Origin of the sequence: Halorubrum sp. SP3 (assembly GCF_005435195.1) — an archaeon.
Classification (GTDB): Archaea; Halobacteriota; Halobacteria; order Halobacteriales; family Haloferacaceae; genus Halorubrum; species Halorubrum sodomense.
Genome location: NZ_SGTU01000004.1, coordinates 55,523 through 108,876, shown reverse-complemented (window position 1 = coordinate 108,876; position 53,354 = coordinate 55,523). Strand labels below are relative to the sequence as shown.

General features: G+C 69.4%; 62 protein-coding genes, 1 tRNA gene and 1 pseudogene (2 of these 64 running past the window's edge). 42 read left to right on the top strand and 22 right to left on the bottom strand.

Features of this window, described 5'->3' with window-relative positions; all coding sequences use genetic code 11:
- From EXE42_RS04530 to EXE42_RS04485, 10 genes are all read left to right on the top strand, one after another.
- On the top strand, positions 1–300 hold the 3' portion of the coding sequence (locus tag EXE42_RS04530; RefSeq protein WP_137693767.1) for a DUF5797 family protein. The gene continues 207 nt to the left of window position 1, outside the view; the window shows 300 of its 507 coding nt (coding positions 208–507); its start codon lies beyond the left edge, outside the window; its stop codon occupies positions 298–300.
- A gap of 86 nt (positions 301–386) precedes the next feature.
- Positions 387–833 (top strand): SHOCT domain-containing protein, encoded by a 447-nt coding sequence (locus tag EXE42_RS04525; RefSeq protein ID WP_092921414.1) that lies wholly within the window; start codon positions 387–389, stop codon positions 831–833.
- Positions 834–914: 81 nt separating this feature from the next.
- Positions 915–1,160 carry a YhbY family RNA-binding protein gene (locus EXE42_RS04520; RefSeq protein ID WP_092921416.1) on the top strand — a complete coding sequence of 82 codons (246 nt, stop codon included), beginning with the start codon at positions 915–917 and terminating at the stop codon, positions 1,158–1,160.
- Positions 1,160–2,053 carry a mechanosensitive ion channel family protein gene (locus EXE42_RS04515; RefSeq protein WP_137693765.1) on the top strand — a complete coding sequence of 298 codons (894 nt, stop codon included), beginning with the start codon at positions 1,160–1,162 and terminating at the stop codon, positions 2,051–2,053. The genes EXE42_RS04520 and EXE42_RS04515 overlap by 1 nt, the downstream gene beginning before the upstream one ends.
- 86 nt (positions 2,054–2,139) lie before the next feature.
- The gene (gene trkA / locus EXE42_RS04510) at positions 2,140–3,477 is read left to right on the top strand and encodes a Trk system potassium transporter TrkA (protein ID WP_092921420.1); all 1,338 of its coding nucleotides are present in this window, start codon (positions 2,140–2,142) and stop codon (positions 3,475–3,477) included.
- 7 nt (positions 3,478–3,484) lie between these two features.
- Positions 3,485–4,987, top strand: a complete 1,503-nt coding sequence (locus tag EXE42_RS04505; RefSeq protein ID WP_137693763.1) for a TrkH family potassium uptake protein — start codon at positions 3,485–3,487, stop codon at positions 4,985–4,987.
- A 99-nt stretch (positions 4,988–5,086) separates the two neighbouring features.
- On the top strand, positions 5,087–6,655 hold the full coding sequence (locus EXE42_RS04500; protein WP_137705975.1) for a TrkH family potassium uptake protein: 1,569 nt from the start codon (positions 5,087–5,089) through the stop codon (positions 6,653–6,655).
- A gap of 116 nt (positions 6,656–6,771) precedes the next feature.
- Complete coding sequence (locus EXE42_RS04495; RefSeq protein ID WP_137705974.1) at positions 6,772–7,212, top strand: universal stress protein; 441 nt, start codon at positions 6,772–6,774, stop codon at positions 7,210–7,212.
- A 93-nt stretch (positions 7,213–7,305) separates the two neighbouring features.
- Positions 7,306–7,989, top strand: coding sequence for a TrkA family potassium uptake protein (locus EXE42_RS04490; RefSeq protein WP_092921428.1), 684 nt, complete (start codon positions 7,306–7,308; stop codon positions 7,987–7,989).
- A gap of 1 nt (position 7,990) precedes the next feature.
- Entirely contained in the window at positions 7,991–9,685 is a 1,695-nt protein-coding gene (locus EXE42_RS04485; RefSeq protein ID WP_137705973.1) for a potassium transporter TrkG, read from the top strand.
- Positions 9,686–9,730: 45 nt separating this feature from the next.
- On the opposite strand, the gene EXE42_RS04480 is transcribed toward EXE42_RS04485, so the two are convergent.
- Positions 9,731–10,084, bottom strand: coding sequence for a hypothetical protein (locus EXE42_RS04480; protein ID WP_092921432.1), 354 nt, complete (start codon positions 10,082–10,084; stop codon positions 9,731–9,733).
- 125 nt (positions 10,085–10,209) lie between these two features.
- On the opposite strand from EXE42_RS04480, the gene EXE42_RS04475 reads away from it, so the two are divergent.
- A complete protein-coding gene (locus EXE42_RS04475) occupies positions 10,210–11,910 on the top strand; it encodes a methylmalonyl-CoA mutase (protein ID WP_092921434.1) in 1,701 nt (566 codons plus the stop codon).
- Between the two features lie 39 nt (positions 11,911–11,949).
- On the opposite strand, the gene EXE42_RS04470 is transcribed toward EXE42_RS04475, so the two are convergent.
- On the bottom strand, positions 11,950–12,186 hold the full coding sequence (locus tag EXE42_RS04470; protein WP_092921436.1) for a hypothetical protein: 237 nt from the start codon (positions 12,184–12,186) through the stop codon (positions 11,950–11,952).
- A gap of 112 nt (positions 12,187–12,298) precedes the next feature.
- Between EXE42_RS04470 and EXE42_RS04465 the strand changes: the two genes are divergently transcribed.
- From EXE42_RS04465 to EXE42_RS04455, 3 genes are all read left to right on the top strand, one after another.
- Positions 12,299–13,084 carry a phosphopantothenate/pantothenate synthetase gene (locus EXE42_RS04465; protein ID WP_137693760.1) on the top strand — a complete coding sequence of 262 codons (786 nt, stop codon included), beginning with the start codon at positions 12,299–12,301 and terminating at the stop codon, positions 13,082–13,084.
- A 55-nt stretch (positions 13,085–13,139) separates the two neighbouring features.
- Positions 13,140–13,589: an Lrp/AsnC family transcriptional regulator gene (locus EXE42_RS04460; RefSeq protein ID WP_092921440.1), complete on the top strand. Its 450-nt coding sequence runs from the start codon at positions 13,140–13,142 to the stop codon at positions 13,587–13,589.
- A gap of 95 nt (positions 13,590–13,684) precedes the next feature.
- The gene (locus EXE42_RS04455; protein ID WP_137705972.1) at positions 13,685–14,842 is read left to right on the top strand and encodes a DUF63 family protein; all 1,158 of its coding nucleotides are present in this window, start codon (positions 13,685–13,687) and stop codon (positions 14,840–14,842) included.
- A 388-nt stretch (positions 14,843–15,230) separates the two neighbouring features.
- On the opposite strand, the gene EXE42_RS18500 is transcribed toward EXE42_RS04455, so the two are convergent.
- Positions 15,231–15,371 (bottom strand): hypothetical protein, encoded by a 141-nt coding sequence (locus tag EXE42_RS18500; protein WP_158293692.1) that lies wholly within the window; start codon positions 15,369–15,371, stop codon positions 15,231–15,233.
- 57 nt (positions 15,372–15,428) lie between these two features.
- On the opposite strand from EXE42_RS18500, the gene coaBC reads away from it, so the two are divergent.
- The 10 genes from coaBC to EXE42_RS04405 all read left to right on the top strand — a co-directional run bounded on the left by coaBC (position 15,429) and on the right by EXE42_RS04405 (position 24,769).
- On the top strand, positions 15,429–16,583 hold the full coding sequence (gene coaBC, locus EXE42_RS04450) for a bifunctional phosphopantothenoylcysteine decarboxylase/phosphopantothenate--cysteine ligase CoaBC (protein ID WP_137705971.1): 1,155 nt from the start codon (positions 15,429–15,431) through the stop codon (positions 16,581–16,583).
- Between the two features lie 108 nt (positions 16,584–16,691).
- On the top strand, positions 16,692–17,765 hold the full coding sequence (locus EXE42_RS04445; RefSeq protein ID WP_092921447.1) for a monovalent cation/H+ antiporter subunit E: 1,074 nt from the start codon (positions 16,692–16,694) through the stop codon (positions 17,763–17,765).
- Complete coding sequence (locus tag EXE42_RS04440; RefSeq protein ID WP_092921449.1) at positions 17,758–18,033, top strand: cation:proton antiporter; 276 nt, start codon at positions 17,758–17,760, stop codon at positions 18,031–18,033. The genes EXE42_RS04445 and EXE42_RS04440 overlap by 8 nt, the downstream gene beginning before the upstream one ends.
- Positions 18,030–18,344, top strand: a complete 315-nt coding sequence (mnhG, locus tag EXE42_RS04435) for a monovalent cation/H(+) antiporter subunit G (protein WP_092921451.1) — start codon at positions 18,030–18,032, stop codon at positions 18,342–18,344. Before EXE42_RS04440 ends, mnhG begins: the two co-directional genes overlap by 4 nt.
- Positions 18,344–18,883, top strand: coding sequence for a DUF4040 domain-containing protein (locus EXE42_RS04430; protein ID WP_092921453.1), 540 nt, complete (start codon positions 18,344–18,346; stop codon positions 18,881–18,883). The genes mnhG and EXE42_RS04430 overlap by 1 nt, the downstream gene beginning before the upstream one ends.
- Positions 18,880–19,428, top strand: coding sequence for a Na(+)/H(+) antiporter subunit B (locus EXE42_RS04425; RefSeq protein WP_092921455.1), 549 nt, complete (start codon positions 18,880–18,882; stop codon positions 19,426–19,428). Before EXE42_RS04430 ends, EXE42_RS04425 begins: the two co-directional genes overlap by 4 nt.
- Complete coding sequence (locus EXE42_RS04420) at positions 19,425–19,784, top strand: cation:proton antiporter subunit C (RefSeq protein ID WP_092921457.1); 360 nt, start codon at positions 19,425–19,427, stop codon at positions 19,782–19,784. Before EXE42_RS04425 ends, EXE42_RS04420 begins: the two co-directional genes overlap by 4 nt.
- On the top strand, positions 19,777–21,258 hold the full coding sequence (locus EXE42_RS04415) for a monovalent cation/H+ antiporter subunit D family protein (RefSeq protein WP_137693756.1): 1,482 nt from the start codon (positions 19,777–19,779) through the stop codon (positions 21,256–21,258). The genes EXE42_RS04420 and EXE42_RS04415 overlap by 8 nt, the downstream gene beginning before the upstream one ends.
- Positions 21,255–22,991, top strand: coding sequence for a cation:proton antiporter (locus EXE42_RS04410; RefSeq protein WP_137693755.1), 1,737 nt, complete (start codon positions 21,255–21,257; stop codon positions 22,989–22,991). The genes EXE42_RS04415 and EXE42_RS04410 overlap by 4 nt, the downstream gene beginning before the upstream one ends.
- A complete protein-coding gene (locus EXE42_RS04405) occupies positions 22,991–24,769 on the top strand; it encodes a Na(+)/H(+) antiporter subunit D (RefSeq protein WP_092921464.1) in 1,779 nt (592 codons plus the stop codon). Before EXE42_RS04410 ends, EXE42_RS04405 begins: the two co-directional genes overlap by 1 nt.
- A 150-nt stretch (positions 24,770–24,919) precedes the next feature.
- Here EXE42_RS04405 and EXE42_RS04400 read toward each other — a convergent pair whose 3' ends face one another.
- From EXE42_RS04400 to EXE42_RS04390, 3 genes are all read right to left on the bottom strand, one after another.
- Entirely contained in the window at positions 24,920–25,273 is a 354-nt protein-coding gene (locus EXE42_RS04400) for a MarR family transcriptional regulator (RefSeq protein WP_092921466.1), read from the bottom strand.
- A 72-nt stretch (positions 25,274–25,345) separates the two neighbouring features.
- Positions 25,346–26,230, bottom strand: a complete 885-nt coding sequence (locus EXE42_RS04395) for a metallophosphoesterase (RefSeq protein WP_137693754.1) — start codon at positions 26,228–26,230, stop codon at positions 25,346–25,348.
- 94 nt (positions 26,231–26,324) lie between these two features.
- Positions 26,325–27,104: an NRDE family protein gene (locus EXE42_RS04390; protein WP_137705970.1), complete on the bottom strand. Its 780-nt coding sequence runs from the start codon at positions 27,102–27,104 to the stop codon at positions 26,325–26,327.
- 105 nt (positions 27,105–27,209) lie between these two features.
- Here EXE42_RS04390 and EXE42_RS04385 point away from each other — a divergent pair, with 105 nt between their 5' ends.
- From EXE42_RS04385 to EXE42_RS04365, 5 genes are all read left to right on the top strand, one after another.
- Positions 27,210–28,280 carry a glucose 1-dehydrogenase gene (locus EXE42_RS04385; protein WP_092921472.1) on the top strand — a complete coding sequence of 357 codons (1,071 nt, stop codon included), beginning with the start codon at positions 27,210–27,212 and terminating at the stop codon, positions 28,278–28,280.
- Positions 28,267–28,902, top strand: a complete 636-nt coding sequence (gene gfcR, locus EXE42_RS04380) for a transcriptional regulator GfcR (protein WP_137693753.1) — start codon at positions 28,267–28,269, stop codon at positions 28,900–28,902. The genes EXE42_RS04385 and gfcR overlap by 14 nt, the downstream gene beginning before the upstream one ends.
- Before the next feature lie 91 nt (positions 28,903–28,993).
- Positions 28,994–29,338 (top strand): glutaredoxin, encoded by a 345-nt coding sequence (locus EXE42_RS04375; RefSeq protein ID WP_092921476.1) that lies wholly within the window; start codon positions 28,994–28,996, stop codon positions 29,336–29,338.
- A gap of 122 nt (positions 29,339–29,460) precedes the next feature.
- Positions 29,461–30,030: a hypothetical protein gene (locus tag EXE42_RS04370; protein WP_092921478.1), complete on the top strand. Its 570-nt coding sequence runs from the start codon at positions 29,461–29,463 to the stop codon at positions 30,028–30,030.
- Positions 30,031–30,115: 85 nt separating this feature from the next.
- Entirely contained in the window at positions 30,116–30,829 is a 714-nt protein-coding gene (locus EXE42_RS04365; RefSeq protein WP_137705969.1) for a diphthine--ammonia ligase, read from the top strand.
- A 32-nt stretch (positions 30,830–30,861) separates the two neighbouring features.
- On the opposite strand, the gene EXE42_RS04360 is transcribed toward EXE42_RS04365, so the two are convergent.
- Together EXE42_RS04360 and EXE42_RS04355 are read right to left on the bottom strand one after the other, a co-directional pair.
- On the bottom strand, positions 30,862–32,115 hold the full coding sequence (locus tag EXE42_RS04360) for a Glu/Leu/Phe/Val dehydrogenase (RefSeq protein ID WP_137693751.1): 1,254 nt from the start codon (positions 32,113–32,115) through the stop codon (positions 30,862–30,864).
- Between the two features lie 71 nt (positions 32,116–32,186).
- Positions 32,187–33,068 (bottom strand): CoA ester lyase, encoded by an 882-nt coding sequence (locus tag EXE42_RS04355; protein ID WP_137705968.1) that lies wholly within the window; start codon positions 33,066–33,068, stop codon positions 32,187–32,189.
- A gap of 87 nt (positions 33,069–33,155) precedes the next feature.
- Between EXE42_RS04355 and EXE42_RS04350 the strand changes: the two genes are divergently transcribed.
- Positions 33,156–33,644 (top strand): MaoC family dehydratase, encoded by a 489-nt coding sequence (locus EXE42_RS04350; RefSeq protein ID WP_092921486.1) that lies wholly within the window; start codon positions 33,156–33,158, stop codon positions 33,642–33,644.
- 12 nt (positions 33,645–33,656) lie between these two features.
- Here EXE42_RS04350 and cyaB read toward each other — a convergent pair whose 3' ends face one another.
- Positions 33,657–34,235 (bottom strand): class IV adenylate cyclase, encoded by a 579-nt coding sequence (cyaB, locus tag EXE42_RS04345; RefSeq protein ID WP_092921488.1) that lies wholly within the window; start codon positions 34,233–34,235, stop codon positions 33,657–33,659.
- 173 nt (positions 34,236–34,408) lie between these two features.
- Between cyaB and EXE42_RS04340 the strand changes: the two genes are divergently transcribed.
- Entirely contained in the window at positions 34,409–35,362 is a 954-nt protein-coding gene (locus EXE42_RS04340; protein ID WP_137705967.1) for a peptidylprolyl isomerase, read from the top strand.
- 108 nt (positions 35,363–35,470) lie between these two features.
- Complete coding sequence (locus EXE42_RS04335; RefSeq protein ID WP_092921492.1) at positions 35,471–35,731, top strand: hypothetical protein; 261 nt, start codon at positions 35,471–35,473, stop codon at positions 35,729–35,731.
- Positions 35,732–35,756: 25 nt separating this feature from the next.
- Here the strand turns inward: EXE42_RS04335 and EXE42_RS04330 are convergent, their stop codons facing one another.
- The 4 genes from EXE42_RS04330 to EXE42_RS04315 form a co-directional block, all read right to left on the bottom strand.
- Complete coding sequence (locus tag EXE42_RS04330) at positions 35,757–36,377, bottom strand: transcriptional regulator (RefSeq protein ID WP_137706019.1); 621 nt, start codon at positions 36,375–36,377, stop codon at positions 35,757–35,759.
- Positions 36,378–36,481: 104 nt separating this feature from the next.
- Positions 36,482–37,174, bottom strand: coding sequence for a P-loop NTPase (locus EXE42_RS04325; protein ID WP_137705966.1), 693 nt, complete (start codon positions 37,172–37,174; stop codon positions 36,482–36,484).
- A gap of 50 nt (positions 37,175–37,224) precedes the next feature.
- On the bottom strand, positions 37,225–37,599 hold the full coding sequence (locus EXE42_RS04320; protein ID WP_137705965.1) for a YlbF family regulator: 375 nt from the start codon (positions 37,597–37,599) through the stop codon (positions 37,225–37,227).
- Positions 37,600–37,668: 69 nt separating this feature from the next.
- Entirely contained in the window at positions 37,669–38,328 is a 660-nt protein-coding gene (locus EXE42_RS04315) for an alpha/beta hydrolase (protein WP_137705964.1), read from the bottom strand.
- Positions 38,329–38,456: 128 nt separating this feature from the next.
- Here EXE42_RS04315 and EXE42_RS04310 point away from each other — a divergent pair, with 128 nt between their 5' ends.
- From EXE42_RS04310 to EXE42_RS04295, 4 genes are all read left to right on the top strand, one after another.
- Positions 38,457–39,158 carry a hypothetical protein gene (locus EXE42_RS04310; RefSeq protein WP_092921499.1) on the top strand — a complete coding sequence of 234 codons (702 nt, stop codon included), beginning with the start codon at positions 38,457–38,459 and terminating at the stop codon, positions 39,156–39,158.
- A 93-nt stretch (positions 39,159–39,251) separates the two neighbouring features.
- Positions 39,252–40,295, top strand: a complete 1,044-nt coding sequence (gene dph2 / locus EXE42_RS04305) for a diphthamide biosynthesis enzyme Dph2 (protein WP_092921501.1) — start codon at positions 39,252–39,254, stop codon at positions 40,293–40,295.
- A 79-nt stretch (positions 40,296–40,374) separates the two neighbouring features.
- Complete coding sequence (locus EXE42_RS04300; RefSeq protein WP_092921503.1) at positions 40,375–40,893, top strand: hypothetical protein; 519 nt, start codon at positions 40,375–40,377, stop codon at positions 40,891–40,893.
- A gap of 59 nt (positions 40,894–40,952) precedes the next feature.
- Positions 40,953–42,044 carry a S1C family serine protease gene (locus EXE42_RS04295; RefSeq protein ID WP_137705963.1) on the top strand — a complete coding sequence of 364 codons (1,092 nt, stop codon included), beginning with the start codon at positions 40,953–40,955 and terminating at the stop codon, positions 42,042–42,044.
- Positions 42,045–42,108: 64 nt separating this feature from the next.
- Here EXE42_RS04295 and EXE42_RS19225 read toward each other — a convergent pair.
- The 3 genes and pseudogenes from EXE42_RS19225 to EXE42_RS04280 form a co-directional block, all read right to left on the bottom strand.
- Positions 42,109–42,399 (bottom strand): annotated as a pseudogene (locus tag EXE42_RS19225) (zinc ribbon domain-containing protein); the annotation flags it as partial.
- A gap of 529 nt (positions 42,400–42,928) precedes the next feature.
- On the bottom strand, positions 42,929–43,144 hold the full coding sequence (locus tag EXE42_RS04285; protein WP_092921509.1) for a hypothetical protein: 216 nt from the start codon (positions 43,142–43,144) through the stop codon (positions 42,929–42,931).
- Entirely contained in the window at positions 43,141–43,341 is a 201-nt protein-coding gene (locus tag EXE42_RS04280) for a hypothetical protein (RefSeq protein ID WP_092921511.1), read from the bottom strand. The genes EXE42_RS04285 and EXE42_RS04280 overlap by 4 nt, the downstream gene beginning before the upstream one ends.
- A 117-nt stretch (positions 43,342–43,458) precedes the next feature.
- Between EXE42_RS04280 and EXE42_RS04275 the strand changes: the two genes are divergently transcribed.
- On the top strand, positions 43,459–44,613 hold the full coding sequence (locus EXE42_RS04275; RefSeq protein ID WP_137693745.1) for a cobalamin-independent methionine synthase II family protein: 1,155 nt from the start codon (positions 43,459–43,461) through the stop codon (positions 44,611–44,613).
- 20 nt (positions 44,614–44,633) lie between these two features.
- On the opposite strand, the gene EXE42_RS04270 is transcribed toward EXE42_RS04275, so the two are convergent.
- Entirely contained in the window at positions 44,634–45,083 is a 450-nt protein-coding gene (locus EXE42_RS04270) for a TIGR00725 family protein (RefSeq protein WP_137693744.1), read from the bottom strand.
- A 137-nt stretch (positions 45,084–45,220) separates the two neighbouring features.
- On the opposite strand from EXE42_RS04270, the gene EXE42_RS04265 reads away from it, so the two are divergent.
- The 3 genes from EXE42_RS04265 to EXE42_RS19215 all read left to right on the top strand — a co-directional run bounded on the left by EXE42_RS04265 (position 45,221) and on the right by EXE42_RS19215 (position 48,627).
- Positions 45,221–45,877, top strand: coding sequence for an HAD family hydrolase (locus EXE42_RS04265; protein WP_092921517.1), 657 nt, complete (start codon positions 45,221–45,223; stop codon positions 45,875–45,877).
- A 127-nt stretch (positions 45,878–46,004) separates the two neighbouring features.
- Positions 46,005–48,386, top strand: coding sequence for an ATP-dependent DNA helicase (locus tag EXE42_RS04260; RefSeq protein ID WP_137705962.1), 2,382 nt, complete (start codon positions 46,005–46,007; stop codon positions 48,384–48,386).
- Positions 48,387–48,474: 88 nt separating this feature from the next.
- Positions 48,475–48,627 carry a hypothetical protein gene (locus EXE42_RS19215; RefSeq protein ID WP_167603381.1) on the top strand — a complete coding sequence of 51 codons (153 nt, stop codon included), beginning with the start codon at positions 48,475–48,477 and terminating at the stop codon, positions 48,625–48,627.
- Between the two features lie 24 nt (positions 48,628–48,651).
- On the opposite strand, the gene EXE42_RS04255 is transcribed toward EXE42_RS19215, so the two are convergent.
- The 4 genes from EXE42_RS04255 to EXE42_RS04240 form a co-directional block, all read right to left on the bottom strand.
- Positions 48,652–49,827: a Xaa-Pro peptidase family protein gene (locus tag EXE42_RS04255; protein WP_137705961.1), complete on the bottom strand. Its 1,176-nt coding sequence runs from the start codon at positions 49,825–49,827 to the stop codon at positions 48,652–48,654.
- 72 nt (positions 49,828–49,899) lie between these two features.
- Positions 49,900–50,511, bottom strand: a complete 612-nt coding sequence (locus EXE42_RS04250; RefSeq protein ID WP_092921523.1) for a translation initiation factor IF-2 subunit beta — start codon at positions 50,509–50,511, stop codon at positions 49,900–49,902.
- A gap of 121 nt (positions 50,512–50,632) precedes the next feature.
- A tRNA-Met gene (locus EXE42_RS04245) sits at positions 50,633–50,707 on the bottom strand.
- Positions 50,708–50,813: 106 nt separating this feature from the next.
- A complete protein-coding gene (locus EXE42_RS04240) occupies positions 50,814–51,053 on the bottom strand; it encodes a hypothetical protein (RefSeq protein WP_092921525.1) in 240 nt (79 codons plus the stop codon).
- A gap of 99 nt (positions 51,054–51,152) precedes the next feature.
- Between EXE42_RS04240 and EXE42_RS04235 the strand changes: the two genes are divergently transcribed.
- Entirely contained in the window at positions 51,153–52,769 is a 1,617-nt protein-coding gene (locus tag EXE42_RS04235; protein WP_137705960.1) for a long-chain-fatty-acid--CoA ligase, read from the top strand.
- Between the two features lie 36 nt (positions 52,770–52,805).
- On the opposite strand, the gene EXE42_RS04230 is transcribed toward EXE42_RS04235, so the two are convergent.
- On the bottom strand, positions 52,806–53,168 hold the full coding sequence (locus tag EXE42_RS04230) for a DUF5779 family protein (RefSeq protein ID WP_092921529.1): 363 nt from the start codon (positions 53,166–53,168) through the stop codon (positions 52,806–52,808).
- Between the two features lie 131 nt (positions 53,169–53,299).
- Here EXE42_RS04230 and EXE42_RS04225 point away from each other — a divergent pair, with 131 nt between their 5' ends.
- A protein-coding gene (locus tag EXE42_RS04225) for a DsbA family protein (protein ID WP_092921531.1) crosses the window boundary here: on the top strand, positions 53,300–53,354 show its start. It continues 632 nt past the right edge of the window; only the first 55 of its 687 coding nucleotides appear in the window; the start codon lies at positions 53,300–53,302; its stop codon lies beyond the right edge, outside the window.

Genomic DNA, 53,354 nt, shown 5'->3' with positions numbered 1-53,354 from the left:
GAGCCCGGGATCGAGCCCGACGCGGTCGCCCGCGGCGCCGTCCCGGAGACGATCCGGGTTCCGGAGCTGGAAGCGCGGGTCGTCGACGTGCTCGCCGGGCCCGACGAGCGCTCGCAGTCGGTCGTCAGCGTACTCAACGCCGTCCGCGAGGCGTTCGACGGCGACCCCGAGGTGGACGCGGTGCGGCGCGCGCTCCGTAGCCTCGAACGCAAGAACGTCGTCGAGGTCGTCTACCGCACCGTCCCGACGTTCCGGCTGGCGGTCGACCGCGACGAGATAACGGTCGAGATCGAAGAGTAGGCGGCGCGGCGCGCTCGACGCGTCGGCGTCGTCGTCGGTCCGCCCCGCCGATACGACTTTGTACCGCGACTGACACCCTGCTACCGATGGCCGACGACGAGACCCTCCGCGAGCGGTTCCGCCGCAACGCGAGCGGCATCGCCGCCACGACGGTGACGGGCGCGTGGCTGGCGGCGATGTTCCTCAACGTCGAGTGGTGGCTCCCGCTGATGCTGTTCGGGTACATCGTGATCGTCCCTATCGTCTCCATGTTGTTCGACGAGGAGGAGGCGGAGTCCGTCCACGTCGAGTCGGGGTCGGGCTCGGTCCGCGTCGAGCGCGGCGAGGCGGCGGAGCGCGAAGAGGCGACCGGCGACACCGCGGACGCCTTGGAGCGGCTGCGGACCCGCTACGCGAACGGCGACCTCACGGACGAGCAGTTCGAGCGGAAGGTGGATCGACTGTTGGAGACCGAGACGCCCGAGGACGCGGCCGAGTGGGCCGAGCGCAACCGGTCCGCAGACCGGGAGCGTGACGCCGAGTACGATCGGTAACGCGTCAATCGGTAACGCGCCGGTCTCCCGCCGGCGCGGCCGAACCTCAAGCTTCAATGCGCGCGACCGACTCGACCGCGTATGAGCGACCACGAACTCCGGAAGGAGGCGCACGACCTCGACGTCACCGTCTGGGTCGGGAAGCACGGCATCGACTCGGTCGTCGACGAGACGGCCGACCAGCTCGACGACCGGAAGCTGGTGAAGGTGAAGTTCCTCCGGGCGGCCCGCGGCGGGACCTCGACCGACGAACTCGCCGACGAACTCGCGGAGGCGGTCGACGCCGACCTGATCGAGACGCGCGGGAACACGGCGGTGCTCCACTGATGGACGCCGCCGCGGGAGCGCTCGGCCCCCTCGCGGTCTCGGGGACGCTCCGACCGTTCCTCGGCCCGCTGACCGGAATCGTCGTCGACGCCTCGATATTCGTCACCGTCGTCGCCGCGACGTACGTCCTCTACAAGGCGGTCATCGCACCGCTCGTCCGGCGTGTCTTCGACAGACAGGGGCTCGACGAGCACGCCCGGCGCCCGCTCCAGAAGATCGTGGCGTTCGTCTCGCTGTTCGCCGGCGTCACGGTCGCGTTCGGCGCCGCGGGCTATCAGGGGTTCCTGCGCTCGCTGGCGACCATCGCCGCCGCGGCGACGCTCGCGATCGGCTTCGCGCTTCAGGACGTGATCAAGAACTTCGTCGCCGGCGTGTTCATCTACACGGACAAGCCGTTCCGCATCGGCGACTGGATCGAATGGCAGGGGAACTCCGGGGTCGTCGAGGACATCTCCTTCCGGGTCACCCGCGTGCGGACGTTCGACAACGAACTGCTCACGGTGCCGAACAACGTGCTCACCGGCAACGTGGTGAAGAACCCCGTCGCGAAGAAGTCGCTCCGGCTGAAGTTCGTCTTCGGGATCGACTACGAGGACGACGTCGAACGCGCGAGCGAGATCATCGTCGAGGAGGCCGAACGGAGCGACGCGATCCTCGCGGAGCCGGCGCCGTCGGTCCGACTGACCGAACTCGCAGACTCGTACGTCGGGCTTCAGGCGCGGATCTGGATCGACGACCCCTCGCGGTCGGACTTCGTGAAGGCGCGCGCGGACTTCGTGAAGGCCGTCAAAGCGCGGTTCGACGAGGCGGGTATCACGATTCCGTTCCCCCAGCGCACCGTCTCGGGGCGGGACGGAGACGCCGATCCGGCCGCGTTCGGCGGCGAGGCCTGAAGCGGACCCCGCGTTCGGTGACACGGCGGTTCTCCGAGACGGTTCGGATAGTAACCCACTAGTGGGTTCGCGTGGTCGATCGGTCCATGTACGTGGTCGTCATCGGGGCCGGCGAGGTCGGGACGAGCATCGCCGCGAGTCTCGCGTCGGACCACGAGGTCGTCGTCGTCGACGTCGATCCGGCCAGGGCGGAACAGCTCAAGTACGAACTCGACGTGCTCACTATCGCCGGCGACGGCACGTCCTCGGAGATCCAGTCGGCCGCCGATATCGACCGCGCGGACATGGTCATCGCGTGTACCGACGACGACCAGACGAACCTCGTCGCCTGCGGCACCGCGAAGACCCTCGGTGACGGGTTCACGATCGCCCGCGTGAAGAGCACCGACTTCCTCCGCACGTGGCAGGGGAACGAGGGGGCGTTCGGCGTCGACTTCATGGTGTGTACGGACCTGTTGACCGCGGAGAACATCGTCCGCGTCATCGGGCTTCCGGCGGCGATCGACGTCGACCCGTTCGCGGGCGGGCTCGTCCAGATGGCGGAGTTCGAGATCGGGGAGGGGAGTCCCGTCGCGGGACAGACCGTCTCCGAGGCCGACCGGTTCGAGTCGCTCACGTTCGTCGGTCTGTTCCGCGACGGCGAGATGGTCATCCCGCGCGGGGACACCGACATCGCCGTCGGCGACCGCGCGGTAGTGATCGGCAGCCCCGAGAGCGTCCAGTCGTTCGCGACCGACGTCGCGCCCGCGACGACTCCCGACCACGCCGACGAGATCGTCGTCGTCGGCGGCAGCGAGATCGGCTACCAGACCGCTCGGCTGCTCGAGGAGCGCGACTTCGAGCCGCGGCTCATCGAGCGCGACGCCGACCGCGCGCGGTGGCTCGCGGAGAACCTCCCGAACACCGTCGTGATGGAGCACGACGCCACCGACACGGAGTTCCTCTCCCGCGAGCACGTCGACGAGGCCGACATCGTCGTCACCGCGCTCCGCTCCGACGAGAAGAACCTCCTCATCTCCGTGCTCGCCAAGCGCCTCGGCGTCGACCGGGTGATCGCCGTCGTGGACAGCCCGGACTACGTCACCGTCTTCGAGGAGATCGGGATCGACATCGCGATCAACCCCCGCACCGTGACGGCGGAGGAGATCACGCGGTTCACCTACGAGAGCGTCGCGGAGAACATCGCGGTGCTGGAGAACGACCAGGCGGAGGTCCTCGAACTCGAACTCACCGAGGGGTGCGGGCTCGTCGGCCGGCCCATCTCGGAGATCGTCGCCGACACCGACGTGCGGTTCGTCGTCGGCGCGATCACGCGCGGCCGCGAACTCGTCACGCCGCGGGGAGACACCGTGCTCCGAGCGGGCGACCACGTCATCCTCTTCGTGGAGTCCGACGCCGTGAGTGCCGTCACCTCGATGGCGTGAGCGGGCCGTGAACGCCACGATCCGCGTCGGCTGGCGGTCGAGCGTGGGGCTCACCGGTGACGTCCTCGCCGCGCTTCCCGTTCCTCTGGCGTTCCCGCTGCTGGTCGCCCTCTACTACGGCGAATCGCCGGTCCCGTTCCTCGCGGCGATCGCCGTCTCGATCGCGGTCGGAGCGGCGTTCCGGTCGGTGCGGGACCCGGCGGAGGACCTCGGGCCCCGAGAGGCGTTCCTCGCGGTGGCGATGATCTGGTTCCTCGTCGCCGCGGTGGGTGCGATCCCGTTCGCCGTCGCGGGCGTCGGCACGGTCGCGCATCCGGTGAACGCCATGTTCGAGTCGATGAGCGGGCTGACGACGACCGGCGCGACGGTGTTGCGCGACTTCTCGCTCCACTCGCGGTCCGTGCTGATGTGGCGGCAGGTCATCCAGTGGCTCGGCGGGCTCGGCATCCTGATTCTGGCGACCGCGGTCCTCTCCGAGATCGGGGTCGGTGGGGCACAGCTGATGGAGTCGGAGTCGCAGACCCAGGACGTCAACAAGCTCACGCCGAAGATCTCGCGGACGGCGCAGCTGATCTGGGGGATCTACTTCGGGCTCACCGGGCTCGCGGTCGCCGTCTACTTCCTGCTCGGGCTCGCGGTCGACCCGCAGATGGGCCTGTACAACGCGGTCGCGCACGCGTTCACCTCGGTCGCGACCGCCGGGTTCTCGCCGGAGCCGCAGAGCGTCGGCGCGTTCCACCCGCTCATCCAGTGGGCGGTCGTCCCGTTCATGGTGATCGGCTCGACGAGCTTCGTGCTCATCTACTTCGCGATCAACGGGGAGCCGATGCGCCTCCTGAAGAACGAGGAGTTCCACTTCTACCTCGGCGCGATGGGGACGCTCGCGTCGGTCGTCGCCCTCGGTCTGTTCCTCGATCCGGGCGCCACCTTCGGCGTCGAGGGGACGATACGCCACGCCGTCTTCAACGTCGCTTCGATCGTGACGACGACGGGGTACGCGAGCACCGACTACGTGGAGTGGGCGCCCGCGGCGAAGCACGTGCTGTTCATGGGGATGTTCGTCGGCGGGATGGTCGGGTCGACCACCTGTTCGATCAAGTCGCTCCGGTGGCTGGTCGCGCTGAAGTCGTTCAAGCGGAACCTGTTCACCGCCGTCCACCCGGAGGCGGTGCGGCCGGTTCGGATCTCGGGGAAGCCGGTCGACGAGGGCGCGATCCGCGACATCTACGCGTACCTCCTCCTCAGCATCGTGATCTTCTTCCTGCTCACCGTCGTCATCGTCGTCGACGCCGAACGGGCGGACCTCCGAGTGGACGAGTTCGAGGCGCTCGGCGCCGCGGCGACGACGTTCCTCAACATCGGTCCCGCGTTCGGCGACGCCGGCCCGTACGGGACGTTCGCGACGTTCCCGATGACGACGCGGGCCGTGATGATCGTCCTGATGTGGATCGGCCGGATCGAGATCGTCCCCGTGCTGGTGCTGTTCACGAAGGCGTTCTGGACCTCGTGACCCGTTTTCTCTCCCAGTCGTCGTCCCGTTTTCTCTCCCAGTCGTCCCTTCGACAGTTTAATACAGCGAACGGGCAACTCCCATATCGATCGGATACCTATGTCTTGGGGCGTCAACTGGAAGGCGAGCGTGGGGCTTCTCGGGGTCGGAATCAAGTACCTCGCCGTCACCCTGCTGGTTCCGCTGATCGTCGCGGTCGCGTACGGCGAGGACATCTGGGTGTTCCTGGTGTCGATGGCGCTCGTCGCGGCGCTCGGGTTCGCGGTCGAGCGGGTCGATCCCGACCCGGACCTCGGCCCCCGTGAGGCGCTGCTGTTCGTCTCGCTCGCGTGGCTCGCGGCGGCGGTGATCGGTACCATCCCGTACCTGCTTGCGGGCTACGGCACGGCGTCGACGATCGGGCTCCAGACCGGGTCGCTCGGTGCGTTCACCGAGTCGATCGTTAACGCCCTCTTCGAGTCGATGAGCGGGTTCACGACGACGGGCGCGACGGTGCTGGGCGAGATCAGCACGGACCAGCACTCCCACGCCGTGCTGATGTGGCGCCAGCTCACCCAGTGGCTCGGTGGGATGGGGATCATCGTCCTGATGATCGCCATCCTCCCGGAGGTCGCGGTCAACGGCGCGCAGCTGATGGACTCGGAGGCGCCGGGCCCGGAGCTCCAGAAGCTCACGCCGAAGATCGCGGAGACGGCGCGCGCGCTCTGGCTGATCTACTTCGGGTTCACCGTGCTGATGATCGCGGTCCTGTACGGGCTCCACCTCGTCGGGATGGCGCCGAAGATGAACCTGTTCAACGCGATCGCCCACGGGTTCACTGCCCTGCCGACCGGCGGGTTCTCGCCGAAGGCCGACAGCATCGCGGCGTTCTCGGCGGTCGTCCAGTGGGTCTTCATCCCGTTCATGCTCGTCGCCGGCGTCAACTTCGCGCTGTTCTGGCACGTGTTGCGCGGCGAGGTCGATGTGATGCTCGAGAACGCCGAGTTCCGCGCGTACGCCGGCGCCGTCGCGGTCGTGACCGCCGTCCTCGCGGTGCTGCTGTTCCGCGGCGCGGCGCCGACCATCGAACTCGGCGGTGCGACGCAGGGGGTCGCGGAGAACTCGCTCCGGCAGGCCGCGTTCCAAGTCAGTTCGCTGTTGAACTCCACCGGGTACGCCACCGCCGACTTCGCGCAGTGGGACACCGACGCCCAGATTCTGCTCATGTTCGCGATGTTCATCGGCGGCTCCGCCGGGTCGACCGGTGGAGGGGTCAAGATCGTCCGCTGGCTCGTCGTCGGCAAGGCGATCCGGCGGGAGCTTTTCACCTCGGCACACCCCGACGTGGTCCAGCCGATCCGGCTCAGCGGAAACATCGTCGACGAGGACGCGATCCGCGGCATCATGGCGTTCACCGTTCTGTACTTCGTGCTGTTCGGCGTCTCGGCGGTGTTCCTCTCGCTCGACGCCGCGCGGATCGGGGTCCAGCTGACGATGCTGGAATCGACGAGCGCGTCGCTCGCGACCATCGGGAACATCGGCCCGGGGTTCGGTCGGGTCGGGCCGTTCGGGAGCTACCTCTTTTTCCCCGACACGTCGAAGCTGCTGATGGTCTTCCTGATGTGGGTCGGTCGGCTGGAGATCGTCCCGGTGCTCGCGGTGTTCATCTCGGCGGTCGACAGTCGGTGACGGCGCCGGTCGTCCTCGGGAAACCGCCTTTCGACCGGTCGCACGGGCGATACCGACGCGGGCTCTCCGAACGTGGAGAGCGTATCTTCTTAACCGACGGGAATAGTGATCGTCGTATGACGAACACCGACGACGCCGACGGTCAGGACCTGCTCGGACACGTGCTCCTCCCCGTCGCACACGAGGAAGACGCGCTGGCGACGGCTCGGGCGCTCGAACCGTACGCTCCGAGACGAGTGACGGCGCTTCACGTCGTCGAGAAGGGCGGTGGCGTTCCGGACAAAACGCCCGTCGAGCAGTCCGAGGAACTGGCCGCTGAGTCGTACGCCGCCGTTCGCCGCGTGTTCCCCGCCGCCGACGAACACACCGCGTACGATCACGACGTTGTCGACGCGATCTTCGACGCCGCCGAGGCGGTCGACGCGAGCGCGGTCGCCTACCGCTCGCGCGGCGGGAACCGACTCATGCAGTTCCTCTCCGGCGATGTATCGCTGAAGCTGGTGACGAACGCGCCGCTTCCCGTCGTCGCGCTCCCGGTAGTGGACGGGGAGGACTGAGCGCCGGCCGTTCGACGGGACACCGACCGGAGATCACCGGCCGCCTCCGCCAAGCGGTAGGCTTTCGGTCGTCGATCCTGAAGCCCCCTTCATATGTATCTGATCGTCGTGGGCGCCGGCGACATCGGTACCCCGCTCGTCGACCTCGCGACCGCCGGCGGCAACGAGGTCGTCGTCATCGAACGCGACGGGGAGCGCGCGGAGCGGGCGTCGAGACAGTACGACTGCCTCGTGATCAACGACGACGCGACCTCGAAGGAGACCCTCCAAGACGCCGGTGCCGACCGTGCCGACGCCCTCATCTCGACGACCGATCAGGACGCGACGAACATCATGGTCTGTCTCCTCGCTCAGGAGCTTTCGGTCCCGAACATCGTTTCCGTCGTCCACAACCCAGAGCACATGAACGTGTTCGAGCAGATCGGCGTCAACACGATGCAGAACCCGCAGAGCCTGATCGCGGAGTACCTCTATCGAGCCGTGAGCCGGCCGTCGGTCGTCGACTTCATGCACATCGGCGAGGAGGCCGAGGTGTTCGAGATCAGCGTCGGTCCGGACGCGCCGATCGCCGGCAAGACGCTTCGGGAGGCGGACGAGGCGGACCTCATCGGGGGACAGACGCTGATCGTCGCGATCGAGCGGGACGGCGAGGGGAAGCCGATAACGCCGCGCGGGGGCACCCGTATCGAGGCGGACGACCTGCTCACGGTGTACTCGGGTGAGGGCGTGACCCCCGAACTGACCGACGTGTTCGGCCACACCGGGGACGGCGAGTGAGATGACCGACCGATCCGACGGGCTCCTCTCGGCCGATCTGGGGATCATCGCGCGGGACATCGGCTCGCTGCTCCTCATGGAAGCCGGGTTGATGAGTTTCTCCGTGGCCGTCGCGCTCGGTTTCGGGGAGTTTCACGCCGCGCTCGGGTTCCTGATCGCCGGCGGCGTGACGGCCGCGATCGGCGGCTTCGCGAACCGGCGGTTCGCCGACGCGCCGAATCCGAGGATGAAACACGGCATGGTCATCGCCGCCGGTGGATGGCTCACCGTCGCGGCCTTCGGGGCGCTCCCGTTGTTCCTCGCGGCGTGGCTGACGCCGCCGGCCGTCATGGACTCGTTCGTTCCCGCCGCGGCGGACGCGGCCTCGTGGGAGCCGATCGCGGTCGGGGGGACCACGACCGTTTCGAGCCTCGCCTACTTCCGCGACCCGCTCCACGCCTTCTTCGAGAGCATGAGCGGGTGGACCGGGAGCGGTCTGACGATGGCGATACACGAGCCGTCGCTGCCGCGGGCGGTGCAGTGGTGGCGGTCGTTCATCCAGTGGGTCGGCGGCGTCGGCGTTATCGTCCTCACCGTCTCCATCCTCTCACGGCCGGGCAGCGGGAGTTACGCGCTCTACCAGAGCGAGGCCCGCGAGGAGAAGATCCATCCGAGCGTCGTCTCGACGGTCCGGACCGTCTGGAAGCTGGTCGTCGGCTACACGCTGTTGGCCTTCGCGACCCTGTTCGCCGCGGTCCGGGCGAGCGAGAGCGCGTACGCCGAGTCACTCTCGGTCGGTGAGACCGCGTGGCAGGCGCTCAACCACGCGATGACCGGGCTCACAACGGGCGGATTCTCCGTCACGGACAACTCGATCGCGACGTACAACTCCGCGCTCGTCGAGGCCGCCCTGCTGCCGATCATGGTCCTCGGAGCGATCGCGTTTCCAGTCCACTACGTCGTGTTGCGGGATCGGCGGGTTCGCGAACTGGTCGACGACCTCCAGACGCGGTGGCTGTTGCTCCTGTTCGGGGCCGGCATCGCGGTTCTCTCGATCCAGAACGTCCTTTCCGTGCCGGCGACCGCCGGCGCGTTCTCGACGGGGTCGTTCCTCCCGGTCTCCGCGCTCTCCCTGGACGCGGCCCAGACCGACGCGATCCGGGATTCGACGTTCCAGTGGGTCAGCGCTCTGAGCTGTACCGGGTTTCAGTCGGCGCCGATCGGCCGGTGGGTCGCCGGCGCGAAGGTGCTCGTCGTCGGCGCGATGGTGCTCGGCGGCGCCGCCGGGTCCACCGTCGGCGGTATCAAAATCGTCCGCGGGTACACGGTCGCACGCGGGATCGTCTGGCAGTTCTCTCGCGTGTTCCTCCCGAAGAACGCGGTCGTCACCGCGCGCATCGGCGACCGAACGCTTGACCGGGAGACGATGGAGCGGGAGTTCGGCGAGGCCGCCATCGTCACGCTCCTGTGGCTCCTCGCGCTCGCTGTCGGGAGTCTCGTCCTCGTCAACGTCGCCGGCCCCGAGTTCACCTACGCCGACGCGCTGTTCGAGGTCGCCAGCGCGCAGGGGAACGTCGGCCTTTCGACGGGGATCACCGGCCCCTCGATGCCGCCGCTGGCGGAGGGAATGTTCCTCTTCAACATGTGGATCGGGCGGCTGGAGATCATCCCGGTGCTGGTGTTCCTTCGGGCCGGGATTTGGGGACTGAACCCGTAGCTGGTCCCGGTGAGTCGACGGGTCCCCGGTGCCCTCTCGCCCCGGTCACTCCGCTTCTCGCATCCGCCCCATGAACGACCAGTGAACCTCGTGGCTCCCGTCGGGCTGCGGCTCCTCGGTGACGTGATAGAGGTACGGACCGTGCGGGCAGTCGTCGCAGCCGTCCGCACAGCGGAACTGCTTTACCACTTCCGTGTGCCCCTCGTGTTCGGTGACGCGGAGGATGTCCTCGTTGTCCTCCGCCTCGACCGGCAGTTCCGCCTCTCCGTGATAGTGGAGTAGCTCCTGCGCGTGAACGATCGCTTTGCGGAGCTCTTCTGGCGAACGATCGGTCAACGCGTCCACCAGTTCCGGGGAGAGCCCTTCCGGCGGCGTTGGGCGTTCCGAGGATTCGGTCATGGGCGGAGATTGATTCCAGACCCATATAATCGATCCGCGGGGCGTCGGAACCCGATGAAGTCGGCCCGCCGCGCCCTTCCAGAATATAATGAATATTTATACGCGACCGGCCGGTAACGGGCGATATGTACGACGACGAGGAGCTCTCCGAGATCCGCGAGGCGAAGGAGTCGTGGGAGGCGGAGACGCTCGACCCCACCCTCGACCGCCACGGGGAGCGGAAAGAGCGGTTCGCGACGGTGTCGAACCGCGAGGTCGACCGCCTGTACACGCCCGACGACGTCGCCGACCTCGACTACGACGAGGACCTGGGGTTCCCGGGCGAGGAACCGTACACCCGCGGGGTCTACCCGACGATGTACCGCGGCCGCACGTGGACGATGCGGCAGTTCGCGGGGTTCGGCACCGCCGAGGAGACCAACGAGCGGTTCCGCTACCTGATCGACGAGGGGCAGACCGGGCTCTCGACCGCCTTCGACATGCCCTCGCTGATGGGGATCGACTCCGACGACGAGATGTCGCTCGGCGAGGTGGGCAAGGAGGGCGTCGCGGTCGACACCTTACGCGACATGGAGGTGCTGTTCGACGGCATCGACCTCGCGGAGGTGTCGACCTCCTTCACGATCAACCCGAGCGCCCCGGTGATCTACGCGATGTACGTCGCGCTCGCGGACCAGCGGGGAGTCCCGCGCGAGGAGCTTCGGGGGACCCTCCAGAACGACATGCTCAAGGAGTTCATCGCGCAGAAGGAGTGGGTGATCCCGCCGGAGCCCTCCCTCGAGTTGGTGACGGACACGATCGAGTTCGCGGTCGCGGAGACGCCCAAGTTCAAGCCCATCTCGGTGTCGGGGTACCACATCCGCGAGGCGGGGTCGACCGCGGTCCAGGAGCTCGCGTTCACCCTCGCGGACGGGTTCGCCTACGTCGAGGCGTGTCTCGACCGCGGGCTCGACGTCGACGAGTTCGCCCCCCAACTCTCCTTCTTTTTCAACTCGCACAACTCGCTGTTCGAGGAGGTCGCGAAGTTCCGCGCCGCGCGCCGGATCTACGCGAACGTGATGGACGAGTGGTACGACGCCGAGGCCGAGGCGTCGAAGCGGCTGAAGTTCCACACCCAGACCGCCGGGCAGTCGCTGACGGCCCAGCAGCCGCTCAACAACGTCGCGCGCGTCACGATTCAGGCGCTCGCGGGCGTGCTGGGCGGCACCCAGAGCCTCCACACCAACTCCTTCGACGAGGCGCTCGCGCTCCCCTCCGAGCAGGCGGTCCGCGTCGCGCTCCGGACCCAGCAGATCATCGCGGAGGAGTCGGGCGCGGCCGACATCGTCGACCCGCTCGGCGGCTCCTTCGCCGTCGAGTCGCTCACCGACGAGACCGAGGCCGAGGCGATGGAATACATCGAGGAGATCAGAGAGATGGGCGACGGCTCCGTGCGCGACGGCGTCTTACGCGGCATCGAACAGGGGTACTTCCACCGCGAGATCCAGGAGTCCGCCTACGAGTACCAGGAGCGCGTCGACGAGGGCGAGGAGACGGTCGTCGGCGTCAACGCCTACGAGATCGACGAGGACACCCGCCCGGACCTGCTGAAGGTCGACGAGACCACCCGCGAGCGACAGCTCGATCGGCTGGAGTCGGTGAAGGACGACCGCGACGGCGACGCGGTCGACGCCGCGCTCGACGACCTCAAAGCCGCCGTCGACGCCGGCGAGAACGTGATGCCCGCGATCGTCACGGCGGTGAAGACGTACGCGACGATGGGCGAGATCATGAGCGTGTTCGAGGCGGAACACGGGAGCTACCGCGAGCGGATCGGGGTCGCCTGACCGAGCGAAAACGAGGGGGAAAAACGGACCGACCGGGCGTTACGCCGGGTCGACAGACCGAGCGGACTCCGCGCACCATGCGCTGCCCCGACGGCCCGCTCGCCGGAGGTCGAGCTCGACGACCGAGCCGGCGTCGAGCGACGACAGCTCGGCCTCCACGTCCGGGTCGTCGTACTCGACGACGTACAGCGTCTCGTTGCGCGGGTGTTCACGGAGCGTGATCGCCCCGTGGTCGTTACACGCGTCGACGACCGTGTACTTGCCAGTGCGGTCCATCCCGCGTTGCGCTACGATATGGTCCGTGTTAACAGTTGCGCGCACCTGCGTGCGGACCGCACGCGCCGACCGCGAACGGTCCATTTTAATCGACCCGTCGCCTCGCTCGGGTATGACGGAGACGGAGGTCCCCGAGGACCACCCGCGGCACGCGTCGCTCGTGACGCGCCACCGGATCGAGGCGGGCGTCGAGAAGGGGATCACCTCGAAACAGGGACTGATCGCGGAGGGGCGCGGCGAGGCGTTCGACTACCTCCTCGGCGAACGCACGCTCCCGAGCGCCGACGACGCCGCGCGCGCCGCGGCCGCGACCCTCCTGCTCGCCGACCGCCCCGTGATCTCGGTGAACGGGAACGTCGCGGCGCTCGCGCCTGGCGAGACGGTCGAGCTGGCCGAGGCGGTCGGCGCCGACCTCGAGGTGAACCTGTTCAACCACACCGACGAGCGCGTCCGCCGGATCGCAGACCACCTCCGCGAGCACGGCGCCGACGACGTGAAGGGGCTCGCCGGCGACGGCGAGATCCCGGGCCTCGAGCACGCTCGCGGCGTCGTCGACGCCGACGGGATCGAGGCGGCCGACGTCGTCGTGGTGCCCTTGGAGGACGGCGACCGCGCCGCCGCGCTCGACGCGATGGGAAAGACGGAGATCGTGATCGACCTGAACCCCGGGAGCCGCTCGCCGCGGACGGCGGACGTGCCGATCGTCGACAACCTCCTGCGCGCGGTGCCGAACGTGACGGCGCACGCGCTGGACCTCGCGGACGCGTCGCCGGCGGAACTGGAGCGGATCGCCGCTGAGTTCGACGCCGACGCAGCGCTCGACGCGGCCGAGACGGCGATCCGCGGGGGGTCGTTCGCGGACGAGGCACCGAGCGACGGCGGCGCGGGTCCGGCGTAACCCCGTCGCGGCCCCCGCCGGAAGGCAAAAGCCTCCGCCGCCCGTATCGACGCACATGGAACTCGACGAGACGGACCGGGCGATCCTGCGGATCCTCCAGGAGGACGCGCGGACCCCGTTCTCGGAGGTCGCGCGTCGGATCGACATGTCCAGCGCGACCGTCCACGACCGCGTGAGCCGCCTCGAAGAGGCGGGCGTCATCCGGGGGTACCACGCCGACATCGACCCGAAGGCGGTCGGGTACGGCGTCGGCGCGTTCGTCGGCCTGCGCGTCGAGCAGGGGCGCGAGGAGGACGCGCTCGAACGCCTCCGCGGCATCGACGGCGTCCGCGAGATCCACCTCACCACCGGCGAGTGGGACGTCATCCTCCGGGTCGTCGCGGCCGACACCGACCGGCTCCGCGAACTGATGTTCGAGCGGATCGCGGAGACCGCGGGGTTCTCGCGCTCGCAGACGATGGTGATCTTAGGCACCGACTACGAGCAGCCGGGGCCGCCGCTGTAGCGAGACGGGAACCCCGTCGCCGCGCCGGGCGGCGAGCGGCGCCGCGCTCGCTCGGGACCGGAACGCTCAACTCGGGACCTCCCCGAAAGACGACCATGAGCACGGGTGTGGCGGACGGGTTCGATCCGTCGCCGGAACGGGCGTGGGCGGCGGTCGTCGGCGGTGTCGCCGCGGTGCTGGCGGTCGGATCGGTCGTCTTCCCGCGGACCGTCTACGACCGCTTCCTCTGGCGCTACTTCTGGGGGCCGGTGGTCGCGGACGGCGAAGGGGCGCAGTGCGCGGTCCGCGAGGCCGGCGGCACCACGGAGCTGCTCGGCACCGACGCGGCGTGTCAGTCGGCGCGGAGCGCCGGCGAGATCGTCGCCACCCCGGGCTACACCACCTTCTCGACGGTGAGCTACGTGGTGATCCTGCTGGCGATGCTGATCGGCGTCGTCTTCCTCCTCCGCCGACTCGACATCGCGACGGAGCTCCGCTTCTTCTACGCGCTGTTCCCGTTCATGCTGTTCGGCGGGGCGATGCGGACGGTCGAGGACGCGGGCGTCGCCGCGACCGCCGCCGGCGCCGAACCGCTGATCCCGTTCCCCGCGAGCGCGGTGCTGATCAGCCCGTTCATCTACTTCACGGTGTTCGCGTTCACGCTCGCGTGCGTCCTCGCGTCGTACGGGCTCGAACGCCGCGGCGTCGTCGACGACTACGCGCGCCCGCTGTTCGCGTCGGGAACCGCGGGGCTCGCGCTCGCGGTCGGGTATCTGTCCTTTCTCGCGGCCACGACCGGCTACGTCACCTTCTACCCGCAGGTGCTGCTGTTGACGCTCGTCATCGCGACGGTCGCGACCGCGGGCACGTGGGCGATCGCGACCCGACGGATCTCGACGATCCGGCAGGGCACCGGCGCCGCGGGGATCGTGATCATCTGGGGCCACGCGATCGACGGCGTGGCGAACGTGATCGGGCTCAACTGGATGCCCGCGCTGACCGGCACCCCGAACCTCGTCCCGAAACACGTCGTCAACGCGCTGATCGTCGACTGGACCGGGCGGCTGCTGCCGGAGTCGATCGTCTCCGTCACCGGCGACGCGTGGCCGTTCCTGCTGGTGAAGCTCGCGGCCGCGACGTTCGTCGTCTGGGTGTTCAACGGCGAGATGTACGAGGAGTCGCCGCGGTACACGCTGTTACTGCTGATCACGGTGCTGGCTGTCGGGTTGGGTCCGGGCACGCGCGACATGCTGCGCGCGACGTTCGGGGTTTGAATAGCAGTTTCCGACTCCGTCGTTCATTTATAAGCAACCGGCGGTAGCCGCTCCGAAGACGCCGCCAAATCCCGGCCACTCGCTTATAAATCGATGACTGCGGACCGACAGCGAACACCTCCAAAGCCCCAGCCGGGAGGCGGGCGCACGCTCGCTGTGCTCCTCAGTCGCTCGCTTCGCTCGCTCCTTGCGGTGCTTACGTCGTCATCAGAACGCTTCGCGTTCTGATTGGCTCACGAGAGCTTCGCTCTCGTGAACGCTTGCGCCCGCCTCCCGGCAGCGTGGCGCTACGCGCCACGGGCAACCGGCGGCGGAGCCGCCGGTGACTGCCCCTTTGAGTCCCGCCCCGCACAGCACCGCAACCGCGCCTCACGCCTCCCCAGCCTCGTCAGTCGCTTCCGCTTCGCTCCAGCGACTGACTCCCTCGCGCGTGCTCCTCGCGGCCGCCTCCGGCGGCCACTCGGAGGCACGCGCCGCCGCACCGCTCGGTTATAAATAACTCCCGGCGCACCGCGTCGCGATCGGTCACTCGGGTCCGCTCCGCAACGACACCTTATAAGCCGTCGCGGGCGGAACGGACTCGGTAATGCTGGACGGGGTCAACGTCGCGCTCGGCGTCTCGGGGAGCATCGCGGCGGTGAAGGTCGTCGAACTTGCCCACGAACTGCGCCGGTACGGCGCGAGCGTCCGCGCCGTCATGTCCCCGGCGGCGACGAACATCGTCCACCCGTGGGCGGTCGACTTCGCGACCGACGAGCCGACGGTCACCGAGATCACCGGGAGCGTGGAACACGTCGAGCTCTGCGGCCGCGAGGGGTGGGCCGACGTGCTCCTCTTGGCTCCGGCGACCGCGAACACCGCGGGGAAGGTCGCGGCCGCGGTCGACGACACGCCCGTGACGACGTGCGCGACGACGGCGCTGGGCGCGGACCTGCCGGTCGTGATGGCGCCCGCGATGCACGAGCCGATGTACGACCACCCGGGCGTCCTCGACGCGCTCGACCGCCTGGAGTCGTGGGGCGTCCGCTTCGCGGACCCCCGGATCGAGGAGGGGAAGGCGAAGATAGCGGCCGAGGACGATATCGTGACGGAGGTCGCGCGAGCGACGACCCCGCAGAGCCTCGCCGGGACGCACGTCGTCGTCACCGCGGGCGCGACGAAGGAGCGGATCGACCCGATCCGTATCCTGACGAACCGCGCGTCGGGGAAGACCGGCCGGGCGGTCGCTCGGGCGCTCTACGTCCGCGGCGCGCGGGTGACGCTCGTCCACGACGGGCCCGACGTCCCGTACGCCGACGCGGTCGCCGTCGAGACGGCCGACGAGATGATCGACGCCTGCCGGCGGACGGCCGCGACCGCCGACGCGCTGATCTCGGCGGCCGCCATCTCGGATTTCACCGCGGACGCAGTCGACCAGAAGATCCGATCCGGGTCGCCGCTGTCGGTCGATCTCCGGCCGACGCCGAAGCTCATCGACTCGGTCCGCGAGGCGTACCCCGACCTCCCCATCGTCGGGTTCAAGGCCGAGACCTCGGGCGACGACGCGGCGATGGTGTCCGAGGCCGAGCGGATCCGCGACCGCGTCGGCCTCTCCTTCGTCGTCGCCAACGACGCGAGCGTGATGGGCGGCGACGAGACGCGCGCGCTCCTCGTCGGCCGGACCGACCCCGACGAGTACGTCGGCGACAAGGACGGCCTCGGCGGGCTCGTGGCCGACGAACTCGCCGACGTACTCGGGTAATTCGGGGCCTCGACCGAGGTATAGCGAAATAGTTTTGGGCGTCCCATCGCTTGAACTCGGTGGATAGTCTCGTCGTTTTCGCGCGAAGACGCGAGAGATGGTTCACACATGTCAGACACAGACGCCCACCGCATACTCGTTCCCGTCGGCGACTCGGACACGCTCCGAGACACGGTCTCGTACGCCGTCGAGCGGGCGAGTGCGGCGGCACCGAACCGACCGGTCGAGTTCCACTTCGTCGTCGCGGCGGAGACGCAGTCGGTCGACCCGGACGCGCCCGAGGAGCTCGGCTCAGCGCGCGAACAGTTAGAGCGCGTCGCCCTCTGGGTCGAGGAGGACGCGGACTCCGCCGACGGCGCGACCGACGCGGCCGACGGCCCGCCGGACCGGTTCACCGTCGTCACCGACGTCGTCGGCACCGACCGGTACCTGTTCAGTCCGGGCGACTACGCCGACGCGCTCCTCGAGTACGCGGCCGAGACGGGGATCGACCGGATCGTCGTCGACCCGGAGTACAACCCCGCCGGCACCGCGTCGATGCTGCGGTCGATGTCGGTGGAGCTGGCCCGCGGCGACGTGCCGGTCGAGACGGCTCCGGACGACCGGCCGGCCCAGGGCGCGGTGCTCGCGCGCGCGGCGTCGCTGTCGAAGTACCTCTCCGTGTTCGTCGTCTCGTACCTGTTTTACATGTCGCTGAGCGCGTGGAAGCCGCTCGACTTCCTGACCGGCTTCGTGACGGCTTCGATCGTGTCCGTCGTCCTCGCGCCGGTCGTCGCGAACCGGTCGGCGCCGCTGGGGCTGACACTCCGGCGGCTCGCCCGCCTGGCGGTGTACGCCCCGTACCTCGTCAAGGAGATCGCGGTCGCGAACCTCCAGGTGGCGTACGTCGTCCTCCACCCCGACATGCCGATCGACCCGGAGGTCGTTCAGTTCCGGGCAGCGGTGTGGGGCGACGGGGCGGTGACGACGCTCGCGAACAGCATCACGCTCACGCCCGGGACCCTGACCGTCAACGTCTCCGAGCGCTCGTTCGACATTCACTCGCTGACCGCCGACTCCCGCGAGGACCTCTTCGACGGCGGGTTAGAGCGCGCGGTCCGGTTCGTCTTCTACGGTCGCGCGTCGGCGCGGATACCGACGCCGCGCGAGCGCGACGACGCCGGGGAGGGCCGGGATGGTTGAGTTCGAGACGGCGCTTCTGGCCATCGCTGCGGCCTTCGTGCTCTTCGCGGTCGTCGCGCTGTACCGGGTGTACGCCGGGCCGACGAACCATGACCGCGTCATCGCGGTGAACGTCGCCGGGACGAACACCGTCATCGCCATCACGCTCGTCGCGGCGGCGTACCAGGAGTCGACGTTCCTCGACGTGGCGCTCGTGTACGCCCTGTTGAACTTCCTGCTGTCGATAGCGTTCTCGAAGTTCAACGTCGAACGCGGGGGTGTGCTGTGACGCCGGCCGAGTGGGGCATCGTCGCCCTCGCGCTCGCGGGCGCCTTCTTCGGCGGCGTCGCGGCGGTCGGCCTCGTCCGGCTCCCGGACGTCTACACCCGGTCGCACGCGGCCTCGAAGAGCGACACGCTGGGGGCCATCCTCACGGTCGCCGCGGCCGCGCTCGCGCTCCAGTCCGGACTCTCGACGGCAAAGTCGGTGTTCCTCCTGTTGTTCATGTTCATCACGAACCCGACGGCGGCACACGCCGTCGCCCGCGCCGCACAGGACCAGGGAATCGAACCGTGGACCGCCGACGAGGGGGACGACTGATGCCGATCACGCTCGTCGAGGCCGCGCTGCTGACGTTCGTCCTCGGCTGCGCCCTCGGTGCGGCCCTGCTTGAGGACACGCTGGCGGCGGTGATGGCCTTCGCGGCGTACAGCCTGGGCGTCTCGGTGCTCTGGCTCGTGCTTCAGGCCCCGGACGTCGGCCTCACCGAGGCGGCGGTCGGCGCCGGCATCATGACCGTGCTGTTCCTCTTGGCGCTGTCGAACACCGTCTCGCCGGACGCGGACCGGCTGTTCGAGCCGATCCGCTGGCGGACGGTGGCGCTGGTCGGCGGGTTCGTCCTGCTGATCGGCGCCACGGTCCCCGCGCTGCCGGCCATCGGCGACCCGAACTCGCCGGTCGTCGCCGGCGAGGTGAGCCAGTACTACCTGGCGAACGCGTACGCCGAGACGGAGGTCAGAAACGCCGTGACGGCTGTGTTGGCGGCCTACCGAGGCTTCGACACGCTCGGCGAGGGCGTGGTCGTCTTCTCCGCGGTGGTCGTCACGCTGTCCGTCCTCCGCCGCGAGGTGGTGGCATGAGTACCGACGACGCTGGCCGGAACGCCGGCGACGCGGACGGCGCCGCAGGCCCGGACGCCGCCGACTCCCCCGACGCGGACGGCGACGAGGCGGCGCCCGGCCTGTACGTCGAGTCCACGATCATCATGACGACCGTCCGGCTCGTCTCCCCGTTCATCCTCACGTTCGCGCTGTTCATCATGTTCCACGGCGCGGATACCCCTGGCGGCGGGTTCCAGGGCGGCGTCATCGCCGGTTCGGTCGTGATGATGCTCGCGTTCGCCTACGGTATCGACTCGACCCGGCAGTGGCTCGACGGCCGCGTGATCGCGGCGCTGGCCTCCGGCGGCGTGTACGTCTTCGTCGGGATCGGTCTCGGCGCGATCGCGCTCGGCGGACAGTTCCTCCAGTACGCGGAGTACGAGGCGCTGTTCGGGCACGCGATCAAGTACGCGATCGAACTCGTCGAACTCAGCATCGGCGCCATCGTCGCCGCCGTCGCGATCGGGCTCTTCTTCCTGCTCGCGGCCGGCTTCGACCACGCCATCGAGGAGGACCCGTCATGACGCTCGACCTGCTCACGACTCACTACAACTACTACGCGGTCGCCCTGCTGCTCGGAATCGGCCTGTACACCGTCATCGAGTCGCCGAACCTCGTGAAGAAGGTCATCGGAATGAACGTGTTCCAGACCGGGATATTCCTGTTTTTCATCACGCTCGCGTTCCGCAACGGCGGGAATCCCCCGGTCATCACCGAGGGCGCCGGCCCGTACGTCAGCCCGCTCCCGCACGTGCTCATCCTGACCGCCATCGTCGTCGGGGTGAGCCTGACGGCGGTGGCGCTCGCGCTCGTCGTGCGCGTCTACTCGGAGTACGGCACGCTCGACGAAGACACCTTGGAGCAACTCTACCATGATTGAACACCTCATCGTCCTGTTGGTCGTCCTGCCGATCCTCGGCGCCGCGGTCCCGCCGCTGGCCAGCCTGCGTTACGACCGCGTCGGGTGGGCGGTCGCGACGGCGACGACGCTCGGTCACGCCGCGTTCGCCGCCGCGCTCGCGTGGACCGTCTGGACCGACGGCACCGTGCGGTACGCGGTCGGCGGCTTCGCCGCTCCGTACGGGATCGAACTCGTCGCCGACGGGCTGACGATCCTGCTCGTCGCCCTCGTCAGCGCCGTCTCGCTCGGCGTGCTCGCGTACGCCAGACACGCCGGCCCGCACGCGAACACGTTCTACTCGCAGTTCCTCCTGCTCGTCGCCGGCCTGTCCGGGATGACGGTGACGGGAGACGTGTTCAACCTGTACGTCTTCCTCGAGATCACGGGGCTCGCGGCGTACGGGCTCGTCGCGAGCGGCCCGGGGGCGCGGTCGGCCGTCGCGGCCCTGAAGTACCTCGTCATCGGGACCATCGGCGCGTCGCTGTACCTGCTCGGCGTCGGCTACGCGCTCGCCGCCACCGGCACGCTGAACATGGCCGACCTCAGCGTCGAACTCGCCGAGGTCGGCTACGACTCGACGCTCGTTTTGACCGCGTTCGGGCTGATAGTCGCCGGCCTGACGGTGAAGGTCGCGCTGTTCCCGCTCCACACCTGGCAGCCCGACGCGTACGCCGACTCGCCCGACAGCGTGAGCGCGTTCATCTCGGCGCTCGTCTCGACCGTGTCGGCGTACGCGCTCGCTCGCGTGCTGTTCTCGGTGTTCACGGTCGACTTCCTCGAGGCCGTCCCCACCGCGCGTTGGGCGCTGGTGGGCGTCGCCTGCGTCAGCATCGTCGCCGGGAGCGGCCTCGCGGTCGCGCAGTCCGACGTGCGTCGGATGCTGGCGTACTCGTCGGTGTCGCAGTTCGGACTCGTCATCGCCGGCTTCGCCATCGCGACGCCGCTGGCCGTCGTCGGCGCGACTGTCCACCTCGTCGGCCACGCGGTGATGAAGGGCGGCCTCTTCGCCGTCACCGGGATCATCGAGCGCAGGACCGGCGCGACGACGGTCGGCGGCTACGCCGGCATGGGCGGTCGCGTTCCGGTCGCCGCCGGCGTCTTCACGCTGTTGGCGCTCGCGATGGTCGGGGTCCCGCCCGCCATCGGGTTCGTCGGGAAGTGGTACATCGTCCTCGGCGCCGTCGACGCCGGCGTCTGGCCGGTGGTCGTCGTCCTCCTGGCGAGCACGCTGTTGACGCTGGCGTACTTCGCTCGGCTCGGCGAGCGACTCTACTTCGCCGAGCCGACGATCACGTCGGGGTCGACCGCCGCGACCGACGGCGGCGAGAGCGTCTCGACCGGGATGATCGTGACCGTCGTCGTCGCCGCCGTCCTCGCCGTCGCGCTCACGGCCGCAGTGCCAGTGATCGACCAGCTGATCGACCAGACCGTGTTCGAGTTGATACGCCAATGACCGACGTCGCCTCCCTTCGACCGTTGTTCGCCGTGCTCGTGTCGGCCGTGGCCATCCCGATCATCCTCTCGCTGCGGTCGCGGCCGAACGTCCGAGAGGGGGTCACCCTCGCCGTCGCCGCGACGAAGTTCGGCCTCGTGGCGAGCATGGTGCCGGGGGTCCTCGCGGGCACCACCTACGTCACGCGGATCGGCGAGTTCGGGAACGGGATCTCGCTCGCGCTCCGCGCGGACCCGCTCGGGATCCTGTTCGCGCTGCTCGCGAGCCTCCTGTGGATCGTGACGAGCTTCTACTCCATCGGGTACATGCGCGGGCTGAGCGAACACGCGCAGACCCGCTACTTCGCCTCCTTCGCCGCCAGCCTCGCGTGTGCCGTCGGCGTCGCGTTCGGGGCGAACCTCGTCACCCTGTTCGTCTTCTACGAGCTGCTGACGGTGTCGACGTACCCGCTCGTCACGCACGACGAGACGGACGAGGCCCGCGCGGCCGGCCGGAAGTACCTCACGTACACCTTCGGCGGCGGCGTCGCCGTCCTCGGCGGGACGGCGCTCGTCTACGTGCTGACGGGCACTACGGCGTTCACGCCGGGCGGCATCGAGGCGCTCGCGACCGCGGACCCGACGCTGGCGCGGGCGGCGTTCGCCCTCTTAGCGGGCGGGTTCGGCGTCAAGGCGGCGCTGATGCCCGTCCACTCGTGGCTCCCCGACGCGATGGTCGCGCCGACGCCGGTCTCGGGACTGCTCCACGCGGTCGCGGTCGTCAAGAGCGGTATCTTCGGCATCGCCCGCGTCGTCCTCGACGTGTTCGGGACGGAGACGATGGCGGAGCTGGGCGTGGCGCTGCCGCTCGCGGCGGTCGCGGCGATCACGCTCCTGACCGCGAGCGTCATCGCGCTCAGACAGGACAACCTCAAGCGGCGGCTGGCGTACTCGACGATCAGCCAGCTGTCGTACATCGTCCTCGGGCTCGCGCTGTTGGAGGGCGACGCGCTGATCGGCGGGCTGCTCCACATCCCGGCGCACGCGTTCATGAAGCTCACCCTGTTCTTCTGCGCGGGCGCGATCCACGTCGAGACGCACACGGACGACATCAGCGACATGGCGGGCATCGGCGACCGGATGCCGCTGACGATGGCGGCGTTCGCCGTCGCCGCCGCGGGGATGGCCGGGATCCCTCTGGTCGCCGGGTTCGTCAGTAAGTGGTACATCGTCATCGGCGCGCTGCAGGGCGGTGGCCTCGTCTTCGCCGCCGCGCTGTTGATCTCCGGCGTCCTCAACATCGCGTACTTCTGGCCGGTCGTCTACCAGGCGTACTTCGAGTCGCCCGAGGGGCACGACGAGAAGCCCCTCCTGTCCGCGCCGCTGGGGGGCCGCAGCGGGCCTCGCGCCGACGGCGGCGGCGAGACCGAGGCGTACGGCGACGCCTCCGCCGCCGAGACCCACGACGACGCGCACGGCGCTGAAACCCACGACGACGCGCACGGCGCTGAAACCCACGAGGACGGTCACGACGTCGAGAGCCGCGACGACGGTCACCGCGGTCACCACGGCGGGCCGCCGGCGAGCGGCTGGGACGTCCGCGGGTGGCGCGGCGCCGAGAGCACGTGGTTCATGCTCGGGCCGATCTTGACGGCCGCGAGCCTGTCGGTCCTGCTCGGGGTCGTCCCGCGGACCGCCGTCTTCCTCAGGATCGTCGAGACCGTCGTCGGCTCGCTCCCGGGGGTGGTGGTCTGATGACGAACGCCCTGACCGCCCTTCCGCCAGGACCGGTGCTGCTGGCGGTGGCCGTGCTGATCGCGCTGCTGTCCCGGCGGGTCGGCCACGCGCTCGGCGTCGCCGCCTCCGGGGCGGCGGTCGCCTGGGCGTGGACCGTCCCGGCCGGCGCACATCTCCAGGCCACGTTCCTCGGCTTCGACGCCGTCCTGCTCAACGTCGACGAGTTCTCGCGGCTGATGGGGCTGATATTCGGAATTATCGGCGCCGTCGCCGTCCTGTACTCGTACGCGAGCGAGGCCGAGAGCGTTCAGACCGCGTTCGCGTTCTCGTACGTGGCGACGAGCTACGGCGCGGTGTTCGCGGGTGACTGGCTCACGCTGCTGTTCTTCTGGGAGCTGATGGCCGTCACCAGTACGCTGCTCGTCTGGCACTACCGGGGCGAGGCGGTCCGGGCCGGCTTCCGCTACGCGCTGTTCCACGGGCTCGGCGGCACGCTGCTGATGGCCGCCGTCCTCGGTAACTACGTCGCGAAGGGGACCTTCCTGTTCGCGACCGTTCCCGGCGGCCCCGAGACCGCGGGGATGGTCGCCGGGCTGCCGGCCGCGCTCGCCGCGGTCGGAATCGGCGTCAACGTCGGGTTCATCGGCCTCCACGCGTGGCTCCCCGACACCTACCCGCGCCCCCACATCGCCGCCAGCGTCTTCCTCTGCGTGTTCACCACGAAGACCGGCGTCTACGGGATGTACCGGGCGTTCCCCGACGGCCACGTCGCCATCGCGTACATGGGCGGCGGGATGGCCGTCTTCGGGGCGACCTTCGCGCTGTTCCAGAACGACATGCGCCGGCTCCTCTCGTACCACATCCAGTCGCAGGTCGGCTACATGATCGCCGGCGTCGGCATCGGGTCGGCGCTGTCTCAGGCCGGCGCGTTCGCCCACGTCTTCAACCACATCCTCTACAAGGGGCTCCTCTTCATGACGGCCGGCGTCGTCGTCTACCGGACCGGCGAGGAGAACCTGAAGAAGCTCGGCGGCCTCGCCCGCGAGATGCCGCTCACCGCGGGGGCGTTCGTCGTCGCCGCGCTCTCGATCGCCGGGTTCCCCGGGTTTAACGGCTTCGTCAGCAAGGGGATAATCATCTCCGGAAGCCACTACACGTTCGGCAAGGGGCCGCTCCCGCTCGGGGGGTTCGGCACGCTGGAGTGGCTGCTCCTGCTCGGCGGAGTCGGGACGTTCATGTCGTTCATCAAGTTCGGCTACTACGCGTTCTTCCACGGCGAGTACGACGGCGAGGTCGAGGACGCCAACCGCGGCCAGGCCGCCGCGATGGTGACCGTCGCCGTCCTCTGTGTGGCCTACGGGATCTTCGACGGCGCGCTGTTCGCGCTGTTGCCCTTCGACGTGACCGACGGCGCCGTGGTCGACCACGTCTACGTGACCTACACCGTCCCCCACGTCATCGAAGGCGCGCTGCTCGGCGTCCTCGGGCTGATCGGCTTCGCGCTCACGAAGAAGCCGCTCTCGAAGCTCGGGCGCGTCCCCGACGTCGACTCCCTGTACAACCCCGCAGTGTTCTACGGGTCCCGCGGGCTCGTCGTCGGCGTCACGGAGCTCTACGCCGCCGTCGACCGCGCCGCGGTCGGCTTCGCCCGGCTGACGATCCGGACCGTCACCGAACCGCAGGCGGCGGTCCGGCGAGTCGGCGGCGACGTCGACATCAAGTCCGGCATCGGGCGCAGCGTGCTGGTCTTGACGGTGGCGGTCGGCGTCGCGCTGTTCGCGGTCTTCCTGCTCTGAGCGGTTCCGGGCCGCCCGCTCCGGGCGTCTCACCGACCGGTCGTTCGGCTCGGTGTTCGGCGTCGATATCCCGGCGACGGTGCGGCCGGAGGAAAGTGAGAACGGGAGTCGGAACGCGGTACGGACCTGTCGAAAACGTGTGTCTCGACGTCAGTACTCCTCGTACGCGAGGTTCATCATCCACTGCGAGAAGGCGTCGGCCTGCGGGTCGACCTCCTCCTCGCCGATGAACGGCGAGAGCATGTCGTCGGCCATGAGCAGCGAGAAGTCCAGGTCGCGCGGCGCGGGCTCTAGGTAGTAGGTGTTGTGGCCGTCGTAGACGGTGTCCACACGCTGGATGAGTCCCGACTCCTCCAACGCCTCGGCGATGCGGCTCCCCTTCCGCGACGAGACGTCGAGTTCCTTCCAGAAGTCGCTCTGGTGGATGCCGCCGGTCTCGCGGATGAGTTCGAGGCCGGCCCGCTCGTCCGCCGACAGGTCGGACTCGATTTCGGACACGCTCATACTCTCTCACGCCTCCCGAATCGCTTAAAACTGGCTTTCCGGTCGCACGTCTCGCGCCGCGCGGCCGTCGTCTTACCGGCGAGTGAACGCGAACTCTCCGCGAGCCGGATCGACCGTCACGACCCCGACGCCGCGGAAGCCGAGGTTGAGCAGGTGCGGTCGACCGTCTGCCGCCTCGCCGGCGTCGTATCCGAACTCGTGCGAGTGGCCGCTGAACGCGGCGAACACGTCGTGGTCCCGAACCGCGAGGGCGAGCGCGATCGACCCGGTGTGGAGGTGCTCCCGGTCCGTCTCGCGCTCACCGACCGCGTGGTGGCGGTCGAACGACGCGCCGAACGGCGGTTGGTGGGTCGCGAGCAGCGCGTCGGAGCGACCGCGCAGGCGCTCCGACAGCCGCTCGTACGTCGCCTCGATCGCTTCGACGCCCCGGTGGAACGCGGCCGCCTCGTCGTCCGCGATCCCCAGCGACGCCGCGGCCTCCCGGACGGACGCGGACCCGCTGACGACGCGGTGACACGCGTCGAGCAGGTCCTCGGCGATCCGGTCGGCTTCGTAGCGGCGGTCCTCGCGGGGGACCGACCGGGGGTCGAGCGCGTCGAACTCGGTCTGCGGAAGCGGCGGGGTGAGCGACCGGCGCTCGCAGCCCCAGCCGACGACGGCGAGGTCCCCGAGCGTCCGGGCGCTCAGGTGTTCCGCGGTGGCGCCGTCGACGGGGTCGACCACCCCCTCCGGCATCGGGGCGGGGTCGTGGTTCCCCGGCACGTAGACGACCGGAACGTCCGGGGCGAGCCGCTCGACGAACCGACGCGCCAGGTCGGCGTCGTCGTCGCCCGCGCGGTGCGTGAGGTCGCCGACGACCAGGGCGGCGTCGACGTCCTCGGGCGGCGACACCGCGTCGAGGTCGTAGTCGCCGGCCGCGGGCTTCAGGTGGAGGTCGCCGCAGACGAGGAGCCGCATCGTCTCGGCGTTCGCGTCCGGAGTCAAAACGTCCCGGGAGGCACGGTACCGCGGCGCACGGCGGACCGACCGGGACGCGACCGCGTCCGACCCGTTAGGTCCCGCCGTCCGCGAAGTCGGCGGGGAGCCGCACCGGTTCCGCGGGCGTCTCGCAGGGGGGGCCGTCGGCGTACGCCATCTCGGGGGCCGAGCCGGTCCGGATCCGGGTGAACGACCGGGTTCCGAAGGCGTCGCCGTGGAGGCAGGCGCCGTACTCGTGGTCCGCGAGGACGCCGCTCGCGCGGTCGAGCCACGACGACCCCGACTCGCCCGGTTCCGGGACGAGCGCGGCCGCGACCCGCCTGGCGCTGTCGGCGCGCTCCTCGCCGAACTCCCGTCGCCGCCGGGGGACCGCGAACCGCTCCGCCCCGTTGACCACGCCGCCGACGTTGCCGACGACGTGGACGCCCGGGTCGAGTCGGGTCACGGCGAGGCCGCCGTCGTACGCCAGGAGGAACGCCGCTCGACCGTCGGCCAGCACGAGGTTGAAGCCGTCGTACGCGCGCTCGTCGAGCTCGTTCTCGACCGTTCGGACCGCGTCCTCCGCGTCGGCGGCCGTCAGGCAGTCGCGGACGAGCAGCCCCCGCGAGCGCTCGCCCTCGCGGTCGGCGTCGAGCCACCGGTTCGTGACGGCGACGACGAGTCCGCTCTCGGAGACGCCGATCCACGTGCCGCCGGCCTCCGCGTCGCGCGGAGCGACGTATCGGACTCCGTCGCCGTCGGCCGTTCGGAGCGCCGGCGGTTCGCTCGGGCGGTCGAGCGCCTCGTCGCGGGTGGCCGCGAGCGCGACGGGGGCGTCGCCGAACGCCCGCCACGCGAGGGTCAGGGTACACACGCCCGAAGACACGCCCGAGCGACTGAAAACTCCACGGGGGATCCGCCGCACGTGTTTACTCGTAATAAAAGAAATCTTTTGGTGACTGGCCGCTTTGGTCCAGACATGAACGCGATTGCCGTCTACGAGGGAGCCGACGAACCGGTCGTGACAGCGAAGCCGCGACCGGAGCCCGCGCCCGGCGAGGCGCTGGTTCGGACCCTGCGGGTCGGCGTGGACGGGACCGACCACGAGGTCATCGCCGGCGGCCACGGCGGCGCGCCCGCGGGCGAGGACCACCTCGTGCTCGGCCACGAGGCCGTCGGCGTGGTCGAGGACCCGAACGACACGCCGTTCGAGGCCGGCGACGTCGTCGTCCCGACGGTTCGACGGCCGCCGAACGGCGCCAACGAGTACTTCGCGCGCGGCGAGCCGGACATGGCGCCGGACGGCGAGTACCACGAGCGCGGCATCGTCGGCGCGCACGGGTTCATGGCGGAGTACTTCACCAGCCCGGCGGAGTTCCTCGTCGAGATCCCGCCGGCGCTCGCGGAGTGGGGGTTCCTCGTCGAGCCGATCTCGATCGCGGAGAAGGCGATCGAGCACGCGTACGCCAGCCGGTCGGCGTTCAGCTGGGAGCCCGAGTCGGCGCTCGTGTTGGGGAACGGGTCGCTCGGCCTCCTGACGGTCGCGACCCTCGACGAGGAGTTCGACCGGATCTACTGTCTCGGACGGCGCGACCGCCCCGACCCGACGATCGACATCATCGAGTCGCTGGGGGCGACGTACGTGAACTCGAACAGGACCTCGGTCCCCGAGGTCCCCGAGGCGTACGAGCCGATGGACTTCGTCTTCGAGGCGACCGGCTACGCGCCCCACGCCTTCGAGACGATCGAGGCGCTCGCGCCAAACGGCGTCGGCGCGCTCCTCGGCGTCCCCGGCGACTGGGAGTTCGAGATCGACGGCGGCCGGCTCCACCGCGAGTTCGTCCTCCACAACAAGGCGCTCGTCGGCAGCGTCAACTCCGGCTACGGCCACTTCGAGTCGGCGGTCGAGTCGCTTGCGGGGCTCTCAGAGGCGTTCTTGGGCGATCTCGTGACCGGCGTCCACGGCCTCGACGAGTTCGAGGCCGCGTTCGCGGATGACGACACGACTATTAAAACGGCGGTCGAATTTGCCGCGTATGAAGAACGTTGACGACCTCATCGACAGCGCGGCCGAGCTCGCGGAACACGGCCTCTCGAAGGGCGAAATCGCCGACGAACTGAACGTCTCCCGCGAGACGGCGAGCTGGCTGGTCGAGCGCGGCGGCGGCTCGGACGCCGTCGAGGCGGGCGACGGGGCGACCGCGTCCGCCGACATCCACGTCGACTGGTCGGCGCTCGGCCGCGACTCGACCCGTCTCGGCTACGCGGCGAGCGCGATGGCGGACCTCTTGGCCAAGCAGGGCGAGGAGGTCGATCTCACCGTCGGTATCGAGAAGGCGGGCGCGCCGCTCGCGACCGCGGTCGCGGACCGGCTCGACACCGATCTCGGCACGTACGCGCCCGCGAAACACCAGTGGGACGAGGGGGATATCGACGAACAGGGCGGCGGCTTCTCGCGGAACTTCGCCGCCATCCGGAACCGCGACTGCTACGTCGTCGACGACATCATCACGTCGGGGACGACGATGCGGGAGTCGATCGACGCGATCCGCGAACAGGGCGGCGAGCCGGCCGCGTGCGTGGTGTTGGTCGACAAGCGGGGATACGACGAGATCGACGGCGTGCCGGTGTACTCGCTCGTCGACGTCGTCCGCGTCGACCGCGAGGAGTAGGCGGCGCGCCGCCCGCGCGCCCGACGGTCGGTCGTCTCGCCGCCCGTCGGCGTGCGGAACCCATTTGCCTCGCCGCCGCGTACCCGACGCCATGACGTTCAGTCCCGAGACCGACGCCGACTCCGAGGAGATCGACGAGCGCGTCGAGACGACGATCGCCGACAACGACGTGGTGCTGTTCATGAAGGGCAACCGCCTGATGCCGCAGTGCGGCTACTCGAAGCGCGCGGTCGAACTGATCTCCCAGCACGTCGAGGAGTTCGAGACGGTCGACGTGCTGCCTGCGTTGCCGCAGTACCGCGAGGCGCTCGAATCGCGCAGCGGTTGGGAGACGATCCCGCAGACGTTCGTCGACGGCGAGTTCGTCGGCGGTAGCGACGTGCTCACCGAACTCGAAGAGCGCGGCGAGCTCGCGGCCGAGCTCGGCGCCGAGTGAGGCGTCGATCTAGACACTTCGAAGGGCAGTCCATATAAACCCACGGTGCGTAGAACGGGTAGACGCAGCGGCCGCCGCTGCCGCCGCGACCACCGGTTCGACCCCACCGCATTCCACAAACAATGACAGGCCGCGTGTTCCGACTTCATTCGACGCTCGAACTGCCACTCGAAGACGTAGAGACGTACTTCGACGAAGATCCCGATCTGCCGCCGGAGATCGACGACATCGACATCACGCGTCGAAACAACACACTCATCATCAAGGCCCTGTCCGACGACGAGTCGATCAGCAAGTACACCCCCACCGCCCAGCTGAAGGCGTCGGTCACCGAGACCCGCGTCTGGGAGGAGGAACCGCCCCGCGCCGGCGGCCCCCAGTGGATGGACGACGAGGAGGAGGAGATCCCGTCCGAGCTCGTCGAGTTCGCCTGCTTCAAGGGCGACCGCGAGACCGTCCTCCAGAACTCCGCGCTCCAGTACCCGATGTTCCGGGTGCTTCGGAAGATCGCGACGCTCTCCGAGAAGGGGACGCTGACCGCGATCACCGAGGAGGACGGCGAGCTCGAGGCGACGCGGATCGTCGAGGGCGAGCCCCGCCCCGCCAGCATCGAGGTCGTCGAGAGCCCGCAGGGCGCCGGCGAGGGCGGCGGCGGCGTCAACTGGCGCGACAACGAGTTCATCTCGGACTGAGACGGCGGGACTCCCCCAGCACCGCGGTGGGCGCCTCGACCGCCCGACCGCCGACGCTTTATCCGCGCGACTCTCTCCCCCTGTCATGGGCAACTGGGTGAGCCTCTTCTCCGGCGGCAAGGACTCCTCGTGGGCGCTGTACCGCGCGTTGGAGGAGGGCCTCGACGTCTCGCGGCTGTTGACCGTCCACCCCGCCGGCGACTCGTACATGTACCACACGCCGGCGACGGAGCTCGCCTCGCTCGCGGCCGAAAGCGTCGGGATCGACCCCGTGGAGGTGTCGCCCGACGACTTCGGCGCGGACGACGTCGACGACGCGGGCGCACAGGGGGACGCCGAGTTGGAGCCGATGGAGGCGGCGCTCCGCGATATCGCCGCCGCGGACGCCGTCGACCTCGCGGGCGTCACCGCGGGGGCGGTCGAGAGCGAGTTCCAGACGAACCGGATCCGGGCGATGTGCGACCGCCTCGGGATCGACCTGTTCGCGCCGCTCTGGCAGCGGGACCCGGTCGAACTGGCGGAAGCGATGTTCGACGCCGGCTTCGAGATCCGAATCGTTCAGGTGGCGGCCTACGGGCTCGACGAGTCCTGGCTCGGGCGGCGCTTCGACGCGGCCGCGCTCGACGACCTGCTCGCGCTCCGCGAGGAGTACGGGGTCCACCCGCTGGGCGAGGGCGGCGAGTTCGAGACGTACGTCGTGGACGGCCCGCACATGGACCGCCGCATCGACCTGACGTACGACGCGGTGTGGGAGGGGGACCGCGGGCACGTCGAGATCCGGGACGCGCGGCTGGAGTAGGTGGGGTCGTTTCTCGGGGCCGACTCCGCTCGCTACGGCCAGCTCCCGGCCTGGTCGTAGGCGTCCACGATCCGACCGATACCGACGACGTACGCCGCGGTGCGGAGGGTGTGGACCCCGTTCGACTCGTAGGTGTCGACGAGCGTGTCGAACGCGTCCGTGATCACGCGTTCGAGCTCCTCGTTGACGCGCTCCTCGGTCCAACTGAACCGCTGTCGGTTCTGAACCCACTCGAAGTAGGAGACGGTGACGCCGCCGGCGTTCGCGAGGATGTCGGGGACGACGTACGCGTCGCGGTCGGCCAGTACGTCGTCGGCGTCGGGGGTGAGCGGCCCGTTTGCCGCCTCGACGATCAGGTCGGCGCGCACGTCCCTCGCGAGGTCGCCGTCGACCGCGTTCTCCAGCGCCGCCGGAACGAGGCAGTCGACGTCGAGCGTGAGCAGCTCGTCGTTGGTGATCCGCTCCGTTCCGGGGTACTCGACCACCGAGCCGGTCTCGGCCTTGTGCGCCTTCACCTCTCGGGGGTCGAACCCGTCGGGGTCGTGGATTCCGCCGGAGGAGTCGGAGACCGCGACCACGTCGGCGCCGAGGTCGTCGAGCAGCGCGGCGGCGATCGACCCGGCGTTGCCGTATCCCTGAACGGCGACCGTCGCGCCCGCGAGGTCGCGGTCGAGCCAGTCGAACGCCTCGCGGGCCGACAGCGCGACCGAGCGCCCGGTCGCCTCGACCCGGCCCTCGCTGCCGCCGGAGTCGAGCGCCTTCCCCGTGATGACGCCGGGCGCCGTGGTGTTCTCTAAGGTCTCGTAGGTGTCTTTGATCCAGTTCATCTCCCGCTGGCCGGTGTTGACGTCCGGCGCGGGGATGTCGCGGTCCTCGCCGATCAGCGGGCGCAGTTCGGTCGCGAACGCGCGCGTGAGCCGCTCCAGTTCGCGCTCGGAGTAGTCGGCCGGGTCGATCGCGATGCCGCCCTTGCCGCCCCCGTACGGGACGTCGACGACGGCGCACTTGTACGCCATCCACCCGGACAGCGCCTTCACCTCGTCGCGGGTCACGCCCGGGTGATAGCGGATCCCGCCCTTGTACGGGCCGCGGTCGCCGTTGAACTGCGACCGATACGCGCGCACGGTCTCCAGCGAGCCGTCGTCGCGCTCGAAGGTCAGGTTCGTCTCAAGCACTCGTTCCGGGTTCTTCAGCCGCTCGATGACGCCCGGGTCGGCGTCGACGACCGCCGCGGCGTCGTCGACCTGTTCCCGCAGACTCTCGAACGGGTTCGCCTCCGAAGACATACTCTCACGTGCTGGGGGCCGGAGGTTAATTGTGACGGACGACCCGGAGAGTTCCGCGTCGGGCGCCGACGCTATCGGTCGGCGTCGGGCGCCCGGTCGAGGATCCGCTCCGCCTGCGCGATCAGCGGCGCGTCGATCATCTCGCCGTCGACTTGGAAGACGGCCCGGCCCTCCCGCTCCGCCTCGTCGCGCGCGTCGAGGACGGCTTCGGCCCACTCGACGTCCGCCGGATCCGGCGTGAACGCCTCGGTGATCGGCTCCACCTGCGCCGGGTGGATCGCGAGCTTGCCGTCGTAGCCGAGCCGCCGCGCGAACGCCGCGTCCTCGCGGAGCCCCGCCTCGTCCGAGAAGTCCGTGTACACCGTGTCGATGGCGTCGATCCCGGCCGCGCTCGCGGCGACGACGACGTGCTCTCGGGCGTACAGCACCTCGATCCCCTCGTCGGTCCGGGTCGCGCCCACGTCGGCCGCGAGGTCCTCGGCGCCGAAGACGAGCGCGTCGGTCGCGTCCGCGGCCGCGATCGACTGCGCCGAGAGGACGCCCGCAGCGGTCTCGACGAGCGCGAACACGGCCGGGTCGCGCCCGCGTTCGGCACACAGCGCGGCGACGCTTTCGACGCGGTCGGCGGTCTCGACCTTCGGGAGCATCACGGCGTCGAGGCGGACCTCGTCGGTTCCCTCCTTCGGCCGGTCCCCGTCCTCGCCGCCTCCCCCCAACACGCCGTCGAGGTCGGCCGCCGGCGACTCGGCGGTCAGCCGGACGCACACCTCCGCGTCCGGGTCGAAATCGGGGTCCGCGAGGACCTCGCCGACCGCCGCCCTCGCCTCGTCCTTCCGGCCGGGCGCGACGGCGTCCTCGAGGTCGAAACAGATCACGTCGGCGCCGGCTCCGGGTGCCTTCCGCATGAGCCCGGGGCTGTCGCCGGGCGAGAACAGCAGGCTTCGGCGTGGCATGTGCGGGGATGCGCGGGCGGGCGGCTAAAGTCCGCCGGCCGCGCCGAGAGCGGTACCGATTTCACGCCGCCGGCCGAGCGAGGCGGCATGCCCGGACTGTACTACGAGGAGTTCGAAGTCGGCGAGAGGATCGACCACGCGAAGCGACGAACGATAAGCGAGGCGGACAACCAGCGCTTCTGCGACATGACGATGAACCAGCAGCCGCTCCACCTCGACGCCGACTTCGCCGGCGGGACGGAGTTCGGCGAGCGACTGGTGAACGGGCTGTACACGATGTCGCTCGCGGTCGGGATCTCGATCCCGGAGACGACCGACGGCACCATCGTCGCGAACCTCTCGTACGACGACGTCGAACACCCGAACCCGGTGTTCCACGGGGACACGATCCGAGCGCGCTCGACCGTCACCGACAAGCGGGAGACGAGCGACGGCGAACGCGGCGTCGTCACCATGCGCGTGGAGGCGTTCAGGCTCGTCGACGGCGACGACGACGTCCTCGTCTGCGAGTTCGAGCGAACGGTGCTCTCCGAGAAGCGGCCGGACGGTGACGGGAACGCCGACGCGACATCGTAGCTATCGCTTCCGTCAGTCGTCCTCCTCGGCCAACAGCAGCCCGAGGTAGGAGGTTCGGACCTGGTCGGCGGCGTCGAGGCCGAGCCGGTCGAGCGCCTCGACCGCCGCCTCGCGCGTCGCGTCGACCTCGCCTTCCGCCTCGACTTCCCGCTCGATCTCGACGTACTCGTCGAGCCCGGCGACCGCGTCGAGCGTCACCGTGAAGCCGTCGTACGACCAGAGCTCGCGGCGCTTCTCGACGGTCGCGGCCGGTTCGAAGCCGAGCCCGGAGAGGACCGCCGCGAGCGCCTCGCCGTCGTCGACGCCCGTCTCGTGTTCGGCGCGCGTCTTCGAGGCCTCCTCGAGGAGCGGTCCCTTGTAGGTGACCGTCGCCGCCGCGTCGGGCTCGCCCTCCGACGACCTCTCGCCGTCCGCCAACGGCGTCTCGCGCCGGATCCGGAGCGCCTCGTCGGTCGCAGCGAACTCACGGTGAGGGGCGTCGTAGTAGGTGTCTCGCTGTCGCCGGGCGTCGACGCGCTCGGCGCCGACCTCGCGGAGCCGCTCCCGCGTCGCGTCCAGGCCGGCCGGAACTTTGATCTCGACCTCGTACATGCCCGGAGATGCGGACGGGGCGTTCATAAGGAACGCGGGAGGGCGCGCCCCGGGTGACGAACCGGCGGACAGCGCGCCGACGCGTCAGCGGCCGAACTGCCGCCGTCCCCCGCTCGTCGGGTGGCATCGGGCCGAACCGTGCTTCTTAAGGGTGTAACAGGAGACCTTCAGGTATGAGCGATCAGGAGCAAGCGGACGCGGCCGACGAGGCCGAAGGGACCGAGACCGACGCCGAGGGCCTCGAGAGCCGAGCGGACACCGACGCCGACGGACTCGAGGACGGCGACTTCGTCCGCGTCGCGTACACGATCCGGACGGCCGACGACGGCCGCGTCATCGACACGACCGACGAGGAGACGGCCGAAGACGCCGAAATCGACGTCGACGAGTACGACTTCGAGCCGCGGATCATCGCGCTCGGCGCCGGCCACGTGTTCTCCTCCGTCGAGGAGGCGTTCCTCGGCGCGTCCGTCGGCGATGAGGGAACGGTCGACGTGCCCGCCGAGGACGCCTTCGGCGCGTACGACCCCGACGAGGTCGAAACGGTCAAGGCCGACAAGATCCCCGAAGAGGACCGCTACCCCGGCGCGCAGATCCAGATCGACAACCGCCAGGGCCACCTCGAGACGATCATCGGCGGCCGCGCCCGGGTCGACTTCAACCACCCGCTGGCCGGCGAGGACCTCGAGTACGAGTACGAGATCTTGGCCCGGATCGACGACCGCGAGGAGCAGGCCGCCGGTATGCTCGGGATGTACCTTCAGGAGGCGCCCGAGGTCCGCATCGAGACGGTCACCGAAGAGGAGGAGACCGTCACCGAGGACGACGACGGCGAAGAGACCGTCGAGACCGAGGCGGTCGAGAAGGACGTCCTCTACGTCACCGCGACCCAGGCGATGCAGATGAACCAGCAGTGGATGTTCCAGAAACAGCAGATCGCACAGGACCTCATGGACCGCCTCGACCTCGACCGCGTGGTCATCGAGGAGGTCATCGAGGGCGGCGGTATGGGCGGTCTCGGCGGTATGATGGGCGGCATGGGCGCCGGCGACGTCGACATCGAGGAGGCCCTCGAAGACGTCGACGTCGACGCCGACGAGATCGTCGACGAGATCGACGAAGAGTAGCCGACGCCGCTTTTACCGGCCCGCGGTTCGACCGTTTTTCGCTCCGCCGAGCGACCGCTCCGGCCGCCGAACGAATCGCTTTTGCCCGCCGGCGCGTCCACACCGAGTATGGAGATCGAACGGGCACGCGAGGACGCGCTCGTCGCCGGAGTCGCCGGCGTGACGACGATTGCGATCGCGCTGCTGTCGAGTTTCACCGGCGTCGTCTCGGTCGCGACGCTCCCGACGCTGGCGCCGCTCGCCGTGTACGCGGTATACCTCTTCTCGCGGAAAGGCGGGCCGTACGGGACCGTCGACACCGCGCGGAACTGGGCGGTCGCGGCGGCCGGCGTCGGCGCGCTCGTCCTGCTCGCGTCGGCCGCGCTGTGAGGCACGGGACCGAAGGACGGCCGAGTCAGGCGATATCGCGGCTCGTGTCGACGGCGACCTCGTCCGTGAGCTTCAGCTTCAGGGGCTCTTCGAGGGCGGCGCCCCCCCGGAACTTGGGGACGATGAGCCGGTTCGCGATCTCGGTACCGGTGACGGTGGTCCGGAGGTCGAACACGACGTCCGCGACCTGCTCCGTCACCCGCCTCGTTCGCGGGTCCTCGCCGCCGCGGAGCGCGTGGAGCAGCGCGAGGCCGCCGGCGTCGTCGACGCGGTCTCGTATCCCGTCGAGGAACTCGGCGTACGACGACGGGGACGCGCGCCCCTCTAACGGCTCCACGGAGTCGACGATCAGCGTCCCGCTCTCGGGGAGATCGCCGGTCAACGACAGCGTCTCGTCGAGGTCGCCGCCGTCGTCCGCGGCCTCGACGGTCGTCTCCTCGTCTCCGTCGAAGCTGAGCGCCGCCTCCACCGCACCGGGTGACCGGACGGTCGTCAGGTAGCGGCACCGGCGGGCTCGAGCGAACCGGTTCAAGATGAGTTCGGACTGGCTGTCGGGGTCCGCTTTCAGCACGACGACGCTACCGCTCGGGAGTCCGCCGCCGAACTGTCGGTCCAGTACCGAGATTCCAGTCGGAAGCGTCCCCATACGATCGCTGCCGGCCGTGGAGGCTTGGGTCTGTCGGTGGTCGACCCGCCGGCCGCTCGCGGCCCCGCGGTCCGTCGTTCCGGAGTCGCCCGCGTCCGCGATCCTCACGCGATCTGCCACCCCGTCGCCGCCGCGGTCTCGGTGAGCCGTCGGGCGAGGCCGTCGTAGGCGTCCCGCACTTCCCTCTCGGACAGCGGAGCGCCCCCGCCGTCCGGGATCCGCCCGAGGACGGGGCAGTCAAGCAGCGCCGCCACCCGATCCGGCACGCTCGTCTCGCCGATCACGACCGTCCCGACCGGCGGGCAGTCGAGGCGTCTCGCGATCGCCGCCGTCTTCGCGGCGTCGCGGAGCGCGGCGCGCCTGAGGGGCGTCGCGATCAGCGCGCGGTCCGCGGCTCGCAGGGGGGCGGCCACGTCCGGCGACGCGCCCGCCGGACAGTCGAGCAACACCGGCGCGCCCTCGGGTGTCACGCCGTCGAGCGCGTCGAACGTCGCGCGCGCGTCGACGGAGCGCGCGGAGTCGGGAGCCGCGAGGACCGTCGGTTCGGAGCGGTCGGGGCGGATCGGCTCCGCCTCTCGTACCGCGTCGGCGACGCTCCGCGCGCCCCGCACGTCGGCCGGGGATCCGGATTCGACCGGATCGGAGTCGGCCTCCACGGCTAGCCGCGCGAGGTTCGGTAGATCCCAGTCGGCGTCGGCCGCGACGACCGACGCGCCGCGCCGCGAGAGCGCGCGGGCGAGCCCGAGGGTGGTCGTGGTCTTTCCGCTCCCGCCCTTGCCGCCGGCGACGGCCATCACGGCGGGCGTGAGTCGGTATCCGATATAAAAAGTCGGCCGTGAACGGACGGTTAGTCCTGACAGCAGCCGCCGGCCTCACCGCCGAAGTCGACGGCGAGCGGCTCGGAGATGGCCTCGTTGACGGCCTCGAGCGTGTCCTCGAGCTCGTCTTGCGCGTCGAGGTACTCGCTCATCACCGGCATCGCGTGGAGCTCGTCTTGCGCCTCCTGGACGCGCTGAAGTCCGTCGTTCGTCGCCTGCCCGGTCTGTCGGGCCTGCATGAACTCCGCGCGCAGCTGCTCGAACTCGTCGATCCGGCTCTGGACTTCCTCGTCGCGCTGGACGGCGGCTCTCGCCTCCTCGAAGCGCTCGTACTCCGGGGTTTCGGCGATCCGTTTGCCGAGCTCTCGGCCGAGGTCCTCGATGGAGACCTGTTCGACGCTCATGTTCGCACATCGTCGCCGAGCGGTTTGAACCTGCCGGAGCCGGGGTTCGGGGTCGCCTTCCGACTCCCGTTACGCCACTCGGGACTCGACGAACTCGACGACCGCGTCGAGCTCCTGCGGACCGATACCGTGGCCGCCCGGGAAGCTCCCGTCGGTGACGGCGGCGTCGACGGCTTCGAGCCGGTCGACGGCCGCGCTCGTCCGCGACTCGGGGATCACGCGGTCGCCGGCGCCGGCGCCGACGAAGACCGGTTTGCCCTCGATCCCGTCCGGGTCGAGGTCCGCGTGCGACTCGGCGAGGTAGCCGTGGAGCGCGACGACCCACGCGTAGCGGTCGGGGTCTTCGAGGAGGAGCGAGAGGCTCGTGATCGCGCCCTGGCTGAACCCGAGGAGGCCGATCCGGTCGGCGTCGAGCCCGTAGGCGTCGACCGCGGCCTCGACGCTCTCGGCGATCAGGTCGAGGCTCCGGCGGAAGTCCTCGGCGTCGGGCTGGCTCGACTCCAGCCCGCCGGCCGAGAGGTCGAGCTCGTACCACGTGTACCCGCCCTGAAGCGGGTCCGGCGCGCGGAGGCTGACGACGTGGAGTTCGTCCGGCAGTTCGGCGGCGACCGGGAGCAGGTCCTCCTCGTCGGCGCCGCGGCCGTGGAGGACGAAGACGGCGGGCGCGGGCTCGTCGTCGGCTCCCTCGTCGGGCGCGACGTGAACGTGTTCGAGCGGAATATCGGTCATCGGTCCGCGGTTGGCGAGGGCGGGGGTTAGGTCCGTCGGCCGCGGCAGCGCGTCGTCACGGGGGTCGGCGGGGATACGGTCGAGTCGACGCCGTGAATTTATAGTTCGATCGCACGAACGGTCCGCGTATGCGTCCCCGCACCCTCCCCCTGCTGGTCGCACTGCTCCTCTCCGTGACCGTCTTGGCCGCCGCGCCGCCGGTCGACGCGCGCGCGCCGCCGACGCCCGTCTGCGGCGTCTGCGAGCTCGATCGGACGACGCCGGACGGCGACTCCGTGGTCGCCGGCGAGAGCTCGCTCACCGTCACACTCCACGGTAACGGGTCGTCGACGTGGGAGGCGCGGGTCCATCTCGCGGCCGGCGGCGACGCGCTCGCGGCGAACGGATCGCTCCGTCGCGCGGTCGTCACCGACGCGGTGCGCGACGGGATCGCGGACCCGAAGGATGTCGACGCCCGAGTTGACGGCGACGTGCTGGCCGTCGATTACCGCGATCCCAACGCCACGGAACGACACCTCGGCGCCGTGGTGTTCACGCCGCTGACGCCCGCGTCTCCACGGGTTCCGTTCGTCATCGGCGGCGAGGGGTCGCGGTACCTCGGCGCCGATCGACTCACCGTCCGCGGCGAGCCCGGGTGGGAGGTCCGGGGCGACGCGCCCGGCGGCGGAACCGGAGACGAGTTGGTCTGGTCCCGCGAGGACGCCGAGCGCGACGACGCGGAGCGGGTGCCCCTCGACGTCGACCGCGATCCCGTCGCAGTCGAAGCGGGCGCGATGCTGCCCGGCGTTCGGGCGTGGATCGCCCGACTGCTCACCGGAAACGGCTTCTGAGACGGCGGCCGAGCGGCGACGATCACGAACGTCGGGGACGGATCTCGGGGTCGAACGCGCGGTTTAACCGTCCTGCCGCACAACTCGCCACGTATGAGCGGCTCCACGGAGGGCGACCTCACGAAGACGGGGATGGCCCTGAAGCACGACCGCGAGTGGGACTACGAACTCGACCGGATCCTCGAGGCCATCGAGGAGCGCGACGCCTCGAAGGTCGGTCTCCAGTTCCCCGAGGGGCTCAAGCGCCGCGGCCCGAAGGTCGCCGACGACCTCCGGGAGGTCGCGCCCGACGACGTCACCTTCATGCTGTCCGGGCAGCCCTGCTACGGCGCCTGCGACCTCGACACGTACCTGATGCGCCGGACCGACGTGTTCGTCCACTTCGGCCACACGCCGATGAAGGAGTCCGACAGCATCGTCTACGTTCCCCTGTTCTCGAACGTCGACCCCTTCCCGATCATGGAGGACGCGCTCGAGGAGGAGCTGACCGCGCCCGAGGAGGACCCCGACGTGGGGCTCGTCACGACGGCCCAGCACATGAACCGGTTCGAGGAGATGACCGACTGGTTAGAGGAGCGCGGCTACGAGGTCCACACCCGCCGGGGCGACGACCGCCTCACGAAGGAGGGGCAGGTGCTCGGCTGTAACTACGCCTCCGCGGACATCGACGCCGAGCAGGTGCTGTACGTCGGCGGCGGGAAGTTCCACCCGGTCGGGCTGGCGATGGAACACCCCGACAAGCGCGTCGTCATCGCCGACCCCGTCAACAACGCGGTGTCGGTCGCGGAGCACGACCAGTTCCTCAAGCAGCGCTACGCCGCGGTCCACAAGGCGATGGACGCCGAGAAGTGGGGCGTCATCTTCTGTACGAAGATCGGCCAGGGCCGCTGGGAGACGGCCCAAGAGATCGTCGACAACAACGAGAACGCCTACCTGATCACGATGGACGAGGTGACGCCGGACCGCCTGCGCAACTTCGACATGGACGCGTTCGTCAACACCGGCTGTCCTCGGATCACGACCGACGACGGCCCCCGGTTCCACAAGCCCATGCTGACGCCCGGCGAGTACGAGGCCGCAATCGGCGAGAAGCCGCTCGACTCGATCGAGTTCGACACGTTCCACGACACCTGGTAGGCCGAAAGCGGAAAGCGTCCCTTTCCGAGTCGTAACAGCGGTCCGTGGATGTAATCCCGCGTGAGCGTAGACTCGAACCATGGTCTCCCGACACCGGCTCCGTTTCAGCGGGTTTGTGGTGACGGGTATCCTGATGGTCGGCGCCGGGTTGATCGAACTGTTCGAGGGGCTGTCAGCACTGTCCGGGGGTATCCCGGCAACCGAGGAGTTCCTCCTCGTCGCAATGCTCAGCGCCGCGGCCGAATGGGTGATTGCCGTTATCGTCCTCGGTCTGTTCGCGGGCCTCTTTCTCGTTGCGACCGCGGCGTCGATCCTCCGAACTGCCTCTATCCCGCGAGACGACCGACTCGCGTCAGCCGCCCAGTGGCTCGAACGACGGTACCCGGCCCTCGGGACATTCGACGTATCCGAACGGGTTGCGCCGACGACCGAGGAGCGGAGACAGGAGCTCGAAGAGGAGTACGTCTCAGGAGAGCTGAGCGAGGCGGAGTTCGAGCGCCGGCTCGCACGGCTGATGGACGCCCGGCGAGGAGCGTTCACGAGCCTCCGGCGACTCGACGGTCGAAGTCGGAGACGGCGCTCGCTGAACGCGGCGTAAATACGCCGTTCGCGTGGGCACAAAACCTACGGGACTCGAAGCCCGACTGAGAACCGAAGATGCCCGAAGAGACCTCCACCCGCCGTCGGTTTCTGAAGGCCGGGAGCGTCACGCTCACGGCAGCGCTTGCGGGCTGTAGCAACGTCTCGTCGTCCGGCACAGAGCCATCCCAGCCGGAGAACCGACGACCGAACACCACGTCGCAAACCGAGGGCAGCGAGTACACTCGAGTCTATCGCGAGACGATCCCGTCGGTCGTGCTGGTCGATACGGGGCGGGGACAGGGGACCGGATTTCTATACGACGACTCACACGTCGTCACGAACGCGCACGTCGCCGGCACCGCGTCGGAGGCACAGCTCCGGTTCCACGACGGAACATGGAGTGACGGGACGGTACTGGGAACCGATTTCCACAGCGATCTCGCCGTCATCTCCGTCGACGAGGTGCCGGAGTCGACGGAGCCGCTGTCGTTCGTGCGAACCAGCCCGGTCATCGGTCAGGAGGTCGTCGCCATCGGGAATCCGTATAACTTGGACGGAACCGTCACGTCCGGCATCGTCAGCGGTCTCGACCGGCTGATCCCGTCACCGGCAGGGTACCAGATTCCGGACGCGATTCAGACGGACGCTGCCGTGAACCCCGGGAACAGCGGCGGACCGCTGATGTCACTTGACGGGCGCGTTATCGGTGTCGTAAACTCCAAGCGTGGGGACAACATCGCGTTCGGCATCTCGGCTGCGCTCACCCGACGCGTCGTTCCCGAACTCATCGAGACGGGCGAATACGAACACGCGTACATGGGCGTGTCGCTACAGAACGTCACGCCGGCGGTCGCGGAAGCGAACGGGATGAGCGAACCTCGCGGACTGCTAGTCGTCCAGACGGTTCGTGGCGGGCCGGCCGACGGTGTGCTCCGACCGAGCGACATCGAGTTCGTGAACGGAGTCCGCGTTCCCGTCGGCGGGGACGTTATCCTTGCGATCGGCGGGGAACCGATGCGTTCCTTCGAGGACCTAGCGAGCTACCTGGCACTACGGACCCGGCCGGGTGACACGCTCGAAGTGACGGTCCTTCGCGATGGGACGGAGCAGACGATCGAACTCACGCTCGTCTCGCGCCCCGAACAGTCACAGTCACCGCTTCGTTGACATCCTTCCCGCCCTTCACAGTAGTTGCCGAATCAAATCTCGTTCCGTAGTGAACTACCCTACCCTACTCGCTCACGGCTGACGCCGTTCGCTCCTTGAGGGTAGGGCTTCCTGTTTCCACGACGCGCTTTACAGACACCGAACCGGTGTCCGTAGGGAGCGCAGTCTCCACAGGCGTTGATTCGGAGTATCCCACTCCTACGTCTTCGAGGCCGCGAGAAAGAATGTTCCACGCCGCGTTCGCGTCCCTGTCCGCCTCAAACCCGCAGGCAGGACAGGAGTGTTCACGGACCCACAGCGGCTTCTCCGTCGAGACGCCGCAGGACGCACACTCCTTGGTCGTCCCTCTCGGGTCGCCATCGAACTGGTCGATGATGGCGTCTGTAGAGAGATTGCGCAAGTGATACAGCAGCGATTTAGCGAGTGGATTTCGAGCCGTAGCGGTGATATCGACGTGCTCGTCACGATCAAGTTGGAGCGTTTTCCCACCCGTATTTGCGAACTCCTGATCAAAAGCAATCCGAGAGAGGATTTCTTGGAAATCCTCTCTCGTGTACTTCCCACACGATTTTACGCCGAATTCGAGTTCTGGAAACAGCACCGTCGACGCAGCACGGCAAACCTGTTTCGCCTCAGTTGTCTGGACCATTTGTTGAACAACACAGCCCAGCATCAAGAGCCTCAGTCAGGTTCGGCAACTACTGTGAAGGGCGGGGCCTTCTCCTTGTACTTTCGTAACCGGCACGACCGGCCCGAATCATTGCGGAGCCAGTCCGTCCGGCGACGGTCGCCTCGAACACCTCGTGATCTCAGACGAACATCAGTCTGAATCGGAGCGATTCACGGAGCTGCTTTTCGGCTCCGGTCTCGATACGGAACGGTCGTCACGCCTCGCCCGGAGGGTGCCAAAAGAGCCCGTCGGCCACGAGGACTGCGGCCGCGATCGACGCGCCCGTCACGGGTAGCGTATAGTCTCGGGCGAGGAGCGACCCGACCGCGTACACGGCACAGAACGCGAGCGGGATCGCGAGCAGGATGAGGTCGGCGCGGTCGACCCCGTCGAGACCGGCCGGCCGAGCCGCTCGGTGCCGCCCGCTCATTCCATGTACCCCAGGTCTCGAAGCTTCCGTGCGATCTGCTTGGCCTCGGTCTCCGAGATCCCGTCGTCGGCCTCCATCTCCTGGACGACGACGTGTTTCACGAACTCCTTGACGGAGCCGAACGGCTCGTCCTCGATGTACGCCTCCACGTCCGCGACGAACTCCTTCCGCAGCGAGATCGTCGTGTACTCGCTCATTGACCGATCCGTCAGGCTCCGGGCTGATAAATCTTAATTACATCTAATTACGGGTCGTCGGGGCCCGGCCCCCCGGATCCTCCGCTCTTTTGGGGACGCGTCTCCTCCGGTCGATCGATGACGACGAACGACGCCCGCGTCTCGACCACGCACATCGGTAGCCTGCCGCGACCGCCGGAACTGCTCGACCTGCTCACCCGCCGTCAGGACGGCGAGACGGTCGACCCCGACGAGTGGGCGGACACCGTCGCGGCCGCGACCCGCGACGTCGTCGACCGCCAGGTCGAGACCGGCCTCGATTCGATCAACAACGGCGAGCAGTCTCGCGTCTCGTTCAACTGGTACGTCGCGGACCGGCTCAGCGGCATCGGCGGCGAGCGGGAGACGGAGCTGTGGGCGGACCTTCAGGAGTTCCCCTCCTACGCCGAGGAGACGTTCAAGACCGACGTGATCGACCTCTCGATGCACCCGGTCGTCACCGAGGCGGTCGAGTACACCGGTCGCGAGGAGGCGCAGGCGGAGATCGACGGGCTCACCGACGCGCTCGCGGCCGCGGATCGCGACGTCGACGACGCGTTCATGACCGCGGCGTCCCCGAGCGTCGTCACCGCCACGCACGTCAACGACCACTACGACGGGTACGACGAGTTCCTGTTCGCGGTCGCCGAGGCGATGAAGACGGAGTACGAACTCGTCGCGGACGCCGGGCTCACCCTCCAGATCGACGCCCCGGAACTGCTGACGGTCGGTCACACCGCGGCGTACGCGGACGAGCCGCTGGAAGCCGCGAAGGACGCGACCCGGCTCCACGTCGAGGCGCTCAACGAGGCGCTCGCGGACGTGCCCGCCGAGCAGGTCCGGCTCCACACGTGCTGGGGGAGCTACGAGGGCCCCCACCACCTTGACACCGACCTCGCGGAGATGCTGCCGCTGATCTACGAGGCCGACATCACCGGACTCAGCGTCGAGCAGGCGAACCCGCGCCACCAACACGAGTACCGCGCGTTCGACGAGCATCCCGTTCCGGACGGCTGGACGCTCATCCCCGGCGTCGTCGACGTGAAGACGAACATCGTCGACCATCCCGAGACGATCGCGGACCGCTTAGAGCGCGTCGCGGACGCGGTCGACGACGGGACCCCCCTCGTCGCCGCGCCCGACTGCGGCTTCGGTACCCAGGCCGGCCTCGCGATGGTCGATCCGGAGATCGCGTGGGCGAAGCTGGAGGCGCTCGTCGAGGGTGCCGAGATCGCGAACGACCGGCTCGCCTGAGCCGACGCGCGCCCGTCCGGTCAGTCCCGGTCGACGACCCGCTCGACGTACTCGACCGCCTCCGCCGGCGACGCCGCCGGCTCCACGCCGTCGACGTCGTGGGTGTCGAGCCCCGCGACCGGGCGCCCCTGCGCGAGCGCGAGACCGATCTCCGAGAGCGTGCCGCTCGCGCCGTCGACCGCCACGACGGCGTCGCCGTTCATGACGACGAGCGCGTTGCGCGCGTGGCCCATCCCCGTCGCGATCGGGGTCGTGACGTGCGGGTTCGCGTCCCCGCGGCGGTCGGTCGGCAGGATCCCGATCGTCTCGCCGCCGGCCGCGCGGGCGCCGCGACAGACCGCTTCCATGACGCCGCCCAGGCCGCCGCAGACGACGGCGTGGCCGCGCTCCGCGAGCCGTTCGCCGAGCGCCTCCGCGACCGCCGCCGTCTCCGGACCGATCGAACTCCCGCCGATGACGCTGACGCGCATGGCTCGCCTCACGGCGCGCCGACGGTAAAACCGACCGACCGTACCGCCTGACCGACGGGAGCGGACCGCCTCGCGTCGATTCTCGTCGCTGAGACCGTCACTGAAACCCTTATCCCTGCTCGCCGCGAACGAGGGCTATGACGTACGATACCGTCGTGTTCGACAACGACGGTGTCCTCGTGGGCCGCACGCGCTTCGACGTGCTCCGGGACGCGACCCGGAACGCGTTCGAGGAGTGCGGCGTCGAGGAGCCCGATCCGGACGACGTAGAGCAGATGACCATCGGTGCGACCCCCGGTAGCGTCGGCACGGTCTGTCAGACGTACGACCTCGACCCGGGGTCGTTTTGGCGCACGCGCGACGACGTGGTGTCGCGGGCCCAACAGCAGGAGGCCCGCGAGGGACGCAAGACCCCGTACGACGACCTCGACGAGCTCCAGGACCTCGATGTCCAGATGGGGATCGTCTCGTCGAACCAGCAGGCGACCGTCGACTTCCTCGTCGACCACTTCGACGGCTTCGACCGCATGGGCGCCGCGTACGGCCGCGAACCGACGATTCACTCGCTCCAGCTTCGCAAGCCGAACCCGCACTACATCGAGCAGGCGCTCGGCGACCTCGGCGCGGGGAACGCCTTATTCGTCGGGGACAACGAGTCCGACGTCCGCGCGGCCGAGAACGCCGGGATCGACTCGGCGTTCATCCGCCGCCCCCACCGCCGCGACTGGGAGCTGAACGTCTGGCCCACCTGGGAGATAGAGCGGCTCTCCGACCTCCACGACATCGTGGAGTGAGGCCGCCGCGCTCCCCCGTGACTCGCGTTTCACCAGCGACGCGTCTGCGACGCCCGCCGGGGTGCGCCTGCTCGGTCCGCGGTCGCCCGATGAAGCGTTTAAATCGGATGGGGCGTAACTCGCCCTCGTGACCGACTCGCCCCCGTGGGCCGACCTCTTCGGCCATCCCGAACCCTACCCGGAGCAGGCCGACGGTATCGACGCCGCCGTCGACGCCGCCGCGGACGGCGGCTTCCTCGCGCTCGAGGGCGCCTGCGGGACGGGAAAGACGATGCTCGCGCTCACCGCCGGGCTCGACCGCGTCCGCGATCCGGAGTCCGACTTCGAGCGCGTCTTCGTCCTCACCAGCGTCAAACAGCAGCTGCGCCAGTTCGAGACGGACCTGCGGACGATAAACGACGACCTCCCGGGCGACTACGACCCCGTCTCCGGGCTCACCCTCGTCGGCAAGGCGGATGTCTGTCCGTACGCCCGGGAGAACCGGGGCGGGATCGACCGCGAGAACGTGTACGAACGCTGCGAGGGGCTCCGCGAGCGAACCCGGAACCTCGTCGGGGACGGCGGGGCGACGACGACCTCGAACCTCGTGAGCGAGGCGCGGAGCCAGCAGGTCGGCCTGATGGACTCGGGCGCCGCCACGGGCGCCGGGTCGGAGAACGGCGCTGACGGGTCCGGCGCCGCCGACTACCTCTCCGTCGACGGCGAGCCGACCCCGTACCGCCCCGACACCGAGGAGTACGACGACGTGGAGTTCTGCCCCTTTTACGCCGGCTTCCTCGACGACCTCCCGGACGACGGCGACCCCGCGGAGGCGGTCCCGTTCGACGTCACCGAACTCGGCCACGTCGACGCCGACGAGCTCGTCCGGCTCGCCGCCGGCCACGGCTCCTGTCCCCACTCGATCATGGGCGCGCTCGTGCCGGAGGTCGAGGTCGTCATCGGCAACTACTACCACGCGTTCGACCCCGTGACGACGGGGACGTTCACCGGCGCACTCTTAGACGACTCGACGTTCGTCGTCTGCGACGAGGCGCACATGCTCGAACCGCGCGTGCGCGACCTCGTGAGCGACGCGGTCGCGGACGCGAGCCTCCGCGACGCCGAGAACGAGCTCACCCGCGTCGTCCAGCCGCTCTCGTTCGAGAGCGCGGGCGCGGAGTCGGACGACGCCGCCTTGATCCGCGGCGAACTGGAGGACGCGGACGTGACGATCGAGGAGATCGAGGCGGTGCGGGAGTTCTACGCCGACCTGCGCGGCGAGCTCGACCGCCGCGTGACCGCGCACCTCGACCGCGAGCGCCCCGACTGGCGGGCGTCGATCCGTGAGCTCGACGATACGGAGATCCCGCTCCGCGACCCCGAGGAGCCCGGCGAAGACGAGATCACCGCGTGGGCGGACGCGGAGGGGTACGGCGAGCGAGTCTGGGCGCGCGCCGAGCAGGTCGGCGCGGTCGTCAAGCGCGTCCTCGACTCGCTGGAGGACGAGGACAAACAGCGCGCGGCGCCCGGCGTCGGCCGCACCCTCAACGCCTGGTACCGCGAGGGGCACACCGACTTCTTCCGGGCGATCGAGCTCGAACGCACCTTCGACGAGACCGAGCCGCCGGACTCGTGGCGGCGGGCGTACAACGCGCGGCTCGCGCTCCACAACTGCCTCCCGAGCGAGCCGATCGGCGATCGCCTCGCGGAGTTCGGCGGCGGCGTCCTCATGAGCGCGACGCTGGAGCCGATGGACCTGTTCCGGGAGGTGACCGGGCTCGACCACCTCGCCGAGCGCGGGCGCCCGGTCGTCGAGCGGACCTACGGCCTCTCGTTCCCCGCCGAGAACCGCGCGAGCCTCGCGGTCGACGCGCCGAAGTTCACCCACCAGAACCGCGGCGCGCCGGGCGAGGAGAACCCGACGCGGCTCGCGCACCTCGACGCGACGGCGGCGGTCGCGCGCCGCGAGGGGAACGTCCTCGTGGGGACCCCGAGCTACGCGGAGGCGACGTGGATGGCTGAGGCGCTCTCGGAGCGCCTCCAGAAGCCGGTCCTCTTGGACGAGTCATCGGGCGACCGCGAGACGGAGTCGCTGAAGGACGACTTCTTCGCCGGCGACGGGAAGGTGCTGGTGACGAGTCTCCGCGGAACCCTCACGGAGGGCGTCGACTACCGGGGCGACCGGCTCTCGGCGGCCGTCGTCTGCGGCGTCCCGATCATCAACACGGCGCGGCCCCAGACGCGGGCGGTGATCACCGCCTACGACCGCCGGTTCGAGTCGGGCTTCGAGACGGCGCTCACCGTCCCCGCCGTGCGGAAGGCCCGCCAGGCCGTCGGTCGCGTCATCCGCGGTCCGGACGAGCGCGGCGTCCGCGTGCTGCTCGACGCCCGTTACGCGCGCGACTCGTGGAACGGCGTTCGAGAGTACCTGCCCGAACACGAGCGCGAGGAGTACCAGCCCGTGAGCCCGGACATGCTCGAGGTCGCGCTTGACCGGTTCGAGTCGACGACGCCGGCGGCGAGCGAGTGACGCGGGCGCGCCGTCCCGAGCGATAACGTCTCGTTATCCGCCGGTAGGCCGCTCGTAACTATGTCGTCACGGGGGGGGTATCTGTGGTATGTCCCCCGTCCACCGGACCGAACGGTACCACCTCGTCTGCCGTGAGTGCCCGCTTGAACGCCTGTACGACGCCGAGGCCGACGCGGACGCGGTCCGGCGCACCCACGTCGACGAGACCGGGCACCGCGTCGCCGTCGACCGGATCGCGTGAAGCGGGCGGTTCCGTGCGACCCGCTCAGACGACGTTCGACTCGATGTCGCGCGGGAAGTTGGTGAGCCGCTCCGTCCCCGACTCGGTGATCGCCACCGTGTCGGAGTGGCGGTAGCCGTACTCGTCGGTGTAGATCCCGGGCTCGATGGTGTACACGTGGCCAGGCGCCATCACGGCGTCGTCGCCGTCGTAGCGCTCGCCCCAGCCGCGGTCGATGTACGGCGGCTCGTGGGCGCCGAGACCGATGTTGTGGCCGACGTGGTGTTGCGCGAGGTCGGTCACCCCCTGCTCCTCGAAGTACTCCCAGACGACCGCGTCGACCTCGTCGACCGGAACGCCCGGGCCGAGGGCGTCAATGGCGAGCGTCTGCGCCTCCAGCATGAGCTCGAAGTAGTGCGCCTGCTCGTCGGAGTAGTCGCCGACGAACATCGTCCGCTCTAACTCCGAGCGGTAGCCGTCGACGTTCGCGCTCGCACCGGTGACCAGCACGTCGCCCTCAGAGAGCCGCTCGTTCGGGGTGTGTCCGTGGGGGAGCGCGGTCTCCTCGCCGGAGATGTAGCCCGCGTGGACCGGCCCGTCGCCGCGGACGCGGACGCTGTAGGCGTCACCGAGCGCGTCGAGCATGGCGCGGGAGGCCTCGGTCGACGCGCGCTGCGAGACGGTCGCCGGGTGCGCGCCCGGCTCGGAGAAATCGGCGAGGTAGCGGTGCCCGAGGTTGGCCCACTTGGCCGACTCGCGGATCAGGTCCACCTCCGCGTCGGACTTCGCCCAGCGCATCCGGTCGACCCACGACTGCGTCTCGACGTCGAGGAACTCGGAGAACGCGGGCCCTTCGTACCCCATCACGCCCGGCGGCCCGTCGGCGTCGGCGGCGATCGCGTCGGCGCCGAGGCCGTTCAGCATCTCGACGGCGACCGAGACCGGCTCGCCGCCGGGGTAATCGAAGTAGTCGCGGACGGCGTCGATCCGCGGGTTCGGAGAGACGCGTTCGACCTCCAACCGCGGGACGGTTATCTCGACGCGGTCGGCGGTGACCGCGAGCACGACCGGGCGCTCCGTCTGGATGTGGTGGAAGCCGGTGAGGTACTCTATCGCCGTCGCGCCGACCCACGTCGCGGCGTCGGCGTCCGTGTCTGCGAGTCGGTCCCGGACCGCTGCGAGCCGGTCCGCGAAGGCCGACTCGGGGAGTCGCGTGGCCATGGCTCAGGATACGCGAACGCGGGGATAAACGGTCGGGTAGCGGAACGCCGGAGGCGTTTCGCCCGTCTCGACTCAGTCCTCGCGGCGGGCGAACGCGAGGTTGCCGGAGACGTTCTTGATGTAGGCGGTCACGGTCTCCCCCTCCTGTGCGCCGGGAACGAAGATGGTGTACTCGCCGCGCTCGGCGACGCCGTCGCCCTTGCGGCCGGTGCCGACGATTTCGAGCTCGTACGTGGTGCCCGACTCGACGGCCTCCTCCTGCCGCTGGGTGTTCGAGGTGTTCTGCTTCGCCACCGGGCGGAACGCCCCGCACGCCTCACAGCGGAGCATCGGCGTCCGGTTCTCGGTCTCCAGCCGCGTGTCGGGGAGGCCGCACTCCGAGCAGGTGACGAACGACTCGATGTACGAGTCGATCGCGGCCTGGAAGTCGCGCTCGCGGAAGTTCCCGCTGTAGCGCGCGCGGCCGTCCTCGTACTGGCCCGCGGTACCGAGCTCCTGTTGGATCTTCGAGTGGACGTGTTCGGGATCGCGGCTCAGCGCGTCGGCGATCGCGGAGAGGTTCGTCAGACGGGTGAACGCCCCGTCTTTCTGCCACTCTGGGTCGGGCACCGACAGTCGCTCGTCGGAGCCGCCCAGATCCGGTACCTCATCCATCGCGCGGTCGAGGCTCGATTCGTAATCCATACGCGAGGGAACGACAGCGCGACGGAAATCGCTTCCGGGTTCGGTGGCGGCGGCTCTGGAAGGCGGAGACCGTGTTAGGAAGGTAGCAGTCGGCCAGGTGTTGGTCGCCTTCGAAAGAAAATAGCGGGAGGTAGATTTGAACTACCGATCTCCGGGTTATGAGCCCGGCGGAATCTCCTGGCTATCCCATCCCGCTATCGTAGCACAATCGCGTGCGACTGTTAAGGGTTCTGATCCCGCCGCCGGTATGCGATTCGTCCACGCGTCGGCGGCGGTCGCGGTCTCCCGTGCCGACGTTCGAATCACTCCCCGCTGGCGCCCTCGTCGCCTCCCGACCGCGCCGCGACAGCCTTGAGCCGGATCCGAAGCGCGAGGACGGCGATGGCACCGAAGCCGACGGTCACGGCGACGTCGGCGGGATCGCCCGAGAGCGCCCGCTGTGCGGTCAACCCCGCCATCAGCGCGAAGGCGAACGCCACCAGCCCCGCGATCGGAATCACGTACCCCTCGTCGAACGCCGACCCGCCGGACTCGTCGCTCATTTCTACCTCCTCCGCGGGCGACCGGCAAAAGGGTCCCGCGACAGCCCCTCCCTTGCGTCGGCCGCAAACGATTTTACCCATCATCGATAGTGATAGACGATGTACAAGCCGCTGTTGACGACGGACTTTCTGGACCGGGCGCGGCGTCACTACGCCGACGAGGAGGCCGTCCTCGCCGTCGACGGGACGCGATACACGTACGCGGAGCTCGGTGAGCGCGCGGACCGCTTCTCGGCCGCGCTTCAGGAGCGCGGGATCGAGAAGGGCGACCGGGTCGCGGTGCTGGACCCGAACACGCATTACCACCTGGAGGCCGCCTACGGCGCGATGCAGCTCGGTGCGGTTCACACGCCGCTGAACTACCGGCTCACGCCGGACGACTTCTCGTACATGCTCTCGGACGCGGGCGTCGACGCCATCTACGCCGACGCCGAGTACGCCCCGAACGTCGAGGCGATCCGCGACGAGGTGCCGACCGAGACGTTCCTCACGAACGACGCGGACGCGGTCGCGGGCGACTGGGAGTCGTTCGACGCCGCGCTCGACGACGCGGACCCAGACGCCTACGAGCGCCCGGAGATGGACGAGGACGAGGTTATCACGATCAACTACACCTCCGGGACGACGGGCGACCCGAAGGGCGTCTGCCGGACCCACCGCGCCGAGACGCTCCACGCGTACCTGATCTCGATCCACCAGGAGATCACCGACGACGACGTGTACCTCTGGACGCTGCCGATGTTCCACGTCAACGGGTGGGGACACATCTACGCGATCACGGGGGCGGGGGCCCGGCACGTCTGTACCCGCGGGGTCGACGTCGCGGAGACGTTCGACAGGATCCGCGGCGAGGACGTGTCGTACTTCTGTGCGGCGCCGACTGTCCTCAACATGCTCGGCGATCACTACGCCGAACACGGGGGCGAAACGACCGGCGACAACGACGTGCGGGTCGCCACCGCGGGTGCGGCGCCGCCGGAGGCGACGATCCGCACCGTCGAAGAAGAGTTCGGCTGGGACCTCAAACACGTGTACGGCGCGACCGAGACGGGGCCGCTGATCACCACCTCCGACGCGAAGCGCCACTACGAGGCGGGCGCGGACGACCGCTTCGCGGTGAAGAAGACGCAGGGGATCGGCTACCTCGGCACGGACGTGCGCGTCGTCGACGAGACCGGCGAGGACGTGGCCGCCGACGGCGAGACGATCGGCGAGATCGTCGTCCGCGGCAACCAGGTGATGGACCGCTACTGGAACAAGCCGGAGGCCACCGAACAGGCGTTCTCGGAGCGGTTAGCGGGGTACTACCACATGGGCGACCTGGCCGTCGTCGACGAGGACGGGTTCGTCTCGATCCAGGACCGCAAGAAGGACATCATCATCTCCGGCGGGGAGAACATCTCCTCGATCGAACTGGAGGACACCCTCTTCGAACACGACGCCGTCTCCGACGCCGCGGTCATCCCCGCCCCCGACGAGCGCTGGGGCGAGACGCCGAAGGCGTTCGTCGTCCCCGAGAGCGGCGACCCGGACGACGCGGGCGCGACGCCCGAGGAGCTGAAGACGTTCGTCCGCGACCGCGTCGCGGACTACAAGACGCCCGGCGAGGTGGAGTTCGTCGCGGAGCTCCCGACGACCGCCACCGGGAAGATCCAGAAGTACGAGCTGCGCGAGCGCGAGTGGGACGAGGAGGAGCGGATGGTCGGCGAGGGGTAGCGGCGCTTCGCGCCGTCGCGGCGCGTTCGGAACCGGTCAGGCCTCGCCGTCGTCGGTTTCGGCTGCGTCGTCCGCCTCGACGCCCTCGTTCCCTTCGCTGCCGGCGTCGCTCAGGCGGTCCGTGTCGATGCTGACCCCCGGCGGCGTCACCACGAGGAAGCCGCGGAAGTGTATCAGCTCGCCGTCCATGTCCTTCACGTCGCGCGCGAAGGGGGCGGCGAGCTCGTTGAGGTCGCCCTCGATCGACAGCACCAGCGTGTTCCCGTAGTCGACGCTGCGGACCCACTCCTCCGGGTCGGTCGTGCCGTCCAAGACGCCGAGAACGACGTCGCCGGCCGACGCGAACGCCTCGTCCATCTTCGCCTCGGCGTCCCGCAGGTCGAGGTCCCAGTCGCTCATACGAGGGGGTCGACGGGCGGCGGCAAAAGGGTTCGGGAGCGACGCCGTCGCCGGCGCGCCGGTCGGCGCCTCCGTCGATCCGGTCGTCGGTTCACGGTGCGGTTAAGTGCGTTCCCGACCGATCGCCGGACATGGAACGCACGCGGCGGTCCCTGCTCGCGGCCGGAGCGACGGTCGGCGTCGTCG

Coding starts and splice junctions, on each gene's coding strand:
- EXE42_RS04525 (WP_092921414.1), top strand. CDS start 387: ATGGCCGACGACGAGACCCTCCGCGAGCGGTTCCGCCGCAACGCGAGC.
- EXE42_RS04520 (WP_092921416.1), top strand. CDS start 915: ATGAGCGACCACGAACTCCGGAAGGAGGCGCACGACCTCGACGTCACC.
- EXE42_RS04515 (WP_137693765.1), top strand. CDS start 1,160: ATGGACGCCGCCGCGGGAGCGCTCGGCCCCCTCGCGGTCTCGGGGACG.
- trkA (WP_092921420.1), top strand. CDS start 2,140: ATGTACGTGGTCGTCATCGGGGCCGGCGAGGTCGGGACGAGCATCGCC.
- EXE42_RS04500 (WP_137705975.1), top strand. CDS start 5,087: ATGTCTTGGGGCGTCAACTGGAAGGCGAGCGTGGGGCTTCTCGGGGTC.
- EXE42_RS04495 (WP_137705974.1), top strand. CDS start 6,772: ATGACGAACACCGACGACGCCGACGGTCAGGACCTGCTCGGACACGTG.
- EXE42_RS04490 (WP_092921428.1), top strand. CDS start 7,306: ATGTATCTGATCGTCGTGGGCGCCGGCGACATCGGTACCCCGCTCGTC.
- EXE42_RS04485 (WP_137705973.1), top strand. CDS start 7,991: ATGACCGACCGATCCGACGGGCTCCTCTCGGCCGATCTGGGGATCATC.
- EXE42_RS04480 (WP_092921432.1), bottom strand. CDS start 10,084: ATGACCGAATCCTCGGAACGCCCAACGCCGCCGGAAGGGCTCTCCCCG.
- EXE42_RS04475 (WP_092921434.1), top strand. CDS start 10,210: ATGTACGACGACGAGGAGCTCTCCGAGATCCGCGAGGCGAAGGAGTCG.
- EXE42_RS04470 (WP_092921436.1), bottom strand. CDS start 12,186: ATGGACCGCACTGGCAAGTACACGGTCGTCGACGCGTGTAACGACCAC.
- EXE42_RS04465 (WP_137693760.1), top strand. CDS start 12,299: ATGACGGAGACGGAGGTCCCCGAGGACCACCCGCGGCACGCGTCGCTC.
- EXE42_RS04460 (WP_092921440.1), top strand. CDS start 13,140: ATGGAACTCGACGAGACGGACCGGGCGATCCTGCGGATCCTCCAGGAG.
- EXE42_RS04455 (WP_137705972.1), top strand. CDS start 13,685: ATGAGCACGGGTGTGGCGGACGGGTTCGATCCGTCGCCGGAACGGGCG.
- coaBC (WP_137705971.1), top strand. CDS start 15,429: ATGCTGGACGGGGTCAACGTCGCGCTCGGCGTCTCGGGGAGCATCGCG.
- EXE42_RS04445 (WP_092921447.1), top strand. CDS start 16,692: ATGTCAGACACAGACGCCCACCGCATACTCGTTCCCGTCGGCGACTCG.
- EXE42_RS04440 (WP_092921449.1), top strand. CDS start 17,758: ATGGTTGAGTTCGAGACGGCGCTTCTGGCCATCGCTGCGGCCTTCGTG.
- EXE42_RS04430 (WP_092921453.1), top strand. CDS start 18,344: ATGCCGATCACGCTCGTCGAGGCCGCGCTGCTGACGTTCGTCCTCGGC.
- EXE42_RS04425 (WP_092921455.1), top strand. CDS start 18,880: ATGAGTACCGACGACGCTGGCCGGAACGCCGGCGACGCGGACGGCGCC.
- EXE42_RS04420 (WP_092921457.1), top strand. CDS start 19,425: ATGACGCTCGACCTGCTCACGACTCACTACAACTACTACGCGGTCGCC.
- EXE42_RS04415 (WP_137693756.1), top strand. CDS start 19,777: ATGATTGAACACCTCATCGTCCTGTTGGTCGTCCTGCCGATCCTCGGC.
- EXE42_RS04410 (WP_137693755.1), top strand. CDS start 21,255: ATGACCGACGTCGCCTCCCTTCGACCGTTGTTCGCCGTGCTCGTGTCG.
- EXE42_RS04405 (WP_092921464.1), top strand. CDS start 22,991: ATGACGAACGCCCTGACCGCCCTTCCGCCAGGACCGGTGCTGCTGGCG.
- EXE42_RS04400 (WP_092921466.1), bottom strand. CDS start 25,273: ATGAGCGTGTCCGAAATCGAGTCCGACCTGTCGGCGGACGAGCGGGCC.
- EXE42_RS04395 (WP_137693754.1), bottom strand. CDS start 26,230: ATGCGGCTCCTCGTCTGCGGCGACCTCCACCTGAAGCCCGCGGCCGGC.
- EXE42_RS04385 (WP_092921472.1), top strand. CDS start 27,210: ATGAACGCGATTGCCGTCTACGAGGGAGCCGACGAACCGGTCGTGACA.
- gfcR (WP_137693753.1), top strand. CDS start 28,267: ATGAAGAACGTTGACGACCTCATCGACAGCGCGGCCGAGCTCGCGGAA.
- EXE42_RS04375 (WP_092921476.1), top strand. CDS start 28,994: ATGACGTTCAGTCCCGAGACCGACGCCGACTCCGAGGAGATCGACGAG.
- EXE42_RS04370 (WP_092921478.1), top strand. CDS start 29,461: ATGACAGGCCGCGTGTTCCGACTTCATTCGACGCTCGAACTGCCACTC.
- EXE42_RS04365 (WP_137705969.1), top strand. CDS start 30,116: ATGGGCAACTGGGTGAGCCTCTTCTCCGGCGGCAAGGACTCCTCGTGG.
- EXE42_RS04360 (WP_137693751.1), bottom strand. CDS start 32,115: ATGTCTTCGGAGGCGAACCCGTTCGAGAGTCTGCGGGAACAGGTCGAC.
- EXE42_RS04355 (WP_137705968.1), bottom strand. CDS start 33,068: ATGCCACGCCGAAGCCTGCTGTTCTCGCCCGGCGACAGCCCCGGGCTC.
- EXE42_RS04350 (WP_092921486.1), top strand. CDS start 33,156: ATGCCCGGACTGTACTACGAGGAGTTCGAAGTCGGCGAGAGGATCGAC.
- cyaB (WP_092921488.1), bottom strand. CDS start 34,235: ATGTACGAGGTCGAGATCAAAGTTCCGGCCGGCCTGGACGCGACGCGG.
- EXE42_RS04340 (WP_137705967.1), top strand. CDS start 34,409: ATGAGCGATCAGGAGCAAGCGGACGCGGCCGACGAGGCCGAAGGGACC.
- EXE42_RS04335 (WP_092921492.1), top strand. CDS start 35,471: ATGGAGATCGAACGGGCACGCGAGGACGCGCTCGTCGCCGGAGTCGCC.
- EXE42_RS04330 (WP_137706019.1), bottom strand. CDS start 36,377: ATGGGGACGCTTCCGACTGGAATCTCGGTACTGGACCGACAGTTCGGC.
- EXE42_RS04320 (WP_137705965.1), bottom strand. CDS start 37,599: ATGAGCGTCGAACAGGTCTCCATCGAGGACCTCGGCCGAGAGCTCGGC.
- EXE42_RS04315 (WP_137705964.1), bottom strand. CDS start 38,328: ATGACCGATATTCCGCTCGAACACGTTCACGTCGCGCCCGACGAGGGA.
- EXE42_RS04310 (WP_092921499.1), top strand. CDS start 38,457: ATGCGTCCCCGCACCCTCCCCCTGCTGGTCGCACTGCTCCTCTCCGTG.
- dph2 (WP_092921501.1), top strand. CDS start 39,252: ATGAGCGGCTCCACGGAGGGCGACCTCACGAAGACGGGGATGGCCCTG.
- EXE42_RS04300 (WP_092921503.1), top strand. CDS start 40,375: ATGGTCTCCCGACACCGGCTCCGTTTCAGCGGGTTTGTGGTGACGGGT.
- EXE42_RS04295 (WP_137705963.1), top strand. CDS start 40,953: ATGCCCGAAGAGACCTCCACCCGCCGTCGGTTTCTGAAGGCCGGGAGC.
- EXE42_RS04285 (WP_092921509.1), bottom strand. CDS start 43,144: ATGAGCGGGCGGCACCGAGCGGCTCGGCCGGCCGGTCTCGACGGGGTC.
- EXE42_RS04280 (WP_092921511.1), bottom strand. CDS start 43,341: ATGAGCGAGTACACGACGATCTCGCTGCGGAAGGAGTTCGTCGCGGAC.
- EXE42_RS04275 (WP_137693745.1), top strand. CDS start 43,459: ATGACGACGAACGACGCCCGCGTCTCGACCACGCACATCGGTAGCCTG.
- EXE42_RS04270 (WP_137693744.1), bottom strand. CDS start 45,083: ATGCGCGTCAGCGTCATCGGCGGGAGTTCGATCGGTCCGGAGACGGCG.
- EXE42_RS04265 (WP_092921517.1), top strand. CDS start 45,221: ATGACGTACGATACCGTCGTGTTCGACAACGACGGTGTCCTCGTGGGC.
- EXE42_RS19215 (WP_167603381.1), top strand. CDS start 48,475: ATGTCCCCCGTCCACCGGACCGAACGGTACCACCTCGTCTGCCGTGAG.
- EXE42_RS04255 (WP_137705961.1), bottom strand. CDS start 49,827: ATGGCCACGCGACTCCCCGAGTCGGCCTTCGCGGACCGGCTCGCAGCG.
- EXE42_RS04250 (WP_092921523.1), bottom strand. CDS start 50,511: ATGGATTACGAATCGAGCCTCGACCGCGCGATGGATGAGGTACCGGAT.
- EXE42_RS04240 (WP_092921525.1), bottom strand. CDS start 51,053: ATGAGCGACGAGTCCGGCGGGTCGGCGTTCGACGAGGGGTACGTGATT.
- EXE42_RS04235 (WP_137705960.1), top strand. CDS start 51,153: ATGTACAAGCCGCTGTTGACGACGGACTTTCTGGACCGGGCGCGGCGT.
- EXE42_RS04230 (WP_092921529.1), bottom strand. CDS start 53,168: ATGAGCGACTGGGACCTCGACCTGCGGGACGCCGAGGCGAAGATGGAC.